This window comes from Micromonospora sp. NPDC048935 (genome assembly GCF_043197875.1).
GTDB lineage: Bacteria > Actinomycetota > Actinomycetes > Mycobacteriales > Micromonosporaceae > Micromonospora.
Genome location: NZ_JBICTZ010000001.1, coordinates 682,121 through 738,553, shown reverse-complemented (window position 1 = coordinate 738,553; position 56,433 = coordinate 682,121). Strand labels below are relative to the sequence as shown.

The following is a 56,433-nucleotide window of genomic DNA, read 5'->3' as shown; positions in this document are numbered from 1 at the left end:
GCGCCGGATCAACGCCGCCGACGGCGAGTTGACCGACGGCAAGGTGGCCGCCTACCTGGCCAAGTACGCCACCAAGGCCACCGAATCCACCGGGCGCTCCTTCACCCGCCTCACCCCGGCCACCATCGACGACTCCGCCGATCCGGAAGGCGACCATCTCGCCCGCCTCATCGACGCCTGCTGGCACCTCGGCAGGCCCACCGGCACCGACACCGCCAGCGGTGCCACGACGGCCGACAACCGTCAATACAGCCTTGACACGCAACCGAACGCCTACGCCAGGCTGCGCCGCTGGGCGCACATGCTCGGATTCGGCGGCCACTTCCTCACCAAGGCACGCCGTTACTCCGTCACCTTCGGCCTGCTCCGCGACACCCGCGCCACCTACTGCCGCGAAGAGGACGACGACACCCCCGGCACCGTCACCGTCGGCACCCTCACCTACGCCGGCTCCGGATGGCTCACCGAAGGCGACGCACTCCTGGCCAACACCGCCGCCGCCCAGCGGCGCCAGGCCAGACGCATCGGCCGGGAAGAACTCGCCCACGAAGCCTGGCTCACCGGGGCCGCCGCATGAACCAGGACCTCCGCCCCCGCTGGTACTCCCCTGCCGAGGTCGCCGTCCTGCTCGGATTCGGCATCTCCAAGGTCAAGATGAAGATCGCTACCGGCGAGCTGCGCTCTATCAAGGACGGCAAGTACCGCCGCGTCCTCCCGGAGTGGGTCGACGACTACATCCGCGAGCAGGTCGAGCGCCAGGAGGCCGCCTGATGCCCGGACGTGCACGAGCTAACGGCGAAGGCTCCATCTTCCCCTACCGCAACGGCTTCGCCGCCTACGTCTGGGTCACCAAGCCGGACGGCAGGCGCACCCGGAAGTACGTCTACGGCAAGACCCGCGAAGCGGTGCACGACAAGTGGATCAAGCTGCACCAGCAGGCCAAGGCCGGGCCGGTGGCGACCAGCGTTCCGACGGTTGGCAGCTTCCTCACCTACTGGCTCAACGAGATCATCCAACCGAACCGCGCGCCCCTGACCCACGCCACCTACGAGACATTCGTCCGCCGATACATCGCCCCCGGCCTCGGGGCGAAGCGGCTCGACCGCCTCCAGTCCCGCGACGTGCAGATGTGGATCAACCAGGTGGCCCGAACCTGCCAGTGCTGCGCGCAGGGCAAGGACGCCGCCCGGCCGAAGCACAAGCGGCGCTGCTGTGCGGTCGGCCGCTGCTGCCAGGCCGTCCCGTCGACGCGGACGGTCAGCGACATCCGGGCCGCGCTGCGGGCCGCCCTCACGCACGCCCAGGCCGAAGACCTCATCACCAAGAACCCGGCCGTGGCGGTCACCCTGGCCACCGTTCGCCGTCGCCGGGGCAAGTCCTGGTCGAGCGACGAGGCACGGAAGTTCCTGGAGTCCGCGAGAGCAGACGAGGACCCTCTCTACGCCGCCTACGCCCTTGTCCTCGTCACCGGTCTTCGCAAGGGCGAGGCCCTGGGACTGACGTGGGAGGACGTAGACCTCGACGATGGAGAGCTGACCATCGGTCGTCAGCTCCAACGCGTACGCGGACAGCTCCTGCACCGTGACACCAAGACCCAGGCGTCCGACGCCATGCTCCCCCTGCCCGACATCTGCCTGACCGCCCTCAAGCTCAGACAACAGCAACGCGATGAGGCTGAAGCAGCCGCCGGAAAGGCATGGCACGAGACCGGACTCGTATTCACCACCCGCTATGGCACACCCATTGAGCCGCGCAACTTCCAACGGTCGTGGCAGACAAGGTGCGAGAAGACCAGCGTCAGGCCGATCACCGTCCACGACGCCCGCCGCACCTGCGCCACGCTCCTGGCCGACCTGGACGTCCATCCGAGAGTCGCCATGCAGGTTCTCCGGCACGCCCGGTTCTCCATCACGATGGAGATCTACACGCAGGTCTCGTCGAAGGCGACGCGGGAAGCACTCAAACGTCTTGGCGACTCCCTCGGCCGCTGACTCTCGTCCCTGAATGGCAGCCCGGAAGGGGTAGTTCAGCCTTTGCGGTTCGGGTCGGTGAGAGCATCCCAGTCCTCAGCGCTCATCGGGAACGGCCCCCAGTGCGGCAGGTAGAACGGTCGCCGCGGCGGGTCAGCCACCGTAAACGGCTTGAACTCCGGATCCGCGATCACCCGGTAGACGAACTCGGCCGTCGACATGTCGAGTTGGTGCCACGGCTCGATGCCGTCCCGCCGCGCGACCACAGGCCACCGGTCGGGCTCCATAGAGCCGTCCGCCAGCCAGTAGTACTCCCCTTCGGTCTGATCACTGCCCCATTGGATCAGCCCCGTCCCCTTGTCGGGCTCGTACATCTCGTAGGGGGCCCACAGCCGCGCGAAGTCAGGCTCACTTGGCCACTGCCGAGAATAGGCCCACGCCCGAAACAGCGGTTGTGCATGATCGTCGGTCGGCCGGAAGAGGTCCAGGTAGGCGTAGAACCGCCCCGGGACGAACCGGCGGCACAGTTCCTTGAAGTCCGTCGGCAGCGGAACGCCCAGCTGGGCTTCCACCTGCTCCCAGCCGACACCGTCCTCAGGCACCTTGCGCCATCCGGTCACGTCGATGATCCAGTCGATCCACGTCAGCTGATCAGTCACGGCCGGCAAGGTAACAGCACACCCGGACATCCGATCGCCTTGTCGTCACCCTTCCGCTGACCGCTGCTGTATAAAGCTGCTGTACGACAGCAGAAAGGCCACCTCCCGAAATCGGGAAGCGGCCTCTGACCTGCGGAACTGAGAGTGGGCGATGCTGGTATCGAACCAGCGACCTCTTCGGTGTGAACGAAGCGCTCTCCCACTGAGCTAATCGCCCTCAGCGCCACTGACTCTACCCGATCGTGGAACCCGACCGGAAATCCGGGGTCAGTGCGTCGCGAGGTAGTGCATCGCCGTGGCGACCAGGTCGATGCCGAGGCTGAACTTGAGCGACAGCCAGACCACGGTGGCCACGAAGACCAGACCGACGGACCCGAGCACGACTCGCACCAGCAGTGACTGACGCGTCACCCAGCGCGTCCAGCCGTAGACGTGCCGACGGGTGAAGCCGAGCAGTCGGCGCGCCCAGTGGTACTCCACCGCCCAGATGCCCAACCCGGCGATCACCAGCAGCCAACCCGGCCCGGGCAGCGGGATGAGTGCGATGCCGATGGTCACCACGACCGCTCCCGCGATCGCAATGAAGATCTTGAGTGCGATCCGGCCGGTGGGGTTGGCCCGGATGAGGTCGAGCGTCAGCGAGATCCGCTCCCGCCAGCGGGGGCGGCGCGGCGGGTCTCCGACGACCAGGACACCGCCGGGACGATCGGCGTCGGACGTCGGCCGATCGGCGCGTTCGGGCTGCTCCATCGGCACTCCGTACCCCCGCTTTTCGGCTGCTCGGACCGCGACCTTCGGCGGGCCGGGCGCCGCGGGCGGATCCACTGAGGATTTCTTCGTCACCATTTCACCCCCCAGTGTCGCTCACGCCCGTCACTGCAACGGCCGACTGGACGTTACCGGAGTAAGTCGACGACTGAACCACCCGATGCCGGGCGGGATCACGCACTGGGCAGAACCGGAAATCCTACATGAATGCTCACATTCACGCGGCCTTTCCGTCCCCCTTCCCACCACTGGGTGAAGTCAGCGTATGGCGGAGCGTAGCCAGGAGTAGCACCTGAGTATGGGAAAAGCGGGACACGCGCGTTCCGCAGCGGTGCCGGGGGGAGAACGTCCATGAGTGTCATTCGACCGACGACCGTAGAGGTCGAGACGTCACTAAGGCTCGTCGCACCTGACGCCACGGCCTTGCCGGTGCGTGCCAGTCTGCGTTACGACCCTGCTGACCCGTATGCGGTCCATGTCCTGTTCCATGCCGAATCTGCCGGCGGCGAGGCGGTGAGCTGGTCCTTCGCCCGCGAACTGCTGGTCACCGGCCTGGACGAGCCAGCCGGCATCGGTGATGTGCGGGTCTGGCCCTGGGCCACCCCGCGCGGCGACTTCGTCGCGCTGGCCCTCTCGTCACCGGACGGCAACGCCCTCTTCGAGGTGCCGCGCAGCGTCCTGGTGCGCTTCCTTCGACGGACCTACGTCGTCGTCCCGCGCGGTCGTGAGGCCGAGCACCTGGATGTCGACACGGCGGTGAACCGGCTGCTCGCCGGTCGCTGACCACCGCCCGAACGGGCAACACCGGTCAACCCGGGGCCGCGCGGATCTGCCGAGTCCGCGCGGCCCCGGCACACCCGGGGTGTACGCGGGCAGCCCGCCCCGGGTCGGCCGGTGCTCAGCCGTGCGTGGTGATGCCGCCGTCGACGGGGATGACCGCCCCGGTGAGGTACGCGCCCGCGCGCGACGAGAGGTAGATGGCGGTCCCGGCCATGTCCTCGGGGCGTCCGATGCGGCCCAGCGGCACCTGCTGTTCGATGGCGGCCCGGCTGGCGGGGTCGTCCAGCGCGAACGCCATCATCTTGCTCTCGAACGGGCCGGGTGCGATCGCGTTGACGGTGATCTGTTCACCGGCCAACTGGTGGGCCAGGCCGCGGGTGAGCATGTGCACGGCCGCCTTGGTGGCCGAGTACGCGTACACCTCCATCATCGGCACCCGGATGCCGTCGATCGACCCGATGTTGATCACGCGGGCCGGGTCGTCGGCGCTGGCGGCGGCGCGCAGCGCCGGCAACAGCGCGGTGGTGAGTCGGAAGACGGCCTTGACGTTGACGGCCCAGAGCTTGTCGAACGCGGCCTCCGGGTAGTTCTCCAGCGGGGCGCCCCAGGTCGCGCCGGCGTTGTTGACAAGCACGTCGAGGCGGTCGAAGCGCTCGCGTACGGTGGCGGCCAGCGCCTCGGCCCCGGCGTCGTCGCCCAGGTCGGCGGGGATGGCCTCGCAGCGCCCCTCGGCGGAGAGTTCCTTGGCGACCGCCGCGCAGACATCCGCCTTCCGGGACGAGATGATCACGCGTGCGCCGGCCCGGACGAAGCCCTGGGCGATCATCAGGCCGATCCCCCGCGACCCGCCGGTGACCAGGACCGTCTTACCTTCGACCGAGAACAGCTGCGTCATGCCCATCCCATCGCGAGTCGGCGGGGCCGCCGTCCGGTTGGGCGGAGCGCGGCCCGGACGGCGCTACCGCCGGGTAACGTAGCCCGGCCGCCGGGATCGCGACAAGCCCGGTGTGCGGCGCCGATTCCGCCACCCGCGTCGATTGAGATGCGGTGACCTGCGGTTCGGGCTACCGTCGCAGGCGATGGTCTCCACCGGTCCCACCCCCGCGCCACCGATCGGTTCGGCTCCACCCGCGCCCGACGAGATCGCCACGTTCGCGCTGGCCGACCTCGCCGGCGACCCGGGCTGGCGTCGGCCGGTGCTCGTCGAGCAGGAGTTGCTGATCCTCACCACCCGGGGGCACGGCGACGCGGAGCTCGACTTCCACCTCCTACCCTGCCGGCCCGGCACGCTGTTACGGGTCCGAGCCGGCCAGGTGCTGCGCTGCGCCGGCCCGCAGTTCGACGCCACCGTGGTCTCCTGGGATCCCGAGGCGCTGCACGGCTTCGACATCGACCGGGACGCGCCCGTGACGTGGCGGCAGTTGGCCGGCGAGGACGAGGACGCGGTGATCAGCGAGGTGAGCCAGTTGGCGGTGGACTGTCAGCGGCACCCCGACAGCCGCACCGCCCGCGCGCTGCTCCGTCACCAACTGGCGGTGTTGCTGCTGCGGCTGACCCTGGCCAGCGCCGACCGCTCGACGCCCCGGCCCGAAGACGAGACGTTCCACCGGTTCTGTCAGGAGGTGGAGCACGGCTACCCGCGCAGCCGGCGGGTGGAGGATTACGCCGCCGGGCTGCGCTGCTCCGTGCGTACCCTGACCCGGGCTTGCCTGGCCGTCACCGGCCGCAGCGCCAAGCAGGTCATCGACGAGCGGGTCGCGTTGCAGGCCGGCCGGTTACTCGCCGCGACCGACCAGCCGATCGCCCAGATCGGCCGGCAGCTCGGCTTCTCCGAGCCGACGAACTTCGGCCGTTTCTTCACCCGCGAGGTCGGGGTGAGCCCCGGCGCGTTTCGGGCCGCCCGGGACCAGCCGGCGGCCAGCCGGGTGGTCCGGCCCCGCGTGCCGGCCGAGCCGACCGGCGCCAACGGCGGCCGGTTCCGCCGGCTCGCCGAACCAGCCGACGGCGGCCACGCCGGGCGGCCCACCGGACCGGCCCTCGGCACCGGCCGGGCATGATGACAGGGTGCAGATCTCCGCGCGCGGCGACTACGCGGTACGGGCGGCGCTGAGCCTGGCCACCGCGTACCCTTCGCTGCTGTCCACCCAGGCCATCGCCGGGGAGCAGGACATGCCCCGCAAGTTCCTGGAGGCCGTCCTGGCGGATCTTCGCCGGGCCGGCATCGTCCGCGCCCAGCGTGGTGCCGAGGGCGGCTACACGCTGGCCCGTCCACCACGCGAGGTGACCGTCGGCGCGGTGCTGCGGGCGGTGGACGGTCCACTGGCCGGAGTACGCGGGCTGCGCCCCGAGGAGACCCGGTACGAGGGTGCGGCGGAGAACCTGCCCGGCCTGTGGGTGGCCGTGCGGGCGGCGGTGCGGCGCGTGGTCGACGAGGTGAGCCTCGCCGAGATCGTCAACGGTCGGCTGCCCGCCCACGTCCGCAAGCTCACCGCGCTGCCCGACGCGTGGGAGCCGCGCTGACCCACCTCGCGCCCACCTCGCGTGTCAGAGCGTCCGGAGCACGTCCTCGGTGCTCAGCCGGGGCAGCCGGGCGCTCCAGGAGTCTGGGCCAGGGTGGCCCACGTTCATGACCAGCAGCGTCTCGTGCCGCCCGTCGGGAAAGAACTCCCGGGTCACGCCCTCCGCATCGAACCCGGCCATCGGGCCGGCGGCAAGCCCCGCCGCGCGGACACCCACCAACAGGTAGCCGATCTGCAGGGTCGCACTGAACCGGGCCTGCTCGACCCGCGTCGCCCGATCGGTGAGCCAGTCGCGGGCCTGCGGGCGGTGCGGGTACAGCTCGGGCAGCCGTTCGTGGAAGTCCACATCAGCGGCGAGCACCGCCACCAGCGGCGCGGCAGCGGTCTTCGCCCGGTTGCCCGACGAGAGGTGCGGCAGCAGTCGCGCCCGGGCCGCCGGGCTGCGCAGCAGCAGCACCCGCAGCGGCTGGCCGTTGTACGCGGTCGGCCCGTACCGGATCAGGTCGTGGATCGCCGCGACCTGGGCGTCAGTGACCGGCTCGTCGGTGAACGTGTTGGCCGTGCGGGCCGTCCGGAACAGCAGGTCCTGGGCGGCCCGGTCCAACGCGAGCAGGCCCGGTGTGGCAAGCGCCGTCACCGGGGCACCGGCGCGGCGGCGGTGGTGTAGCCGCCGTGGTGGTGCACCAGCGGCGCGCCGTCGCCGCCATCACCGAGCGCCAACGGCTCGGCGATGACGAGCGTGTGGTCGCCGGCGGGCACCCGGTGCACCACCCGGCAGAACAGCCGGGCCAACACGCCGGTCAGCAGCGGCACCCCGAACGGTCCGGACGTCCAGTCCGGGTACGCGGCGAACCGGTCGATGCCGCTGGTGGCGAAGATCGTCGCGGCGTCCCGCTGCCCCGCGGTCAGCAGGTGCACCGCGACGTGCTCGGCGCGAGCCAGCACCGGCCAGCTCGACGACGCCGTCCCGAGGCAGAACGAGACGAGCGGCGGGTCCAGCGACACCGACGTGAACGAGGTGGCGGTGAAACCCGCCCGGATCGGCGCGCCGATGCCGCCCAGGCAGGCGGGGTCGGTGGCGCGGGCGACAGCGGTGACCACGGTGACGCTTGTGGCCTGCCGACGCAGCAGAGCACGGAACAGGTCCGCACTCACCGGTCGCAGCTCGGCGGCGTCCGTCGCGGGACGCTCCACGGTGGTCACGCCGACACCGGGGTCGACGCCGACTGGGTGCGGGCCGGTCGGGGTGGGCCGGAGCACCTGGTCACGGCGGTGGTCGGGGCGGTGGTGGCGGCTCGGGGACGGAGGACGGCACGACGGGGCAGGGACATGCGGAGTCTCCTGATCTGTCCACGGTGGGAGTGCGGAGGGTAGGAAGGCACGCTGCTCCGCGTTGAGCGGGCCGGCGGTGTGCGTGCGTCGCTGGAGTCGGACCGGATGGACCGGTCGGCTCAACAGAGTGCGCTCGCGTGCCGGACCAGGTCGACGTGCACACGAGCGGTGAGGTGGAGCTCATCCCGCTGCGACATGACCTCATGTTGCCGGGACGGAATCACCCGGTCAACGGTCTTCCAGAAGGTGAGAATTCCATCGATGCCGATGGGAGATAGCGTGACTAGCAGCCCTTATCGTGGCACAAGACCTATCTGGTGAGTAGAGATTGGACTTGCGCGGCCGGGACCGTCCAGGACGGACACCGAGAGGGTTTCAAAAGTTGCCGGTCCGGGCATGTTCGATCTCGACACGGCAGGGAACGGTGACGAGGGGAGTCCTCCGATGGGCCTCATGTTTCGCAAGCGCAAGAAGTACGGACCGATCATCCTGAACTTCACCGAGAACGGCTTCTCCTCCTGGAGCATCAAGATCGGGCGCTGGTCCTGGAACTCGAAGGCACGGGCACACCGCGTCGACCTGCCTGGTCCGCTGTCCTGGAAGCAGGACAAGTCCCGGTCGTAATCTCCCGGGAGTCGAGCGGGGTGCCGGTGATACCACCGGCACCCCGCTCGGCGTCCAAGGGCCCCCACCCAGCCCTGCCCTGCCCAGCCCCGCCCCGCCCCGGCCCGGCCCGGCCCGGCGATCTTGCACTCTCTGTCGCCGTTCTGCGTTGAATGCCCTTTATGCGGGGGCAGAAAGTGCAAGATCGCGGGGGCGGGGGCGGGGGCGGGGTGGGGTGGGGTCAGTGGGTTGGGGTTATTAGCTCGTCGCCGGCCAGCTTGCCGCTCTCGCGGTCGCGTCGTACCTCGCCGTCGTCCAGCAGGCCGGCCAGCGCGCGGTTCGCGTCGACGGCACGGTAGACGGTCGCGGTGAGGGTGTGCCGGCGCAGCTCGGTGACCTGCCGTGGACCGTCGCGACGCAGCTCGGCCAGCAGCGCCTGGGCCAGCGGAGCGAGGTCGGGGTCGCCGGCCACGTCGACAGTCGCGCTCATCGGGTCGTCCGGGTCGCGGTAGCGCACGCCGAGGTCCGCGCCGACCGACCAGAGCGCGTCACGCACCGCCTCCAGGCTCCGGTCCGAACGGCTGCCAAACGCGACCACGCCGGCGACCGCGTCGTCCGGCAGCACCGGTGCCAGCTCGGCGACCAGGGGAAAGCCGGCCGCGACGAGCGCGGCACGGGCACTGTTGCCCGCGTGCAGCAACACCTCGCCGGCGCGGCCGTTGGCGGCGGCCGTGAGCAGCTTCGGGCCCACCGCACCTGGCACGTCCACGAAGGAGAACAGCGGCGAGCCCGCCGCACCGGCCGCCTTGACGGCGACCGGCAGCCGATCCGGGTCACCGGGCAGCAGGTGCACCGTGACCTCGGCGGGCAACTCCGCCTCGACCGGGCCGAGGCGGGCCGGCAGGTCGGGCGCGCCGTCGGCGAGCAGCAGCACGGTCACCTGCCGGCCGCGCACCTGGTCGGCGTGCGCGCCGACCAGTCGCAGCGCGGCCACCGCGCCGTCCGCGTCGGTGCCGGCGAGTGCGACGGTGGCCCGCCGGGAGCGTTGCAGGGCCGTGGGCAGCCAGGTGGTCAGCTGGCGGACCAGCAGCGCACGAAGGAAATCGGTGGTCCGGTCGGTCGGCATCGGTCCGTTCTACCGTATGACCTGCTCAGGCCGGGACGGAGATCCCCACCCCGCCCCGGGTCTGCCCGCCGTAGCGCTGCCGTTCGGCGTCCAGGTCGAGCCGACCGATCTGCTTGCGTGCGGTCAGCGCGGCGTCGTCGAGCAGGTTGGCGGGGACCAGCCAGACGATCTCGAACTCCAGACCGTCCGGGTCCTTGCCGTAGAGGCTCTTGGTCGTGCCGTGGTCGGAGGTGCCGACCAGAGCCCCGGCGGCGGCGAGCCGCTCGGCGGTGACGGCCAGCTCGTCGAGCGTGTCCACCTCCCAGGCGAGGTGGTAGAGGCCGACGGTGGCCCGGCCGGCGGTCGACCGCCCGGCACCGGCCCCGATCTCGAACAGGCCGAGGTCGTGGTCGTTGGTGGAGTCGGGGGCCTGGAGGAAGGTGGCGCCCCGGAATCCGTCCGGGGTCATCGCCACCGCACGGAAGCCCAGCACGTCCCGGTAGAACGCGACGCTGCGGGCGAGGTCACTGACGTAGAGGACCGCGTGGTTGAGCCGGTGGATACCCATGCCCCGAGGTTAGCCCACTTTGGTTGAGCGTTCAACTACCCGCGTTATGATGGCCGTCATGACCCGCTGGCTGGACCCCGACGAACAGCGCACGTGGCGCGCGTACCTCGCCGCGTCCCGGATGCTGATGGACACCCTCGACCGCGAGCTCCAGCGCGAGGCGGGCATGCCGCACGCGTACTACGAGATCCTGGTCCGGCTCTCCGAGGCCCCCGGTCGCCAACTACGGATGAGCGAACTCGCGCAGGCGGCGGGGTCGTCGCGCAGCCGGCTCTCGCACGCCGTGGCCCGGCTGGAGGCGGCCGGATGGGTGCGCCGCGAGGAATGCCCCACCGACCGGCGCGGGCAGATCGCCCTGCTCACCGACGAGGGTTTCGCCACCCTCGCGGCCGCCGCACCCGGCCACGTCGAAGGGGTACGCCGGCATCTGTTCGACGCGTTGAGCCCCGCCCAGGTCGACCAACTGCGCCGAATCAGCGAAACCCTGGCCGACCACCTGAGGAGATCCTGACCAATCGACACCGGCGCGGGTCTTGTACTAACCGTCGTCGAATGAGCACGATGGGGCGTGTCTTCCGGCTTCGGCGAACTGACTGACCAGGCGCACCATCTCGTGTCGGCCGGCGATCTGGCCGGCGCGCAGCAACTGCTCGCCGACGCGCTCACCGACGCCGACCCCCGCCCCGCCAACGCCACCGACGAGTTGGCCGAGGCGGCCAGCCTCCAGGCGCGGGTGTTGGTCGCCCTCGGTGAGCCGCACTCGGCCCGCGGCTGGGCCGCCTTCGCGTACGCGGCCACCACCCGCCTGCACGGCCGCTCCGACCCGCGTACGGTGGCCGCCGCGGCGACCCTGGCCGCGGTGCTGCACCGGGTCGGCAGCCACTCCCGGGCCGCTCGGCTCTACCAGGAAGTCATCATCGAGCTGACCGCGCAGGACGGGCCGGAGTCACTGCGGGTGCTCGCCGCACACGCCGACCTGGCCACCGTCGAGTACGCCCGCGGCCAGTGCACGATCGCCCGGGACCGGCTCCAGGACGCCTGGGAGCTGCACCGGGAGATCTATGGCGACGGGCACCCCAGCGGCATCAAGATGCTGGCGCGGCTCGGGGCGATGCAGCGTGACTGCGGGCAGTTCACCGAGGCACACGACAACCTGGCACTGGCACGTGAGCTGTGCCGGCAGCACCTGCCCGCCGACGACCCGCTGGCCGCGCAGGTGGCGGCCCTGGCCCGCGCGGCGGCAAATCCCGACCACGCCTGCGCCGACGACCCGCCCACCGCACGGGACACCCCGACGGTGCCGGCCGCCCGCGTCCCACCGCACGGCGACGACCCGACCGAATTCGGCCGCCACCCAGCGGCACCCGCGCCACACCAGGCCGGACCGGCGGCCGGTGGGACGGTGCCGAATCCCCGGATGCCTGCCGACGAACCGGTCGGGCCGGCGGGCACCACCTGGCCACCCGAGGCGGCGGAGGAGCCCACCCCCTACAGCACCGACGCTCCGGTGCCCCCGTCCGTGATCGGGCTGGCCGGCGGCACCGAGGAGCAGCCCGGGGTCTACCGGCTGCACCACCCCGCCACGCCGTCCGACCCGTACACGGCCGCCGACCCGTACACGGCCGCCGACCCGAACGCGGTGGCTGACCCGTACCGGCCGCCGGACCCGTACGCGCCGATTGAGCCCTACACGCCGTCCCGGTTGCTGCCGGTCCCCGTGCACCGGGCTCCCTCGCCGCCGCGCAACCGGCTGGTGCCGGTGCTGGTGGCCGGCGTGGTCGTGGTGCTGCTCGGTGCGGCCGCGGTGATCGCCGGGGTGGCCCGGGTCGGGGGCGACGACGAGCCGAAGCCGCCGCCGGCCAGCGGCTCCCCCACCGCCAGCTCGCCCACCACCGCGCCCAACCCGGGCGGCGCCGCGCCCACGCCGGCCGGCACCGCAGCGCCGACCGGCAGCCCGCCCGGCGCGGTGACCCTGCGCGACACCCGGGACAGCATCGCGCTGAACTGGACCTATCCGGCCGGCAGCGAGGGCCCGGTCGTCGTCGCGGGTGGCCGCACCGGTCAGGACCGCAACGTCTTCGCGACCCTGCCCGCCGGCACCACCAGCTACGTCATCTACGCGCTCAACCGCACCAACGACTACTGCTTCACCGTCGCCGTCGTCTGGTCCACCGACACCGTCGCCAACTCCGAGCAGGTCTGCACCCGCCGCCGCTGACCAGACCCCGTTGCGGGTGCGCCGAGGGCACCACCACCGTCACGGTGCGTCGACCGGTGGCTCCGGAGAGTCCTCGGCCCGCACCGCCGGCAGGAGCAGGCAGACCCGGAGCCCGTGCCGCTCCGGCGCGTCGGTCAGGGTGATGCTGCCGCCCGCACGTCGTACCAGCTCCCGGACGATGGCCAATCCCAGGCCGGCGCCGCCGTCGTCGCGGGCCCGACCGTCGTCCAGCCTGGTGAACCTGTCGAACACCCGCTCCCGGTCCGCCGCCGGAACCCCCGGGCCGTCGTCGGTCACCGTCACCAGGTGGTACGCCCCGACCGTCCGCCGCGTCACCGGTGCCGCCTCGGCGGCGAGCACCACCGTGGCGTACGCGTGGCGTACCGCGTTGTCGACCAGGTTGGCCAGTACGCGCCGCAGCTCGTCCGCGTTGCCGGTCGTCCACAGCGGGCCCGGCGGCGTCATCACCCGCACCGGCGGCGACGGGTAGCGGGCGGCGACCTCGACCAGCAGCGCGCCCAGCTCCACCGGGCCGGTCCCCCGGGCCGGCGGGGCCTCGTCCAGGCGGGCCAGCAGCAGGAGATCGTCGACCAGTCGGCTCAGTCGGTCGGTGTCGGCGAGCAGGTTGGCGGTCACCGCCTTCCAGTCCGTGCGGTCCGCGAGGCGCTGGGCCACCTCCAGCTCGGTCCGGATGTTCGTCAACGGGCTGCGCAGCTCGTGTGCGGCATCGGAGACGAACGCCCGTTGCCGCACCCGGCCGGATTCCAGCCGGTCCAGCATGCCGTTGAGGGTGACCGCCAACCGGTGAATCTCGTCGGCCGACGCGGGCACCGGCAGCCGACCGGTGCCGGCCCGCCCGGTGATCTCCTCGGCGCCCCGACGTAACGCCTCGACCGGCCGCAGAGTCGCGCCCACCACCCGCCACGCCACCCCGGCCAGCACGGCCACCAGCAGGGGGAACGCCACCAGCAGGATGACCCGGACCGCGTGGGTGCTGTGCCGCACGTCGGCCATCGACCGGGCGACCAGCACGGTCAGCGGGTCGGCCGCGGTGCCGGCGGGTACGGCGACCACCCGGACCGGGCCGACCAGCCCGACCCGCTCCGCCGGCACCTCCAGCCGCTGCCGACCGTCGTGGTCCAGCCGCTCGGGGCGGACCATGGGGACCAGCCGGTCGGCGTCGATCGAGGCGGCCCGGATCCGCCCCTGCCCGTCGACGACCTGGACGCGGACCTGCCCACCGGCCACCGGCAGCGGGTCGGGCAACGCGTCCTCGGCGGCGAGCAGGGCGACCGCGTCGGCGGTCCGGAACGCCTCGGTGTCGACAGTTCGTTGGAGCACGAAGCCGAGGGCGCCGAGCAGCACCACGCCACCCAGGGCCAGCCCGATGGTGAGGCCGAACACTCCGATCGCCATGAGCCGCCCCCGCAGCCCCAGCACCGGCAGCCAGCCGGCCCCCGCCCGGCGGGCGGGCACGGGAGCGTCGGTGGTCACATCGCCAGCCGGTAACCGACGCCCCGGACCGTCTCCAGCCGGTCCCGACCGAGCTTGCGGCGCAGGTAGCCGACGTACACCTCGACGATGTTCGGCGCGGTCTCCAGGCTCGCGTTCCAGACGTGGTCCAGCAATTCGATCTTGGAGATGACCTGGCCGGGCCGGCGCATCAGATAGTTCAGCAGCGCGAACTCCCGCGCGGTCAGCGTCACCTCGGCGTCGGCCCGGGTCACCCGTCGACGGGCCGGGTCCAGCCGCAGGTCACCGACCGCCAGCACCGTCGGGCGTTCCGGGGCGCCCCGGCGCAGCAGCGCCCGCAGCCGGGCCAGCAACACCACGTACGAGAAGGGTTTGGTCAGGTAGTCGTCGGCGCCACAGTCGAGGCCGTCGGCCTGGTCGTACTCGCCGTCCTTGGCGGAGAGCATCAGCACCGGCAACCAGTGCCGCTCCGCGCGCAGTTGACGGACCAGCTCGTAGCCGGAGAGGCCGGGGAGCATCACGTCGAGGATCATGGCGTCGTACTCCCCGTGCCGGGCGGCGTCCAGACCGGCCGGGCCGGTCCGTGCCACGTCCACCGCGAACCCCTCCGCCTCCAGGCCCCGTTGCAGGGCAGCCGCCAACCGGGCCTCGTCCTCCACCACCAGCAACCGCACGGTTCAAGGGTGCCACCCGGGTTCAACCGACTGCGGTTCCGCGTCCTCAGCTCGTTCTCAGGGCCGAGGGGGGAGGATGGTCGCAGGAGGTGCCACCATGTCCGTCCTGAGAAGCCGTCCCGTCCTGCGTTGGCTGGTCCCGGCCACCGCCGCCGTCGCCGTCATCGGCGGTGGAGCGGCGATCGGCACGTTCGCCGCCGAGGCCGAGCCGAGCCTGCCGCCGCGTACCGCCGCCCAACTCCTGGTCGACCTGCAGACCTCCCGACTGGAGGGGGTCTCCGGCACCGTCGTGCAGCGCGCCGACCTCGGCCTGCCGCCGCTCGTCGGGCTGGCCCCCGGCAACGAGCTGACAAGCATGTTGACCGGCACCCACACCCTGCGGGTCTGGTATTCCGGCCCGGAGCGGCAGCGGGTCGCGTTGCTGGACACCCTCGGCGAGCAGGACGTGATCCGCAACGGCCCGGACGTGTGGACCTGGGAGAGCCGCACCAACACCGCCCGCCATCGCACGATTGGCGACACCGAGGCCGCGAAGGCCGCACCCGACGCGCGGCCGAACCTGCCGGCCACTCCGCAGCAGGCCGCCGACCTCGCGTTGGCCGCGATCGACCCGAGCACCGAGGTGAACGTGGGCCGCTCGGCGACGGTGGCCGGCCAGGACGCGTACGAGCTGGTGCTGCAGCCGCGCGACAAGGACTCCCTGGTGCACCAGCTACGGATCGCCATCGACGCCAAGCAGCACGTGCCGCTGCGCTTCGAGGTGCTCGCCAAGGGCAGCGACCAGCCGGCGTTCGAGATGGCCTTCACCCAGATCGACTACCGCCGGCCCGCCGACGACCAGTTCACCTTCAACCCACCGCCGGGCGTGACGGTCACCGAGGAGAAGGCCGAGCGACCGGGCGCGGGCAAGCCCGGCCACGTCAAGCCGGCGGGCGATCCGCAGGTACGCGCGGTGGGCACCGGCTGGACGACGGTGCTCGTCGCCCGCCTCGACGGGGCCCTCGGCGCCAAGCCGGCCGACGCGAAGCCGGCCGTGCCACCGGCCGGCGCCGCACCCGACATGGACCTGTCGAGGCTGCTCGGCGGGCTCGCTGCGGTCAAGGGCGACTGGGGTAGCGGCCGTCTGCTCACCGGCAAGCTGTTCAGTGTGCTGCTCACCGACGACGGCCGGGTGCTCGCCGGCGCTGTCACTCCCGAGCGGCTCTACCAGGCCGCTCGCGGCTGATCCTCCGGTGTCCGCGCCGGGTCGACCCTCGCGGTTGGCCCGGCGCGTCATCGTGTCCGACCCTGTCGCGCCAGCGGCAGCCACCGGTGTCGGCGGGCGCTGAGTCAGCGGCCGGTCGCGCCGGGGATGCTCAGGCAACGGGCGCCGAGGGCGCTCAGGTAGGCGTCGGCGAGGACGGCGTGACCGGGCAGGTGCGGGTGCACGCGGTCGTCGGCCCAGCGGCTCGACGGGCTGACCGTGAGCACCCGGTCGAACGCCGCCTGGTTGGGCACGTGCACCGCGTCGAACTCGGCGGCCAGCCCCGCCACCACTGCCGCGTACCGGTCGGTGTCGGCGCGTTGCGGGACACCACGGTCCGGCTCGATGAAAAACGGGTCACCGAGGATCAGCCGGCAGCCGGTGGTGGTGACCGCCCGACGCAGCAGGTCGCGCAGGGTGCGCTCGTACTCGTCGATGCCGACGGCCTCCTCCGGCCGATCGCCGTAGTGCCGCCAGATGTCGTTGATGCCGATCAGGACGGCGAGCCAGTCGGGGCGCTCGGCGATGGCGTCGTCGTCCCAGCGGGCGGCCAGGTCCCGCACCGTGTCGCCGCCCACACCCCGGTTGACCCAGGTCAGCTCCAGCTCGGGGTGCCGGGCCTCGACAAACGCGCGCACGAGGCTGACGTAACCGGAGCCGTATGGCGCGGCGATGTCGCGCCGACCACAATCGGTGATGCTGTCGCCGATGAAGACCACGCGTTGCCCGGGCCGCAGGATCATCAGACGTCACCTCGCGTTCACCGGCGCCGACCCGCCGGGCTTGGTGAGAACCGGCGGAACGCGCTATCTTCAACAATTCGAGGACACAAAAAAGAACGGCTATAAGCCGTTCCTGCAAAGGATTCTAATCTTTAGGGAGACGGCTTGTCAAGGCACTCCGGCGGTTCCGGCGAATTGCCGCTCGACGACGAGATCGGTCGCGAGCAGGAGTACGTCTCGATGCTCTACGACCGGCTGGACGGGCTGCGTGAGCAGGCCGCCCAGCGGCTCACCGCCGAGCTGCGCAACACCGGCGGCACCCTCCAGGACCGCTCGCAGCGCGACAGCTCGGTCGCTATGTACGCCGATCAGGTCGAGCAGTTCTCCGCCGTGGAGAACGGGCTCTGCTTTGGCCGTCTCGACGGTCACGACGACTCCCGCCACTACATCGGCAGGATCGGCATCTTCGACAGCAGCGGTGACTACGACCCGCTCCTGATGGACTGGCGGGCCCCCGCCGCCCGCGCCTTCTACCTCGCCACCGCCGCGAACCCGCAGGGCGTCCGCCGCCGCCGGCACCTGCGCACCCGGCAGCGCAAGGTGACCGGGCTCAACGACGAGGTGCTGGACATCGACACCGCCGCCCCCGGCGGCCATGAGGAGCTGACCGGCGAGGCGTCGCTGCTCGCGGCCCTCAACGCGGGCCGGACCGGCCGGATGCGCGACATCGTCGAGACCATCCAGGCCGAACAGGACGAGATCATCCGCGCCGAACTGCCGGGCGTCATGGTGGTCCAGGGCGGCCCCGGCACCGGCAAGACCGCCGTCGCGCTGCACCGTGCGGCGTACCTGCTCTACACGCACCGGCGCGAACTCTCCAGCCGGGGCGTGCTGCTGATCGGCCCGAACGCGACATTCCTGCGCTACATCTCCCAGGTGCTGCCGACGCTTGCCGAGACCGGCGTGCTGCTGCGTACCCAGGGTGATCTTTTTCCCGGGGTGAGCGCCCAACGGACCGAGCCGGCGGAGACCGCGGCGCTCAAGGGGCGGGCTGTGTGGGCCGAGGTCCTGGCGCTGGCCGTGCGGGACCGGCAGTGGGTGCCGGACGAGCCGCTGGAGATCGAGGTCGAACGGGAGACGCTGACCCTCGACCCGGAGATCGTGCGGGCCGCGCGGGACCGGGTGCGCCGCGTCGACCGGCCGCACAACCTGGCCCGCACGCTGTTCGACACCGAGGTCGTGCACGCGCTCGCCGACCAGGTGGCCGAACGGATCGGCGCCGACCCACTGGGCGGGGACAACCTGCTCGACGAGGCGGACCGGGCCGAGATCCGCCGCGAGCTGCGCGAGGAAACGGAGATCCAGGCCGCCCTCGACCGGCTGTGGCCGGTGCTCACCCCGCAGCGGCTGCTCGCCGACCTGTACGCCGACCCGGACCGGATCGCCGCCGCCGCGCCGATGCTGACCGAGCAGGAGCGGGCGCTGCTCCAACGGGAGCCGGGTGGCTGGACGCCGGCCGACGTGCCGCTGCTGGACGAGGCCGCCGAGCTGCTCGGCGAGGACGAGCGGGCCGCCGCCGCCCGCCGGGACCGGATCCGGATGATGGAACGGGAGTACGCCGAGGGCGTGCTCGAAATCGCCCGGGGTTCCCGCTCGATCGACGTCGAGGACGAGGCCGAGGGCGGTGAGATCCTCGGCGTGACCGACCTGATCGACGCGGACCGGCTGCTGGAGCGGCAGGAGGAGGCGGACCGCCTCACCACCGCGCAGCGGGCCGCCGCGGACCGGAGGTGGGCGTTCGGCCACGTGATCGTGGACGAGGCGCAGGAGCTGTCCCCGATGGCGTGGCGGCTGCTGATGCGCCGCTGCCCCAGCCGGTCGATGACGATCGTCGGGGACGTCGCACAGACCGGTGCGCTCAGCGGCACACCCTCGTGGGCGGATGCTCTCGCCCCGTACGTGGCGCAGCGGTGGCGGCTGACCGAGTTGACGGTCAGTTACCGCACCCCCGCCGAGATCATGGCTGTCGCCGCCGACGTCCTGGCGCAGATCGATCCGGCGCTGCGTCCGCCGCGCTCGGTACGGGAGAGCGGCGTACCCCCGTGGGACCGGACGGTGCCCGACGGGCGGTTGGCGGCGGAACTCGTCGCGGCTGCCACCCGGGAGGCGGCGGCGCTGACCGAGGGTCGGCTCGGTGTGCTCGTGCCGACCGGCCGGGTGGGCGAGTTGGGTGCCGCGGTGACCGGCGCGTTGCCGGAGGCCGCCGTGGGTGAGCACCCGGAGCTGGAGAGCCGGGTGGTGGTGTTGACCGTCGCGCAGGCCAAAGGGCTGGAGTTCGACTCGGTGCTGGTGGTGGACCCGGACCGGATGGTGGCCGAGTCTCCCCGCGGTCGCAGCGACCTGTACGTGGCCCTGACCCGAGCCACCCAACGCCTGGGTGTCCTCCGCCCCACCGCCTGAGTTGATCATGAGGTTGACGTGGACCGTGGTCTCCCACAGCCACGTCAACCTCATGATCACGCCGGCCTAGTCGCGGGCGGTGCGGTCCCGGACGGTCTTGCCTGGTTCTGGTGCCGTCGTGGACTGGTCGCTGGTGTTGCCGCTCATCGGCGTGCTCAGGCCACCGGTGGTGGCGTCGCCGGTCGTCGTCGGCGCGACCCTGCCCCGGTGCCGCTCCGGCTGCCGGGCCACCCGGCGTACGCTCGCCGGCCCGGCGGTGCCACCGGTGGTCGTCACCGCGCCCTGCCCGCCGACCGGGCCACCGTCGCGCAGCACCTGCGGGTCGATCCGTTCCTTCGCCGGATCGAACGGGTCATCGCGCTGGATCTGACTCTCCACATCGGTGCGGGGCACCGTCACCTCGTCGAGGGCGCCCTTGCCGTACACGCCGCCGGCGATCCGATCCTCGGCCTCGCGGGCGGCGTCCTGCCGCATGTCGTCCTCACGCACGCTCATCACCTCGCAGAAGCGGTGGAACCGACTGCGTGCCCGACCACCGGCCGGCCAAACCCTGCCTGACCGGGAGGTCGTCCACGGCGGTTCACCGTCGCGCCGCCCACTGGCCGCCTGCCCGCAGTCCGAGATGTCCATGCTGTCCGGCGACCGGTGGGAGATGCCCGCCGGCAGAGGGGATGACAGCGTGCGCACAGTACGCCGTACCGCCGTCGCGGCCCTGGTGGCCGCGACGGTGACGACCGGGCTCGCGGTGCCCGCCCAGGCGAAACCGCGACCGGACCGGACATTCGACGTGCAGGCCCACCGGGGCGGCCTCGGGCTGCGGGTGGAGAACACCCTGGCCTCCTTCGGCAACGCCCTCCAACTCGGGGTGACCACCCTCGAACTGGACGTGCAGATCACCGAGGACGGTCAGGCCGTCGTCACCCACGACCGCAAGATCAGTGGCGCCAAGTGCGTCGACACCGCCCCGGTGACGCCCGGCGACCCGGAGTTCCCGTACGTCGGGAAGTACGTCAACACGCTCACCGTGGCCCAGGTGCGCTCCCTCGACTGCGGCTCGAAGACGCTGCCGGACAAGCCCGGCCAGCTCGCCGTCCCGGGCGCCCGGATGCCGCTGCTGCGTGAGGTCTTCGCGCTCGTCAACCGCTACCGGGCGAAGGACGTGACGCTCAACGTCGAGACCAAGGTGGAGGCCGGCGCCCCGACCGAGACCGCGCCGCGCGAGGAGTTCGTCCGGGTCACCGCGGCCGAGATCCGTGCCGCCGGGCTGCTCCGGCAGGTCACCATCCAGAGCTTCGACTGGGGCGCGCTGATGCGCATGCGCCAGGTCGAGCCGAAGCTGCCGCTCGTCGCCCTGACCAACTACGACTTCCTCCAGACCGGTCAACCGGGTGCCTCGCCGTGGCTGGGCGGGCTGGACATCGACGACTTCGGCGGCGACCCGATCAGGGCGATCCGCAGCTTCGGCGCCACCGCCTTCTCGCCCGTGCACGGCATGCCGCAGAACGGCACCGTCACCGACCCCGGCTACCAGCCGTACGTCACCAGGGAGATGGTCGCCCGGGCGCACCGCTACGGGATCAAGGTGATCCCGTGGACGGTCGACGACCTGCCGACCATGGCCAAGCTGATCGACGACGGCGTGGACGGCATGATCACCGACTACCCGGACCGGCTGCGCGGACTGCTGGCCCAGCGCGGCTACCGGCTGCCCAAGGCGTACGCCGCGCCGTTCGACATCCAGGCGCACCGCGGCGGCCGGGCCACCCGTCCGGAGAACACCCTGCCGGCCTTCGCGAACGCGTTGTCCAACCGGGCCGTCTCCACGCTGGAACTGGACACCGGCGTGACCGCCGACGGCAAGCTCGTGGTGCTGCACGACCGCACCGTGAACGGGTCGCACTGCGTCGACACCCGCCCGGTGCGCCGTGGCGACCCGGCGTTCCCGTACGTGGGCAAGCCGGTGCACGAACTGACCCTGGCGCAGCTCAAGACCGTCGACTGCGGCACGAAGACGCTGCCCGAACTGCCCGCGCAGGTGCCCGCGCCCGGTGCCCGGATCCCGACCCTGGACGAGGTCTTCGACCTGGTGAAGGCGAGCGGCCGCAGTGACATCGCGATGAACATCGAGACGAAGATCAGCCCGGTGGTGGACGACACCGAGCCGTACCGCAGCTTCACCCGCAAGCTCGTCGACGCGATCCAGCGGGCCGGCTTCACCAACCGGGCCACCATCCAGTCGTTCGACTGGCGCACCATCACCTACGCCCGGCAGCTCGACCGGCGGATCGGCACTGTCGCTCTGGTCTGGCAGTACGGCCCGGCCGAGTGCGCGACGCTCGCCGACGAGTGCTCGTTGCAGGCCGTGTACGGCAACCCGTCGGTGCGGAGCCCGTGGACCGGTGGGCTGGACTGGTGGAAGTACCAGGACCTGGGCAAGCTGACCCGGGCCGCCGGTGCGGGCACGGTGTCGGCCAACTGGCAGGTGCACGACCCGAAGCAGGGCACCGTCGCCTCGGACGACTGGTACCTGCGGCAGAACCCGGCATACTTCCACGGACCGGACGTACGCACGCTCCAGGCGCGCGACGGGCTGAAGGTGATCCCGTACACCGTCGATGACGCCGCGGTGATGCAGCGGGTCATCGACCTCGGTGTCGACGGCCTCATCACCGACGACCCCGAGCTGTTGGTGCGCGTGGCCATCCGCAACGGCCTGCGCTGAGCTGCCCACGCGCTGATCGCCGGCCGGATTTTTCCGGCCGGCGATCGGTGTTACCTGCTCCGGGGCCTCGGGTAGTCGGGGGTTGTCCCCGCCACGAAAGCGAACCGTGCCGTGGCCGACACGCGGTAGCGGGGCGAGGGAATGCAGGTACGCCTCATCGCATCCTGAGGAGGACCAGATGAGCACGCAGGCTGCTTCCACCCGGCCGATGAACCGGCCCATGAACGACCCGCAGAATCCCGCGTCGATGCGGGACATGCCGACCCAACAGATGCCGGTCATGCATGACGGGCGTCGCAACGACATGCAGGCACCGGGTACGGAGACCAAGCAGGCGTTCAAGACCACCGAGTTCTGGATCTACCTGATCGCGGTGGCCGCCGTACTGGGCGCGTCGCAGGTCGTTGGCAGAAACTCCGCTGGGGTGGACATCTTCCGGGCCGACAACGCCTGGTTCCTGATCACCCTGCTGACGCTTGGCTACCTCGGTAGCCGTGGCCTCTCGAAGGCCGGCAGCAACTGGCGCAGCAGCGAGGAGCGCAAGGCCCGCCACTGACGGCTCCACAGTGCACGGTGGCCTCCGGGAGATCCTCCCGGAGGCCACCGTCGTGTTCGTACCGGCTACTCGTCGCCGCCGAAGTCGCCGAAGTCGCCCTCGAACGCGTCCTCGATCATCTCGCCGGCGACCATGCCGCCCGCGACGCCGAGCGCCGCACCGGCCACCATGCCGCCCATCCCGTGCCCACGGCTGTGGCCGTGGCCGTGACTCGGGCCGTACTGCGAGCGGAGGCTGCCGTAGCGAGACGTGGTCTCGCGCAGCCAACCGTCGACGACCTGCGCCCAGTCCACCCGGTCGACGTCGGTGTGCGCCACCTGGAAGCGGCCGAACGCGTCGTGCCCGGCGCTGAGGAAGCCGCCGCGCTTGTCGCACTCCAGGATGACCTCCACGCCGCGCTGGCTGGTCACGAAGGTCAGCTCGACCTCGTTGATCGTGCCCGCGTACTGCGGAGCGGCGAAGAACTCGATCTCCTGATAGAACGGCAGCGTCTGCTGCACGCCCCGGATGTGACCGCGCTCCAGGTCGGCGTGCTTGAACCGGAAACCGAGCCGCTGGAACGCCTCCAGGATCCGCTCGTGCACCGGCAGCGGGTGCACCGCCACCTGGTCCAGGTCGCTCTTGTCGACCGCGCGGGCGACCGCCAGCTCGGTCCGCAGGCCCATCGTCATGCCGTGCAGGCGCTGGCCGTACACGTCGGTGATCGGGGTCTCCCACGGCACCGGGAGCTGGAACGGGATCGAGAGCTGCTGCTTCGGGGCGAGCAGGAACGCGCCGCTGACCGCCATCCGGTGGAACTCCAGGGTGCCGGAGTATTCGGCGTCGTGCCCCTCGACCTCCACCCGGGTCACCAGGCCGATCACCACCTGCTCGATGGCCGCCTCGGCATCGCCACCGACGAGGTTGACCTGCCCGTCGAGGGTCAGGCCGGGCCGGGTGTTGGGGTTGGTCAGCACAGTGTCCACACTGGGACCGCCCACACCGAACGCGCTCAACATCTTCTTGAAGACCATCGGAACTCCTGTGCGACGCCGACCGCTCCTCCGCTGGAGTCGGACGTTGACTCGACCGGCACCCTATCCAGCACCCCTGTGAGATGGCTGTGAAGCGCCGGCGCCGGCCTCGCCGCTGCCGGCGGCGCCGCTGCCGGCGGCGCCGCCGCGGCGCTTGATCGACTCGGGTTCCTGGAAACCGGGGCATCGCCACGACCGGGACACCCCGCCTTCCGTGAACCCGAGTCGATCAGCGCCGCAGATCCGCGATCGCCAGCTCGGCCGCTCGATGCCTGCCACCCATGCACCGTCAGCCAGCCAAGGGGCGAATGTCAGTCGGCGAGCCTTTGGAGCTGATGTCGCAGACGACGCGCCGTGTTGTGTGTCCCCGCGCCGTGTTGTGTGTCCCCGCGCCGCGTTACGTGTCCCCGCGCCGCGTTACGTGTCCCCGCGCCGTGCCGCGCCGCCCTGCGCCCTGCGCTCCCCGCGCTCCCCGCGCCGATCTTGCACTTTGTGTCGCCGAAATGCGTGGAACGTCCCCTAGGTCGCAGCGTGAGGGACGTCGATGTGCGCCGAGATGCATGATCGACTCGGTTTGCTGAAAGGCGCGGTGTCACCGCGACCAGGACACCCCGACTTTCATAAATGCGAGTCGATCACCCGTGCTTGGCGGCCCGCACCGCCGTCGACGATGTCGCCGGTCGCTGGTCCGGTGGGCCGTGCAGCGGAAGGCCGGGACGCCGCACCGGCGTCCCGGCCCGGCAATCCTCGGTGCGGGTCGGGCCGCTGGCCCTACCGCCCCGGTGGGACACACAACGCGGCGCGGGGAGCGCAGGACGCAGGACGGCACGGCGCGGGGACACACAACGCGGCGCGGGGAGCGCAGGGAGCAGGGCGGCGCGGGGACACACAACGCGGCGCGGGGAGCGCAGGGCGCAGCGCGGCACGGGGACACGCAGGGCGGCGCGGGGTAGAGACGCGCGGGAACGTGCTCAGGCGGGGTTGACGATGACCAGTTCGCCTACCTGTTCGCCGATCGTGGTGCGGGCCTCGGCCGGCAGGCCGACGTCGGTGATGAGGACGTCGGCGGCCTCCAGGGGGGCGATGGTGGCGATGCCGATGGTCTCCCACTTGGTGTGGTCGGCGAGCACCACGAGCCGGCGGGCGGCACCGATCAGGCACCTGTTGACCCCGGCCTCCAGCAGGTTGGGTGTGGTGAACCCGGTGCGTGGGCTGAGCCCGTGCACGCCGAGGAAGAGCAGGTCGACGTTGAGCGCGCTGATCGCCGCCTCGGCCACCGGCCCGGTCAACGCGTCCGACGGGGTGCGGATGCCGCCGGTCAACACCACCGTCTGGTCGGCGCGCGGGTCCTGGTAGAGCGCGTCGGCCACCGGGATCGAGTTGGTGACCACGGTCAGCCCCCGTACGTCGGAGAGCACGGTGGCCAGCGCCGCGGTGGTGGTGCCGGCGGACAGCGCGATGGCCATCCCCGGCTCCACCATCGTCGCCGCCTGCGCGGCGATGGCCCGTTTCTCGGCCTGCTGACGGATCGACTTCGCCGCGAAGCCGGGCTCCTCGGCCGAGCCCGGCCCGGCGAGTGTCGCGCCGCCGTGCACCTTGTCCACCAGGCCGCGCTCGGCCAGCGCCTCCAGGTCACGGCGGATCGTCATGTCGGACACGCCGAACCGGCTGACCAGGTGGCTCACCCGTACGCCGCCACGCTGTCGGATCAGATCGAGGATGACGGTCTGCCGCTGCTGGGCGAGCATGGGGAAAGCTCCTTCGCGCCGTGGACTGTCGTCAGGGTCAGGCCGGATCCTCACGGACGACCGCCACCGCACCGGCCGGCACCCTCAGCTCACCGGCACACCGCGCACCGGTCAACAGCTCGACGCCGTTCGCCGGGAGCCGGATCTCCGCCTCGGTGTGGTTGATGACGAACAGCCAGGTGCGCTCGCCGTCGCGCCGGCGTACCACCTCCACCCCGGGCGGCGCCGACGCCGCCGGGCGCACGCCCGCCTCGTCGACGAGCCGGGCGACCAGGCGATCGGTGGCTGGCTCGTCCAGCCGGGTGCCGACATACCAGGCGGCGCCGTCGCCCACCGGGTGCCGGGTCAGCGCCGGCACGCCCGGCAGGGGCCCGTCGGTGTACGACGCGAGCACCTGCGCGCCGTCCGGGTGCAGCCACTCGGTCCACACGTCGGCGGTGCTGCCGTCGTCCAGGTGGACCTGCTCGCCCTCACGCAGCGGGAAGAACTCCTCGGTGCGTACGCCGAGCAACTCCCGGAACGCGCCGGGGTAGCCGCCGAGGCGGATGTGGTCGTTGGAGTCGACGATGCCACTGAAGTAGGTGACCGCCGCGGTGCCGCCGCCCTCGACGTAGCGGTGCAGTGCCGCGACGTCGGCGTCCCGGGCCAGGTAGAGGGTCGGCACCAGGACCAGCCGGTAGCCGCTCAGGTCGGCCGACGGGTGGATCACATCGGCGGTCACGCCGGCTTTCCAGAGTGCGCGGTAGAGGGCGTTCAACCGGTCGGCGTAGGTGACGTCGACGCTGGGGTGCGAGTCCAGTTCGAGGCCCCACCACGCCTCCCAGTCGAACAGAATCGCCACGTCGGCGTCCACCCGACTGCCGCGTACCTCCGCGAGGGCCCTGAGGTCCGCGCCGAGTTGGCAGACCTCGCGGAACACCTTGGTGTCCGGCCCGGCGTGCGGCACCAGCGCGGAGTGGAACTTCTCGGCGCCGAACCGGGACGCGCGCCACTGGAAGAACAGCACGCCATCGGCACCGCGGGCGACGTGCGCCAGACTGTTGCGGCGCAGTTGCCCGGGCAGCTTGGCCACGTTGCGCGGCTGCCATTGGACGGCGCTCGTGGAGTGCTCCATCAGCAGCCACGGGTCACCACCAGCAATGCCCCGGGTGTGGTCGGCGGCGAGCGCCAACCCGAGGTGCGCCTCCGGGTCGGCGGCGGTCAGGTAGTGGTCGTTGGACACCAGGTCCACATCGTCGGCCCAGGACTGGTAGTCCATGTGCTTGACGCCCATGCCGATCATGAAGTTGGTGGTGATCGGCTGGCGGACCAGGGTCTTCAGCACCTCGCGTTCGGCGCGCAGTTGGGCGCGCAGTTCGTCGGAGGAGAATCGCAGGAAGTCGAGCTGCTGCGTGGGGTTGGCGAAGGCCGTCACCGTGCGCGGCGGGTTGATCTCGGCCCAGTCGCCGTAGCGCTGACTCCAGAACGCGGTGCCCCAGGCGTCGTTGAGCCGCGTCAGGTCGCCGTAGCGCGCCCGCAGCCAGCCCCGGAACGCCTCGGCGCTGACGTCGCAGTAGCAGTGCGCGTTGTGGCAGCCCAACTCGTTGGAGACGTGCCACAGCACCACGGCGGGGTGTTCGGCGTACCGGCCGGCGACCGCCCGCACCAACTCCAGCGACCGCTCCCGGAACACCGGCGAGCTGGGACAATACGCCTGTCGGCCGCCCGGCCAGAGGATCGTGCCGTCGGCCTGGCGGGGCAGTGTCTCCGGGTGCGCGCGGGCCAGCCACGGCGGTGGGCTGGCGGTGGCGGTGGCCAGGTCGACCTGGATCCCGCCGTCGTGCAGGAGGTCGAGCACCCGGTCCAGCCAACCGAACTCGAACCGGCCCGGGGTGGGCTCCAGCAGGGCCCAGGAGAAGATGCCGACCGAGACCAGGTTGACCCCGGCGCGGCGCATCAGCTCGATGTCCTCGGACCAGGTCTGCTCGGGCCACTGCTCGGGGTTGTAGTCGCCGCCGAAATAGATGCCGTTCTCGTGCCATTGCCGCATGAGAGCCGAGGGTGCACCTCGCGCGCCAGGCAAGTCAACAGATTCCAACATCGATTCGTTTTCCACGCCTACCGGGTAACGGGCCTATCACCACTGGTTACCGAACGCGAACTGCCCTCTTGACAGCGCCTGACCGAGGGGTAACTTGAGGCCCCACTGGCCGATCGTGTTGACCAATGTGGATTCTCGGTGGATCCCGACGGGTGCTCACGGTCACCTGACCTTGGGAGCCTCGAAGGGATGACGATCCTGCACCTGCGCCGTGCGCGGGCCAGCCTGGTGCTCGACGCGCGCGGCCCAGGGCTGCCCCGGGTCGTGCACTGGGGCGGTGACGTCGGTGACCTCGATGACGACGGCCTGCGCCAGCTCGCCGAAGCGACGGTGCCGCCGGTGGTGCCGAGCAGCTTCGACGAGCCGCCCCCGCTGTCGCTGTTGCCGGAGCCGAGTGCCGGCTGGGGCGGTCGGCCGGGGCTGGCCGGGCACCGCGACGGACGGGACTGGTCCACCGCGTTCCGCCTCGACGGGTTGGACCTGCACGAGGACCCCGAACCCGGGCACTTGGCTGCGGGTGGGGAGGCGGTGGGCGTACTCCCGGGCGACGGTGGGCACGACGGGCCCGGCGCGGCGCAGCTGACCGTGCGGGCGTCGGACCCGGCCGCCGGGCTGACCCTGACCTGCGAGATCACGCTGGACCGGCACGGGTTGCTGACCATTCGGCACCGGCTGCGCAACGACGGCGACGGCGCGTACGAGCTGCGGGAGCTGACGCCCGTGCTGCCGGTGCCGGCGGTCGCCACCGAGTTGCTCGACCTGACCGGCCGGTGGTGCCGGGAACGGTCCCCGCAGCGGCACCCGTGGCCGCACGGCGCCTGGGTCCGCGAGGGCCGACACGGGCGGACCGGGCACGACGCCACGCTGCTGCTGGTGGCGGGCACCGCCGGGTTCGGCTTCGGGCACGGTGAGGTCTGGGCGGTGCACACCGCGTGGAGCGGCGACCACGTCACGTTCGCCGAGCGCCGCCCCACCGGCGAGTCCACCCTCGGCGGCGGCGAGTTGCTGGCCCCCGGCGAGATCCGGCTCGGCCCCGGCGAGTCCTACGAGACTCCCCTGCTCTACGCCGTCTGGTCCGACGCCGGGCTGGACGGGCTCAGCGACGTACTTCACACCCATTTGCGAGCCCGGCCCGGGCACCCGCGCTTCCCCCGCCCGGTGACCCTCAACGTCTGGGAGGCGGTCTACTTCGACCACGACCTGGACCGGCTGCGGGCGCTCGCCGACCACGCGGCGCGGATCGGCGTGGAGCGGTTCGTGCTCGACGACGGCTGGTTCCGCGGCCGGCGCGACGACACCGCCGGCCTCGGTGACTGGTACGTCGACGACGGCGTCTGGCCCGACGGCCTCCAACCGCTCATCGACCACGTGACCGGACGGGGCCTCCAGTTCGGTCTGTGGGTCGAACCGGAGATGGTCAACCCCGACTCCGACCTGTTCCGGGCGCACCCGGACTGGCTGCTGGCCGTGCCGGGCCGGCTGCCGCCGGCGTGGCGCAACCAGCAGGCGCTCGACCTGGGCCGCCCGGAAACCTACGACTACCTGCTGGAACGCCTCGACACGCTGCTCACCGACCACCCCGGCATCAGCTACCTGAAGTGGGACCAGAACCGGGACCTCACCGAGGCCGGGCACCACGGCCGCCCGGGGGTCCACGGGCAGACCCTGGCGGTTTACCGACTCCTCGACGAGGTGCGCCGCCGGCACCCCGGCGTGGAGATCGAGAGCTGCTCGTCCGGCGGCGCCCGGGTGGACCTGGCCATCCTGGCCCGCACCGACCGGGCCTGGGCCAGCGACTGCAACGACGCCCTGGAACGGCTCAGCATCCAGCGCTGGACCGGGCTGCTGCTGCCACCGGAGCTGATCGGCACGCACATCGGCCCGGAGCGCTCACACACCACCCACCGCGTACACGACCTGGGCTTCCGGGCGGCCACCGCCCTCTTCGGCCACCACGGCATCGAGTGGGACATCGCCTCGATCAGCGCCGCCGAGCAGACCGAGCTGGCCGCCTGGGTGGCACTGCACAAACGGCTGCGGCCGTTGCTGCACTCCGGTCGGATGGTCCGGGTCGACCACCCGGACCCGGCCGTCTGGGCGCACGGCGTGGTCGAGAAGGACAACACCCGGGCGGTGTACGCGGTGGCCCGGCTGGCCACCTCGGTGGCGCAGACCCCGGGCTCGGTCCGGCTGCCCGGCCTCGACCCGGCCCGGCGGTACCGGGTGCGGCCGGTGGCGGACGCACCCGCTCCGGCGACGATCGAGCGGGCCGCGCCGCCGTGGCTGGCCTCCGGTGTCACCCTCAGCGGGGCGGCGCTGGCCCGGGTCGGCGTGCAACTGCCCGCGTTGCACCCGGAGCAGAGCCTGGTGTTGGAGGTCGACGCGATCGACTGAGAAAATCTTCCGCCGGAGTGTCGAGAACGGCGGCTGCTGCTTCTACCTCAGGGTGAGAGCACCGACGAGGGTGCGCGGGTGTGAGGAGCGAACCATGAAGTACATGCTGCTGATGCAGTTCAGCGCCGCCGGGACCGACTTCCCGAGCATCGACACCTGGACCCAGGACGAGGTCCGGGCGCACATCGCGTTCATGGGCGAGGTCAACGACAAGCTCACCGCCGCCGGGGAGTGGGTCGACGGGCAGGGGCTCGGCGGTCCGCAGCAGGCCCGGATCGTCCGGGCCGATGCGGGCGGTGCGCCGGTGGTCACCGAGGGGCCGTTCGCCGAGACGAAGGAGTTCCTCGCCGGTTTCTGGGTCGTCGACTGCGACAGCCCACAGCGGGCCGTGGAGTTGGCCGCGTACATCTCCACCGCACCCGGCCCCGGCGGCCGTCCGCTGAACATGCCCATCGAGGTGCACCCGGTGATGTCCGCCCCACCGCAGGAGCTGTGAGGGCTGACTACCGATCCCCGCGTCGAGGACCTGCTGCGCGAGCTGGCGCCGCAGGTCCTCGGCGTGCTCGCCCGCCGTTTCGGTGACTTCGCCACCGCCGAGGACGCCGTGCAGGAGGCCCTGCTGGCCGCCGCCACCCAGTGGCCGGCCGAGGGGTTGCCGGCGAACCCGCGCGGCTGGCTGGTCCAGGTCGGTTACCGCCGGATGATCGAGCTGGTCCGCGCCGAGCAGGCCCGGCGACGCCGGGAGGACCTGGTCGCCCGCCGAAACCCCGACGACCGGCGGTACGCCCCGGCCGCGGACGAGGAGTTGACCGCCGAGCGGGACGACACACTGGTCCTGCTGATGCTCTGCTGCCATCCGGCGCTCGCCCCGACGTCGGCCGTGGCGTTGACCCTGCGCGCCGTCGGCGGGCTGAACACCGCCGAGATCGCCCGCGCGTTCCTGGTGCCCGAGGCCACAATGGCGCAGCGGATCAGCCGGGCCAAACAGCGCATCCGCGCGTCCGGGCTGCCGTTCCGGATGCCCGAGGAGGCGGAGCGGGCCGAGCGGCTGGTCGCCGTCCGGCAGGTGCTCTATCTGATCTTCACGGAGGGGCACACCAGCACCGCTGGGCCGGACCTGCGCCGCATCGACCTCGCGGCGGAGGCGATCCGGCTGGCCCGTGCGCTGCACGCGCTGCTGCCCGACGACAGCGAGTCGGCGGGGCTGCTGGCGTTGATGCTGCTCACCGAGGCGCGCGGCCCGGCACGGACCGGGCCGTCCGGTGAGCTGATCTCCCTGGCCGACCAGGACCGCAGCCGCTGGGACGCGGCGGCGATCGCCGAGGGCATCGCACTCGTCACCCGTGCGCTGCCGCGCGGGCCCGTCGGCCCGTACCAGGTGCAGGCCGCCATCGCTGCCGTGCACGACGAGGCACCGAGCACCGAGCGGACCGACTGGCCGCAGATCCTGGCGCTCTACGAGGTGCTGGGGCGGCTCGTCGACAGCCCGGTGGTGGCACTCAACCGGGCCGTGGCGACCGCCATGGTGCACGGGCCGGCTGCCGGCCTCGCCGCCCTCGCCGCGCTGGCCGACGACCCCCGACTGGGCGGGCACCACCGGTTGCCCGCCGTCCGCGCCCACCTGCACGAGATGGCCGGCGATCGGGAGCAGGCGATCGTCGACTACCGGGCCGCCGCCGCCCACACGAACAGCCTGCCCGAACAGCGCTACCTGACGATGCGGGCAGCCCGACTCGCCGCCGTGGTCATCGTGAACCTGACCGGGGAGCACTGACCGCAGCCGGACGCGGTGGCCGGCCCCGCTGCGGGCCCGGCCACCTGGCGTCGGTCAGCCTGCCGTACAGCTCACCTCCGGCTTGGGGTTACTGCCGGTCCAGCCGCCCAGGAATCCGAAGCTGACGCTGGCACCGGCGGCCAACCGGCCGTTGTACTCCAGGTTGCGCGCGGTCACCGCCGCTCCGCTGCTGGTCAGGGCGGCGTTCCAGGACTGGGTGACGCTCTGGCCGTTGGCGAGGGTCCAGCGGGCGGTCCAGCCGGCGATAGCCGCGCTGCCCGCGGTCACCCGTACCTCGCCCTGGAAACCGCCCTGCCACTGGTTGGTCACCGTGTAGGTCGCCGTGCAACCACCCGTGGGCGGAGGCGTGGTCGGTGGGGGCGTCGTGGGCGGGGGCGTCGTCGGCGGGGGCGTGGTCGTCGGCGGTGTGGCACCGAAGACGCTTGCCTCCCGGGAGGTCTGCCGGATGCCGTTGACGCCGTTGAAGAGCCGCTGACCCCAGGTGGTCAGGTTGGCCGGGTCGAAGTTGGTGGCGAGGTCGAGATATTCCACACCGCCGCCGTTGCCACTCCACGACCAGCCGAGCCAGCCGATCCCGTTGGCCTGGCTGTAGGCGAGGATGGTGTCCTCGTCCGGATCCCCGTCGGAGTGGTTGAAACCGAACTCACCGACCACGATGGGCAGCCCCGCGGCGCGGAAACGACCCAGGTAGTCGCCGATCTCCGCGGCGGTGTCGAACACCCCGTACATGTGGATGGAGAAGACGGTGTTGCGGGCCGGGTCCGCGGCGAAGACCGACGCGGCATTGTCCCGCATGGTGAACGACCAGTCCTGACCCCAGTTCGGCGCGTCCACCATGATCGTGTGGGTGAACCCGCCGGCGCGGAGGCGTTTGATCGCGTTGGCGTTGTCGGTGGCCCAGGAGCCGTAGTTCTGGTTGCCGTACGGCTCGTTGCCGATGTTGACGATGACGTATCTTTCCTGGCCGACGAGAACATCGGCGAGGCTGAGCCAGTAGTCGACGGCCCGGTCCAGGGTGATGGCCCCACTCTGCTCGCCGTAACCGGTGGTGTCGTGCACCTCCAGCACGCAGATCAACCGGTTGGCCCGGCAGACCGAGATGACGTTGGCGACGTCGGCGTTGGTGTTACGGGTCCACCGGTCGCCGCTGGCGAGCACCACCCGCACGGTGTTCGCGCCGAGCGCCTTGACGTCGGCGAACGAGCTTGTCCGCTGCGGATACCAGGTGTGCGCGTGGTTGACGCCCCGCATGACGAATTCGGTGCCGTTGGCGTCGTACAGCCTGCCGTCCGCGACGGAGAAACCAGCCGCGGCGTGCGCCGGCTGGCCGATCGCCAGGACGGCGACGAGCAACGCGAGCAGGGCCGCGCCGGCGGCGGTGAGTCGAGTCTTCATGGCCTTCCTCAGGGAGGACCCCCGGTGCCCGACAGGGGTGGGACGTGACAGGGGGCTGCGGCTACAGCCCGGCAGCCGCGCCCGACTCCCGGAACGCACGCATCAGCGTAGGGCGATGGATCGGCCCTCGCAACCGGTTCAGTTGGCAGGCCCACGGCCCGAACAGCCGCAACGGCCCGCGCGGACACGGGCCGTTGCGGGGCGGTCATCCCCACCACAAGGATGTGCGCCACCTCCGGGTCTTAACCGGTTAAGACCGACGGTAGGCAGGTCACCGTCATCCGTCAAGCACCGCCTCCCGCGAACCGGACGGGAGGGTTGACCGGGGCCGAGCGGGGTATTCCGGGAACGATCAGTCGGTGAAAGGGGAAACCAGGATGGTCAGCGTCGGCTACACCCTGATGGGCGAACAGGCGGGTCCCAAACAGTTGGTCGACCACGCGGTCCGGGCCGAGGCCGCCGGCTTCGACCAACTGGTGATGTCCGACCACTACTATCCGTGGCTGGATTCGCAGGGCCACTCCCCGTACGCCTGGTCGGTGCTCGGCGCGGTCGCCCACGCCACCTCCCGCGCCGAGCTGATGTCGTTCGTGACCTGCCCGATCCGCCGTTACCACCCGGCCGTGGTCGCGCAGAAGGCCAGCACCATCGGGGCACTCTCGGACGGCCGGTTCACCCTCGGCCTCGGCGCCGGGGAGAACCTCAACGAGCACGTGGTCGGTGGCTGGCCGCACGTGCAGCAGCGGCACGAGATGTTCGAGGAGGCGTTGCAGATCATCCGGCCGCTGCTCAACGGTGAGACGCTGACGTTCTCCGGCAATCACTTCGACGTGCCCGACGCGTACATCTGGGACCGCCCGCAACGGCCGGTGCCGATGGCCGTCGCCGCGTCCGGCCGGCAGTCCGCGACCCTGGCCGCCGAGTACGGCAACGGCATCATCTCCACCGAGCCCGACCGGCAGATCATCGAGATGTACGACGACGCCGGTGGCGCGGGCCAACCCCGCTACGGGCAGGTGGCCATCTGCTACGGCCCCGACGAGGCGGAGTGCCGCAAGATCGTGCACGACCAGTTCCGCTGGTTCGGAATGGGTTGGAAGGTCAACGCCGACCTGCCCGGCCCGGAGTCCTTCGCCGCCGCCACCCAGTTCGTCCGGGAGGAGGACGTCGCCGAGGGCATCCCCTGTGGCCCGGACGTCGACGCGCACGTCGAGGCGTTCCGCAAGTTCGTCGACGCCGGCTTCACCCACGTGGCGCTCGTCCAGGTCGGCGGGGAGAGCCAGCCGCTCTTCCTGGACTGGGCGCAGGAGCAACTGCTGCCCCGGTTGCGGGCGTTGTGATGCCGAGGGCCGGCGGCCGCTTCGGCCCGGCGCAACTGCGGCTCGCCATGGCCGCGCCCCGGCCGGCCGCCGGCCTGACCAGTGAGTGGCGGCTCGTCGACGGGTTGCGCACCCACACCCGGCGCAGCACGGGCCCGGACACCGGGGCACCGCCCGTGGTGCTGGTACACGGCCTGGCCGTCTCGCACCGCTACCTCACCCCGCTGGCCGTGGCGCTGGCCGCCACCCATCCGGTGTACGTGCCGGACCTGCCCGGCTTCGGGCTGACCGAACACCCCCACGGCGCGTACGACGTCCGCCGGCACGCCGCGCACCTGGCCGCCTGGCTGGCCGCGTACCGGCTGCCGCCGGTCTGCCTGCTCGGGCACTCGTTCGGTGCCGAGGTGACCGCCTCGGTCGCCGCGAACCACCCGGAGGCGGTACGCGCGCTGGTGCTGGCCGGGCCGACGAGCGACCCGGTGGCCCGGACCCGGCGGGCCCAGTTCGGCCGGTGGCTGCTGGACACCCTGGGCGAGGCGCCACTACAGGCGCCGGTGCTGGGTCGGGACATCTGGAACGCCCGGCCGGGGCGGGTCCTCGCGACGCTGTCGCACTCGGTACGCAACGCCATCGAGGTGGATCTGGTCCGGACCACCGCGCCGACCCTGGTCGTGGCCGGCGAGCGTGATCCGGTCGTCCCGGGCCGGTGGCGCGACCAGGCGGCCCGGCTGGTGCCGAACGCCGACCTCGTGGTCGTGCCCGGTGCCCCGCACAACGTGGTCGCGACCGCGCCGACAGCGGTCGCGGACGCGATCCGCCACCTACTCGCCCCGCAACCCGCACTCCAGGACAGGTGACCATCATGCGCTTCGGCAACACGGAGATCCGCCCGCTCGGCGGTGGCGTCGGCTGCCTCCTGATGATCCTCTTCTCGATCGTCGCCTCGGTGGTGCTCACCGTCCTGCTCAACCTGGTGCTCTGAGGCGTGCGTGCCCCGGCCCCGGGCACGGTCAGCGGCGCAGGCCCAGGGTGCTGAGCACCGCACGGGAGGCCAGCCGGGTCGGGTCGAGCACCGATCGGCGGATCCACCCGGCCGCGGGCACGACGGTGGCCCGCCAGGCCGCCCGGACGCCGTGCGCCACCGGTACGACAGTCACCGACCACACCCACCGGGCTCCCCGCAGCAGCGGGCGCACCCCGTGCCGCCACACCCAGCGCAACCCGTGCCCGAGCGGGCGCAGCAGCAGGCGGTAGAGCAGGCGCAGCACCCGTCCGGCCACCCACCACGTGCCGACCACCACGGCGACGAGCAGCCGGCCGAACCCCACGACGACCCACCGGATCCCCCGGCCCACCGCGGTGAGCGCGGCATTCGCCGCCCCGGCCAGCGCGCTGAGGCCACGCCACAGCAGCCGTCCGGCGGGGCTGAGCACCGCGCCCAGCCAGCGCAGCGGCCGCCCGACCAGGTGGGCGAGCCACACCAGCGGGGGCCACAGCAGCGTGCGGTGCAGCCACGCGAGGCCCCGCCCCAGCCAGAGCAGCGGAAGCCAGACGAGGACGCGAGCCGCCCAGAGCAGCGGAAGCCAGAGAAGGGTTCGAGCCGCCCAGCGCAGCGGAACCCAGAGCAGGTTGCGGGCGCACCAGACCAGCGGGAGCCAGAGGAGTCGGTGCAGCGCCCAGGCCAGCGGGGACAGCAGCCAGCGGCGCAGGAACCGGCCGGCGGGGGCGAGCACGCTTCGGTACACCAGCCGGCCGGCAGCCGCGGCCAGCTCCCAGAACAGGCGTACCGGAAGCACCACGACCAACGCCACACCCCGCGCGACGACCGCGACGAGCGGGAGCGCGACGGCGGCCGGTTCTGCCGTGTTCGCGGCCGGAGTGGCGGGGTGCCCGCTCGGCGGGCCGGGCAGCGGCGAGCGGGCCGGCAGGGGGTCGGTCACGGTGGGCACCGTAACCGGCCCGCGCCAGGTCTCAGGTGTCGGTGGCGGCCGGGCCGAGGTCGAGCGTGGTCAGCAGCGGATAGTGGTCCGAGGCGGTGTCCGCCGTCCCGCCCCGGACGACCCGGCACTCCCGCGTCCGCCGCGCCACCGCGGGCGTGCCGAGCAGGTAGTCCAGTCGCATCCCGGCGAACTCGACCCCGCCGAGGCGGGTGGGCACGGTCAGGCCCTCGGCCTCGGCCGCCCCGGCGTTGACCGACGGCCAGAGGTCGACCAGGTCGGCGTCGAGCAACCGGGCGATCGCACGGGTGTCCACGTCGTCACCGCCCCGGCGCAGGTGTCGTCGCCGGTAGAGGGCCGGCATCCCGGCCAGCCGCCCGGTGTGGTCCACGCCCGGGTCGAGCGAGTTGAGGTCACCGGTGACAAGCGTCAACGGGCCCGGGGCCCGTCGCACGGCCCGGACCAGCCAGTCGGCCTCCATCCGCCGCCGTCCACCGGAGTAGGGGTAGAGGTGGGTGCCGAGCACGGTGAGCGGGCCGGCGGTGGTCGCCACCACGACGCGGGCGGCCGCGTGGTGGAACGGCCGGCGCAGCGTCCCCGCGTCGAGGACCTGGTACGGCGGCCGGACCAGCACCGCCACTGGCTGCCCGAGGCAGGAGCGGGCCAGGTGCGGCGTCATCCCCACCCGACCCGCCACGGTGGCCATCAGCCCGTCCCGGTCGAAGCCGCGCAGCTCCTGAAGGGCCAGCACGTCCGGCGCCTGCTCGTCGACGACCCGGACCACCTGGTCCAGCCGGTCGGCGCCGCCGCGATCGCGACCGCCCGTGCGGATGTTCCAGGTCAGCACTCGCAGCACGGCGGCGCTCAGTCGGCCCGGCCGGCCCGCGCCAGCTCGTCGTCGAGGGTGTCCACGTCCTCCGACTCGATGGCCGGTTGGTTGCCTTCCCTCAGGTCGGCGTTGGGGCGGATGACGAGGTAGAGCAGGCCGATCCAGAGCGCGGAGAGCAGGATCGCGCCCATGAAGTCGGTCGGGTGGTGCATCCCCCGGTACATCCGGGAGGTGGCGACCCCGGCCGGCATGATCACGGCCAGCGCCACGAAGATCCACCGCCACCACCTGTCGGTACGCGGGAACACGATGACGGTGATCGCCAGCCAGACGCAGATGGTGGCCGCGATGTGCCCGGAGGGGAACGACGAGGTGGGCATCTGCCCGTCGAGGTTCTCCACCGGCGGGCGCGGTCGGTCGACGGCGCGGGCCGAGGCGAGGAACAGGGTCAGCTCACCCACCATCGCCAGCGCCAGGAAGAGCACCGGACGCCAGCGCCGCCAGACCGCCAGCACCAGCGGGCAGAACACCAGCGAGATGATCAGGATCGCGTGGGTGTCGCCGAACTTGCTCCACCACCAGCTCACGTCGGTCAGCACGTCGGTGTGCCGCTCGGCGAACCAGCGCGGCACCTCGGTGTCGAGGGTGTCGAAGAGGGTGCCCTTGGCGTGGTAGCTGACGTACGTGCCGAAGGCGTACAGCGCCCCGAACACGAGCACCCAGCCGACCAGCAGCTCGGCCACCGCCGAGCGGGGGTGGGCCAGCACGTGCTCCTCGGCCGGGGCGGCGGCGATGTCGTGCCCGGCCTCCGGCTCCAGGCCCTCGCTCAGCGACGGCACCGGCCGCCCACGCTCACGACGCCACAGCCGGAAGGCGTACGCGGTGACACCCAACCAGGCCGCGCCGAGCAGCCAGCCGGCCAGCACGTCCGAGACGTAGTGCACGCCCAACGCGATGCGGGTCAGGCCGATCACCGCCACCAGCACGCTGAAGCCGACGATCGCCGGCTTGCGCCAGCGGGGCGCCATGGCCGGCAGGAACACCAGCAGCAGGGCCCCGTACGCGACGATCGAGCCCAGCGCGTGCCCGCTCGGGAAGCTGTTGCCCGGTGCGCTGGCGATCGGCACGTCCACCACCGGGCGGAGCCGGCCGACAAGCGTCTTCAGCGACGGGTCGAGGATCAGGCCGCCGACCCCGGTGACGATCAGGTAGACGGCCAGCCGTGGCTGCCTGCGGATCAGCAGCCCGACCACGGCGACGCTGACCAACCAGATGTAGATCGGTCGGCCGCCCAGGTCGGTCACCGCCTGGAGGACGGTGACGAGGGCGTGGTGCGGGGCGACGAGCCCGTTGAACCACTCGGCGACGGCATGGTCGGCGTCCTGCAACGGGCTCCACCGCACCCGCACGAGCAGCAACAGCAGCCCGAAGGCCACCCCGGCGCCGGTGACGGCCGCCAGACCCGCGATGCTCCGCTCGGCGAAGTGACCGATCGGACGTCGCGCCATCTCTCTGACCGCGGTCACCCCGCACCTCCTTGTTCGGCTCTGGCGGGGCCGCTTTACCCGATCCGCGTTCGTCGTACACGCCGGCGCTGCTAGAGCGCCGACATGTCCCCGGTGTCGAGCAGCTCGGCGCGGTCCGTGTCGGGCTCCCAGAGGTCCGGTTGGGCGGGCTCGTCCACCCCGATGCGCAGCGCCTCCAGTTGGGCGGCGAAGGCCAGCCCGCCGAAGAGCGCCATCCCGGTCAGGTTGGCCCAGAGCAGCAGCGCCATCATGCCGGTCAACGCGCCGTAGGTCTGGCCGAAGCCGTCACTGAACCGCACGTACGCGGCGAGCAGCAGGCTGGCCAGCCACCACAGGACCGTGGCGATGCCGGCGCCGAAGAACAGCCAGGACAGGCCGGGCTGGTTGCGTCGTGGGGCGTGCCGGAACAGCACGGCGACGGCGAGGACGGTCAGGCCGAGACTCAGGGGGAAGCGGACCACGTCCCAGATGCCGTTGGCGACCGCACCCCACTCGTAGTGCTCGCGTACCGAGTCGCCCATCGCGCCGCCGCCGACCAGAATCAGGAAACCGGCGAGCGCGGGCAGGCCGGCGGTGACGGCCAGCACCGCGGCGCGCAGGTATTTCCGCAGCGCGGGGCGGTCCCGTTCGACGCCGTAGATGCGGTTGGCGCCGCGTTCGATCTGGGCCATGGTGGTGGTCAGCGCGAACAGACCGGTGAGCAGACCGAGGGTCAGTGCCAGCTCTCCGGCGTCCTCGACGCGTTCGCCCTCGCCCAGCAGCTCGGAGACCATCTGGGCGCTCTGGCCCGGGGTGAGCGCCAGGACCGTGTCGGCCACCACCTGACCGCCCTCCTCGACGCCCAGTTCGCTGATCAGGCCGGTGAGGGCGATCAGGAACGGCACCACGGCGAGGCAGAGTTGCAGCGCGAAGGCCCGCGAGTGGCTGAACCCGTCGCCGTAGCGGAACCTGATGAAGGCGTCCCGCAGCAGGTGCCAGCCGTTCTGCCGGCGCAACGTGTGCCAGGCGTCGTCGGCGGACAGCTCCTCGTCGGCCATCAGCCGGGTCTCCGGCACGATCCGGGTGCTACTCACGGCGTGCCTCCTTGATCAGCTGCTCGCCCCGCTCTCCGGCGCCTTCGGCATCCACGGCCAGGTCGGGTGCGTCCTGGGGCTGCGGTACGCAGAGCCATAGTGCCTGCGGCCGGATCTGCGCCGCCAACTGCCGGCCCGGGGAGATGAGGTCGCCGTCCAGTTCCCTCGGCTGCGCCCGGTTGCTGGTGATCACCACGTGCCGGCCGCGGAACACCTCCATCCGCGGCACCTGGCCACTGCGGCGGATCACCGCCCAGCCGAGCGCCAGCCAGTGCCGCAGGTTGCGCGGGGTGAGCACGGCGACGTCGAGCCACCCGTCGTCCGGTTCGGCCTCGGTGAGCAGGTGCACACCGCCCTGGAGCCGGCCGACGTTGGCGATCAGGACCGACCGGGCCCGGCGGCGTACCGGGGGGCGGTCGTCGATGCGGATCTTCACCCGCATCGGCCGGTCCCGCAGGTGCCGGGCGGCGCCCATCACGTATGCCGGCCAGCCGATGCGGGCCTTGGTGGTCTCGGAGGTGGCGGCGAGCATCTGGGCGTCGAAGCCCATGCCGGCCATCACTGTGAAGTACTGCTTCTCGACGGCGCCGACGTCGAGAAGCCGTCGTCCCCGTTCGATGGCGACCTGCAACCCGGCGGCCAGGTCGGTGCTGAGCCCGAGGTTGGCGGCGAGCAGGTTGCCGGTGCCCTGCGGCAGCACGGCGAGCGCCACGTCGGTGCCGACCAGCGCGCTGACGCAGGACATCACGGTGCCGTCCCCGCCGCAGGCGAAGACCAGGTCGACGCCGGCCTTGACGGCCTGCTCGGTCTGGCCCCGGCCCGGGTCCTCGACGGTGGTCTCGTGCCACTCCGGCTCGGGCCAGCCGGCCGCGGCGAGGGCGTCGTTCACGGTACGGCGCAGCTCGTCGAGATCATCGACCTTCACCGGGTTGACCACCACGGCGGAGCGCAGCCCACCGTCGCCGCCCGAGGGTCGCCTGTCCTGTCCAGCATCCACGGGCGCCAGTGTGCAGCACCGGGGCACCTTCAGCGACCCAGCGGGGGGCGCGCGTCGGAAGTGCCACAGAGAGGTTTCAGAGCGGGCGCACCCGTCAGGCCGCCGCCCGCAGCGCGCTCTCCACCCGTCGGCGCAGATCGTCGAGGTCGATGCCGGACTCGGTGAGCACCAGCGCGCCCAGCCCGTGCCCCTCCCGAAGCACCCCGAGCAGGATGTGCTCGGTGCCGATGTGCTTGTGGCGCAGGCGCAGCGCCTCCCGCAGGGACAACTCCAGCGCCTTCTTCGACCGGGGCGAGAACGGGCCGCCGAGGTACCGCCGCCGCCGGCGACCCCAGCGGCCGCGCGGTGCCGGCACGGCCTCACGCAGCGCGTCCGGGCCGAAGGACTCCTCGATGCGGGCCACGATCGCGGCCAGGTCGATGCCGATCTCCCGCAGGGCCGCCGCGTCCGCGTCGCCGAGGCCGGCGCCACCGCTGACGGTGTGCCGGCGGACGCGCTCACGCAGGTCGTCGGCGCGTACGCCGGCGTCGGCGAGCACCCGGCTGGCCAGGCCGGCGTCGTCGTCGAGCAGGGCGAGCAGCAGGTGCTCGGTGCCGACCGGCCGTTGCCCCTCGGCCCGAGCCTCCTCCAGCGCCCGGCGCACCACGCCGCGCGCCCGGTCGGTGAACCGTTCGAACATCACGCCTCCCAGGATGAGTTGACCGCCGGTCGCCCAGCGTGCTTCTTGTGCACCGCCTGCCGGCTGACCTCGAGCGCATCGGCGATCTCCTGCCAGGACCAGCCCTGTCGACGGGCGTTGTCCACCTGGACCACCTCAAGCCGTTCGAGCAGCCGGCGCAGCGCGCGGACGGCGCGCAGCCCGACCCGGGGGTCGGTGCTGCCGGCTGCCGCCGCGAGTTCTGTCGCCTGACTCATGCCGTCAACATACGTTGACAACGCATCTCCTGTCAACCTCAGTTGACGGACTCCAGCGGCAGCCGGCACGAGTCGCCGCCACGAGCTTGGCGAGGTCGGGGTGGTCGGGGTGCTCGCCATGGGGCATCCCGGATCAGCTCGCGGAGAACCCGCAAACCCACAATCGGCCCGCAACCGTGACTATCCGACTACCCTCGGTCAAGGACAGCGTGGTCGTGCCGGGCGCGACGCCCGGGAGGTGATATCGATGGCCGCACCCGCCGACGCAGCGGTGCTGGTCGGCCTCGGCTCGGTTCTCGACCTCCCGGTCGTCGAACAGGCCGCCCAGGAAGCCGCCGGGCACGGCCGGCCACTGCACCTGCTGCACATGTTCGACTGGCAGGCGGCCTTCGCCGCGGACACCGTCGCCGCACCCCGCGACCGGGCCGAAGAGCTGCTCACCCGGGCCGCCCAACTCGCCCACCAGGCCGAGCCCGAGCTGACCGTGGGCAGCGAGATCGTCGAGAGCGGCATGCTCGCCACCCTCATCCGCCGGTCGGAGACGGCGTTCCTGCTGGCGGTCGGCGACAGCGGCATGGCCGGCAGCGGGCAGTGCGTCCCGGCCGAGACGCCCGCCGTGCAGTTGGCCGCGCGGGCCGGTTGCCCCCTGCTGGTGGTCCGCCGCGAGCCACCACCGCGGGGGCCGGTGCTGGTCGGGGTGGACGGCTCACCCAGCTCGCACCTCGCCCTGCGGTGGGCCGTGGAATGCGCGGCCCGCCGGGACACCCGGCTGCTCGCGCTGCGGGTGGTGGAGCAGGACGAGGACACCGACGCGGTCGCCGAGCAGCTCGTCGAGGCGCTGGCCCGACACACCAGCCGCAACGGTTCGGTGCCCACCGAGTGCCGGGTCGTTCGCGGCGATCCCGCTCAGGTTCTGATCGACACGTCCCGCACGTCGCAGTTGGCGCTTGTCGCCGCCCGCGGTGACGAACCGGGGCGAGCGATGCTGGGCGCGGTCGCCCAGTCCCTGCTCTACCACTCCCCCGCACCGGTGGTCGTCGTCCGTGGCCTGGCCGAGGCGCCGCTGACCGGGCCGGCCGCCCCGGCGGCACGGGACCGACGGCCCTGACCCCGGCGTTCGCGGCGGCGAAGCCGCACGCCCCACTCCTACCCGCGAGAGGCAGCCTGATGGACACCGCTCTCGACGCGCGACGCGCCCTCACCGACGACGAGCTACGCCGGCTGGACGCCTACTGGCGCGCCGCGAACTACCTCACCGTCGGGCAGATCTACCTGCTGGGCAACCCGCTGCTGCGGGAGCCGCTGAGCCGCGACGACATCAAGCCCCGACTGCTCGGGCACTGGGGCACCAGCCCGGGACTCAACCTGATCTACGCCCACCTCAACCGGGTGATCGTGACGCGTGACCTCAACGCCATGCTGGTCACCGGCCCGGGGCACGGCGGCCCGGCCATCGTGGCCAACACCTGGCTGGAGGGCACCTGGTCGGAGCGCTACCACGATGTGGCACGCGACGAGGCCGGGATGGCCAAGCTGTTCCGCCAGTTCTCCTTCCCCGGTGGCATCCCCAGCCACGTCGCGTCGGACGTGCCGGGCTCGATCCACGAGGGCGGCGAGCTGGGGTACGCGTTGAGCCACGCCTACGGCGCGGCGTTCGACGACCCCGATCTCGTGGTGGCCTGCGTGGTCGGCGACGGTGAGGCGGAGACCGGGCCACTGGCCGGCAGTTGGCTCTCCAACGTGTTCCTCAACCCCGCGCGCGACGGCGCGGTGCTGCCCATCCTGCACCTCAACGGCTACAAGATCGCCAACCCGACGGTGCTGTCCCGGATCCCCGAGACCGACCTGCTCGACCTGATGCGCGGCTCGGGCTACCAGCCGTACGTGGTCGCCGGTGACGACCCCGCCGTGGTGCACCGCACGCTCGCCGCGACGTTGGACCGCGCACTGGACGAGATCGCCGCGATCCAGCGGCGGGCCCGTTCCGGTGGTGCCGTCGAACGCAGCCGCTGGCCAATGATCATCCTACGGACGCCGAAGGGCTGGACCGGCCCGAACGAGGTCGACGGCGTCCAGGTGGAGGGCACGTACCGCGCCCACCAGGTGCCGCTGTCCGGGGTACGCGACAACCCGGCGCACCTGGCCGAGCTGGAGCGGTGGCTGCGCAGCTACCGGCCCGAGGAACTGTTCGACGCCACCGGCGCGCCGGTGGACGAGTTGCGGACACTGCCGCCGCACGGGGACCGGCGGATGAGCGCCAATCCGGTCACCAACGGTGGCGTGGTGCTACGCGACCTGACCCTGCCCGACTTCCGCGACTACGGCGTGGACGTTCCCGAACCGGGCAAGCCGATGGCCGGTGCGACAGGGGTGCTCGGCCCGTGGATCCGCGACGTCATCAGCGCCAACCCGGAGACGTTCCGACTGTTCGGGCCGGACGAGGTCGCCTCCAACCGGCTGGGCGCCGCGTTCGAGGTGACCGGTCGGGCGTGGGTGGCCGCCACCGTTGCCGGCGACGACCACCTCTCCCCCGACGGCCGGGTGATGGAGGTGCTCTCCGAGCACCTGTGCCAGGGCTGGCTGGAGGGCTACCTCCTCACCGGCCGGCATGGCGTCTTCACCAGCTACGAGGCGTTCATCCACATCGTCGACTCGATGCTCAACCAGCACGCCAAGTGGCTGAAGGTGACCCGGGCCATCCCCTGGCGGCAACCGATCGCCTCGTTGAACTACCTGCTGTCCAGCCACGTCTGGCGTCAGGACCACAACGGCTTCTCCCACCAGGACCCCGGCTTCATCGACCACGTGGTCAACAAGAAGGCCGAGGTGGTGCGGGTCTACCTCCCACCGGACGCCAACACGCTGCTCGCCACCATGGACCACTGCCTGCGCAGCCGGCACTACATCAACGTGGTGGTGGCCGGTAAGCAGTCGGCACCGAGTTGGCTGACGATGACCGAGGCGATCCAACACACCCGGCGTGGCCTGGGCATCTGGGAGTGGGCCAGCAACGACGAGGGGACCGAGCCGGACGTGGTGCTCGCCTGCTGCGGAGACGTGCCCACCCTGGAGACGTTGGCCGCCGTCGAGCTGCTCCGCCAGAACCTCCCGGACCTGCGGATCCGGCTGGTCAACGTGGTCGACCTGATGCGCCTGCAGACGGACACCGAGCACCCGCACGGCCTGACCGACAACGAGTTCGACACCATCTTCACCGCGGACCGGCCGGTCATCTTCGCGTACCACGGTTATCCCTGGTTGATCCACCGGCTCACCTACCGCCGCAACAACCATGACAACCTGCACGTACGCGGTTACAAAGAGGAAGGGACCACCACCACCCCGTTCGACATGGTCATGCTCAACGACCTGGACCGTTTCCACCTGGTCATCGACGTCATCGACCGGGTGCCCGGCCTGGCCGCCCGCGCCGCGCACCTGCGCCAGAGGATGTTCGACGCCCGGCAGGCCGCCCGCGACTACACCCGCCGCTACGGCGAGGACGACCCCGCGGTGGCCGAGTGGCGCTGGGTCCGAGCGACCGACCCGACGAACCCCTGAGGAGGACGACGTGCGCGACGCGGAGATCCTGGTCGGCTTCGACGGCTCCACCGACGCCTCGGTGGCGGTGGACTGGGCACTGGAGGAGGCACGGCACAGCGGCAGACCGGTGCGGCTGGCGTACGTCCTCGAATGGCTGACCGTGGCCGGCTGGGTCGGTCCGGGCCTGACGCCCGGGGGCTGGCCGGATGAGACCGCCCGCCGGCAGGTCGAGGACCTGGTGCACCGGGCCGCGGCGAACGCCGCCGCCACCCACCCCGAGCTGCGGATCACCGGCGAGGTGTACGACGGACCACCCGCGTTGGTGTTGCAGGAACGCTCGGCCGAGGCCGGGATGCTGGTGCTCGGCAGCCGAGGCCACGGCGGATTCGGGGGCCTGCTGGCCGGGTCCACGGCCGTCTCGGTCGCCGCGCACGCGCACTGCCCGGTCGTGGTGGTCCGCGACGGGACGGCCGGCCGGCCGGACGCCCCCGTGGCGGTCGGGGTGGACGGTTCGGCCCCGTCGCTGGTGGCACTCGGTTTCGCAGCCGAACGGGCGGCACGGCGGCAGGTGCCGCTGCGCGTGCTGCACGCCTGGACACCGGGCCCCGCTGCGGCGGCCGGGGTGTCCGACGAGCAGGCCGCCGTGGAGCAGGCACTGGGACCATGGCGACGGACGTTTCCCGAGCTGACCGTCACCGTCGACGTGGTCCCGGGCAGCCCGGCGGCGATGCTGATCGAGGCGAGCCGGTCCGCGCAGGCGGTGGTGGTCGGCAGCCGGGGTCGGGGCGGACTGGCCGGGATGCTGCTCGGCTCGGTCAGCCAGCAGATGATCCAGCACGCCAACTGCCCGGTCGCGGTGGTCCGCGAACGCTGACCGCGCGGGGGTCAGCCGGTGAGCACGGCGGCCTCCCGTTCTGGAGCCAGACCGATCGAGCCGCGGTCCGGCCGCCCGGCGCGCGGCGGGACCGTGCCCACCTCGCGGAGCCACCGCCAGGTATCCTCGACGGTCTCGGCCACCGGCCGGCAGGTCAGCCCGGCGGCGAAGATGCGGCTGACGTCCCGCTCCAGCAACCCCCGGTAGGGGTGGCCGACCGGCAGCCAGATCGGTAGGTCGCTCCACGGCTGCACACCGGCGGCGAGGATCGGCGCCGGATCGGTCCAGCGCAGCCGGGCGTCGGCACCGGTGACTGCCACACACGCGTCGAGCAGCTCACCCATCGTGGTCTGCGCCCGCCGACCGATCGCGTTGAACGTGCCGCCCACCCGCCGGGCGCCCGCGTCCAGCATCCAGCCCGCCAGGTCACGGACGTCGATGTACTGCACCGGCAGGTCCGCCGGCGCGGGGGCGAGCACGTCGCCGCCCCGCTCGACGCGCCGCAACCACCAGGGCAGCCGGCCGATGTCCTCCCCCGGGCCGAGGATCAGCCCGGCCCGGGCGACCAGCGCCCGCTGCCCGAAGACCTCCCGCACGGCACGCTCCGCACCGGACTTGAGCTGCGGGTAGTCGCCGTCGACGGAGTCCGGGTCGGCGTCCACCACCGGTGAGTCCTCGTCCAGCCCGGCAGCGCCCGGGTCGGCGTAGACCGACCCGCTGGACACGTACACGTAGTGGCCGACCGCGTCGACCAACGCGCGGGCGGCGTCCCCGGCAGCGCGCGGCGCGCCGTCCCAGGTGTCCACCAGCACGTCCCACTCGCCGCCGGCCAACGCCGCCAGGCCGTCCGGCGCGGTGCGGTCACCCCGCAACCGGTGTACGCCGGGAGGCACCGTCCCGTGCAGCCCCCGGTTGAACACCGTCACCGACCAGCCGCGGCGGAGGGCCTCGGTGACCGTCGCACCGCCCACGAACCCCGTACCACCGAGCACCAGCAATCTCATCCGCCCACCCTGCCGGTGTGGGCCGGCGGACGACAGCCCTGTTCACCGGTAGCGGATCTGCCCGTGGCAGAACCGTCAGCCGAGCAACCGATCCAGCGGTCGGGGGATGGCGCCCGGGTCGAGGGCCCGGACGAGCGCGGACGCGTACCGGGCCTTGCGGCCGCTCATCGTGCCCAGGAAGCGACGCAGTTGCCGCTCGACCGGCCGGCCGCGCTGCGCGGGCTGCTTCTGGAAGACCCGGAACCTCGCCAGATCCCGCTCGGCGTCGATGACCCGCTCGACACCAGCGCTGCCCAGCGCGCGGATCAGCTCGTCCTCCAGATCGGTCACGCACACACCGAAGCCGAGCGCCTCCAGGGCCGGGCGGGTCAGGTCGGTGCCGAAGCCGGCCTGCTCCAACCCCCGTCGGAAGAACCCCTCCTCGGCCTCGTCGCAGAGCCCTCGTACGGTCAGGGCCAGACCCTGCGCCCCGAAGAGCCGCAGGTACCGGGCGACACTCATCGCGCCACCGATCGGCAGGACACACACGCCCTCACCCGCCAGGTCGCGGCCCCGCCGCTCGGCAAGGGCCTCCACCGCGCACCTGTCGCTGAAGCCCTCGACGAGCACGACCGTGCTCAGCTCACCGGCCAACTCACGGGCGACCGTGGCGGCCGCCACGGCGTCCGCACCGCCGGCCGCCCACACCCGCACGGCATCTCGGAAACGGTCCGGCTCGCGCACAGGCCAGAGTCTCGCAACCCCGGCCGGGGACCGCCATCGGTTTGGGTACGGCGACGGCTCGTCGCCGGGTTGCGATGACGAGAAGTTTTCCGCGATGGGCGATACTGGCGTACCGCAGCTTGCCCAGGCCACCCGAGGCTGGCTCCCACGTCGGCACAACCCGGACGGAGAAGGGCATGACCCGCACACCGCTGTCCCTGCCGCAGCCATCCGCGCGGGCGCCCGAGTTCGGCCGGGACGCGCTCATCGTCTGCGAGAACCTGGTGCGGATCTACCAGACGGGTTCGATCGAGGTGCAGGCCCTGCAGGGGCTGGACCTGGCCGTGCAGAGCGGCGAACTGGTCGCCGTCGTCGGTGCCTCCGGGTCGGGCAAGTCGACGCTGCTCTCCATCCTGGCCGGCATCGACGCCCCCACCGCCGGGCGGGTCCGGGTCGACAAATGGAACCTGCTGGCGATGTCCCGCGCGGACCGGGTGGACTACCGGCGGCGCACCGTCGGGTTCGTCCGGCAGCAGACGGCCAGCAACCTGATCCCGTACCTGACCGCACGGGAGATGGTGGACCTGCCGATGACGGCGGCGCGTACCCCGAAGGAGCAGCGCCGGGAGCGCGTGGCCGAGTTGCTGGACAGCCTCGGCGTCGCCGACTGCGCCGACCGGCGCCCCGGGCAACTCTCCGGAGGGCAACAGATGCGGGTCGCGATCGCGGTGGCGCTGGCCAACCAGCCGCGGGTCCTGCTCGCCGACGAGCCGACCGGTGAGCTGGACGCCGCCACGTCCGCGGAGGTCTTCGGCGTCCTGCGGGACGTCAACCGGCGGTACGGCGTCACCGTCGTCGTGGTGACCCACGATCCGGAGGTCAGCGGTCAGGTCGAACGCACCGTCGCGATCCGGGACGGGCGCACCAGCAGCGAGGTGCTGCGCCGCACCACCACCGACGCGGAGGGTGACACGCACGTGATCGCCGAGGAGTACGCCGTGATGGACCGCGCCGGGCGGGTCCAGGTGCCCCGCGAGTTCCGCCAGGCGCTGGCGCTGACCCGACGGGTCCGGCTGGCCCTGGAAGCCGACCACATCACGATCCACCCCGACTCGGGAAGCGGCGAATGAGCGGCGAGCCGCTGCTGCGCGTGCGCGGCATCCACCGGCGCTTCCGCACCGGGCCGACAGTCGTACACGCCCTGCGCGGTGTGTCGTTCGACGTGGCCGCCGGTTCGATGGTGGCCCTCGTCGGCCGGTCCGGCTCGGGCAAGACCACCCTGCTCAACGTCATCGGCGGTCTGGACCGCCCGGACGCCGGCACCGTGCACGTCGACGGCACCGACGTCACCGCGCTCGACGAGGACGGCCTGTCCCGGCTGCGGCGCGAGAAGGTGTCGTACGTCTTCCAGAGCTTCGGGTTGATCCCGGTGCTGTCGGCCGCGGAGAACGTCGCGGCCCCGCTGCGGATGGCCCGCGTCGCCCCCGGCGAGCGCGAGCGGCGGGTCGAGTTGCTGCTGGAGCTGATCGGCCTGGCCGACCACGCCCGGCAGCGGCCGGCCGAGCTGTCCGGCGGCCAACAGCAGCGGGTGGCCATCGCCCGCGCGCTGGCCGCCTCGCCCCAGCTCCTGCTCGCCGACGAGCCCACCGGGCAACTGGACGCCGAGACCGGCCTCTCGGTGATGGCCCTGCTGCGCGGGATCGTGGAGTCCGAGGGAGTCACCGTCCTGGTGTCGACGCACGACGCGGTGATGATGGCCCTGGCCGACCGGGTGATCCGCATCCACGACGGGCACCTCGACGAACAGGCCGCCGGGCAGCCGGCCGCGCCCGTGCCGGACGCCGGGTGACGCGACGATGAGGCTGCTCAGCCGGCGCGCCCGCGCCCAGTGGCCGTTGCTGGCGGCCCTCCTCGGGGTCGTCACGATCGGCGCGACCCTGCTGGGCACCTGCACCCTGCTGATCACCCGCACCGCCGAGCGGGCGCTGGAGGTCGCCATGGCCCGCGCCGCCCCCACCGCCGTCGACGTGACCGTCTACACCGGCACCGTCGAGGGCCCGGACACGTCGTCCGTCGCCGCCGACACCCGCACCGTGGTGACCTCCGCGCTCGCGCCGTTCCCGGCGACGACAACCGCGCGGGCGTCGACAGTGCTGCGGGCGCTGCCGCCCACGCTCACCAAGGGCACCAGCGTCGCGGCCCAGGCGTACCTGTCGGGGATGGACGACCTGCCGACCCGAGGCGAGCTGGTCACCGGGCGCTGGCCACAGCACCCGGGCGACGCGGTGCTGCTGGAGTCCACCGCGCAACTGCTCGGCCTCACCCCCGGTAGCCGGGTGCGCCTCGGCGCCGAGCTGGCCCACGCGCCCGTCCCGGCCATCGACGTGACAGTCGTCGGTGTGGTGCGCCCGCTGCCGGGGCGCGGCTGGGACCGCGACCCGCTGGCCGCGGCCGGCTCCGCCACCGGTTACCGGGACGGCCGCTTCCTACAGCCGGTGAACGCCTACGGCCCGTTCCTCGTCGACCTCGCCGACCTGGTCAGCACCGGTGCCACAGTCGACCGGATGGAGATCACCGCCCATCCGGACCTGTCCGGCCCCAACCGCCACGACCTGGAGACCGTCGCCGGAGCCGTCCGCGATGCCGACCGCCGGCTGGCGGGCACCCTCGGCGACCGCGTCCGGCTCGCACGGGTCTCCTCCGAACTACCGCTGACCCTGCGGGCCGCCGACGACCAACGGCACGTCACCGCCGCCGTCGTGCTCGCCATCGCCGTCCTCGGCGGTGTCCTGACCGTGACGGCACTCGTCCTCGCCGGCCGGCTGACCACGGGCATCCGCGCCGAGGAGACCGCTCTGCGGTCCGCCCTGGGCACCAGCCGTCGCCAACTCGCCGCCACGGCGACGATCGAGGCCGGGCTCGTCGCCGCCGTCGCCGCCGCGCTCGCGATACCGGCCTCGTCGGTCCTGCACGCCGGCCTGACCCACCTGCCACCGCTGGACGGCGCCGGCCTGACCGTCCGGCCGGCCGTCGCCGGTGCCCAGGTCCTCGCGGTCGTCGGCGGCGCGCTGGTGCTCGCCGCCGTCCTCACCGTCCTGGCGATCCGGCCCGTCCCGGCGGCCGGCGACCAGCGCACCCGCCGCGAACTGCTGGCCCGATCCGGCGCCGACGTGCTGCTCGCGGCATTCGCCGCCGCCGGCTGGTGGCAGCTGTACGCGCAGCCCACCGCCGCCAGCCCCCGCGCCGACGCGGTCCGGGTGCTCGCACCGGCGCTGCTGCTCACCGCGGGCGCCGCGCTGGCCCTCCGGGTGGTACTGCCCGCCCTTCGCGGCGCCGACCGGCTGGCGTACCGCGCCCGCGGGTTGGCGGTTCCGCTGGCGGTCGCCGAGGCCGCCCGCCGGCCACAGGCGGTCGCCGCCGGGCTGCTCGTCGGACTGGCCTGCGCGGCCGGCACCTTCGGCCTCGCCTTCGACGACACGTGGCACCAGTCGCAGCGCGACCAGGCGGCGCTCTCCGTCGGCACCGACCTGGCACTCACCCTCGGCACGGCGCCGGTGGCCGGAGAGGGCGCGACCGTCGGCGCGGCCACCGCGGGGGTCGTCAGCCCGGTCCTCGACCGGGGCACCACAGTCGGTCAGTGGCTCGGCAACGCAGGCGTCGCGCCGCGCCTGGTCGCCGTCGACACCACCCGCGCCGACACCCTGCTGCGCGGACGGCTGGACGGCGACCGCGGATGGGCCGACGTGGGCGCCACGCTGGCCCCGCGCACCCGGGTCACCGGCCTCGCCGTTCCGACCGGCGCCCCGCTCGTCCTGCGCGGGACGGCCGCCGGCGGCACCCCGCTCGCCGTGACGCCCCGGCTGCTGTTGCAGGACGCCACCGGCCTCCGCACGTCCTGCACCGGTCCCGCCGTACCGCTCGACGGTCAGGAGTTTCTGCTGCCCGTCTGCGCGACGACCGACGGGCAGCGCCTCGTCGCGGTCGCGCTGCCGTTCACCACCGACGCGGTCGGCCGACCCGTCGACGTAGCCGTCACCCTCACCGTGCCGCCCACCGGGGCGGTGGAGACGTCCGCCGACGGATCGGACTGGACCGCCACGTCCGCGCCGCCGGTCCCGAGCAAGGTGAGAGACCAGACCGTCGGGGTGTCCGCCACGCCGACGGGGACCGCGCTGCGGATGGCCGCGACCGTCGACCTCGGCGGCGCGGAGGACGCCGCCCGGACCCTCGTCGCCACCGCGTTCCCGGACCCCGGCCCGGTGCCCGTCGCCGTCTCCGCCCGCTTCGCCAGCGAGGTCGGCGCAGGGAGCGGGAGCAAGCTCAGCGTCACGATCGGCATCACGCCCGTCCCGATCGTCGTCAAGGAGGTCGTGCCGAGCGTGCCGTCCGCCCCCGCCGCCATCGCCGTCCTGGCCGACCTGGACACCCTGTCGCGCGCACGCGCCGTGACCGGCGACCTGACGTTCCCCGTCGACGCCTGGTGGGTCGGCCACCCCGCCGCCACCGGTGCCGCCGAGCGGGCCACCGCCCTGTACCTGGGCACCGTCACGACCCGCGAGGCGGAGACCGCCCGCCTCACCGGCGGCCCGCTGCGCGCCGGGCTGCCGGGCGCGCTCCGGCTCCTCGTCCCGGCCGCGGCCCTGCTGCTGCTCGCCGGCGTCGTCCTGCACGTCACCTGTGATCTACAGGTCCGCGCCGTGGAGGTGACGCGGCTGCGCGGCCTGGGGATGTCCCGGCGCGGTATCCGGGCCGTGCTGCTCGGCCAACACACCGGCGTTCTGCTGCCCCTGCTCGCGGTGGGCGCGGCCGTCGGCGCGCTCGCCACCCGCGTCGTCGCCCCCCTGCTCGTACGCTCCGACACCGGCGCCGCGCCCGTCCCGGCCACCCAGCCACACTGGCCGTGGCCGGCCGAGGCCGCACTGCTCGCCGTACTGCTGGCCGGCTGCCTGCTGGCGGTCGCCGTGGTGGTCACCGTCCAGGTCCGCCGGGCCGACGCCGCGCACCCGCGGGTGACGCCGTGAACCGGTGGCTGACCCGCCGGTGGCCGGCGCCGCACTGGCCCAGCATCCGGGGCCGTGGCCGTGCCGACGCCGGAGCGCTGCTGCTCACCGCCGCCGTCATCGCGGCCACCGCGCTACTCGCCGGGGCCGTGCCGACGCTGCTCCGCGCCGCCGCCGACACCGCCGTCCAGGACACGGTCCGCCGCGCCGGCCACGACTCGGACGTCCTCGTTCACGCCGACTGGGAACGCGACGACGGGCCGACCGGCGGGCGGGTCCGGATGCCCCGCCTCGCCAAGGAGGCCGACGACCTGCGCGCCCGGGCGGCAACCGCGCTCGGGCCCGACCTGGACGCCGCGTTACTCCCGCCCGTCACCGTCATCAACGGCCCGATCCTCACCATCACCGGCGCCAGCGCGCCGCGTACCTTCCAGCTCAGCTACCTGGCCGGTGACCTCGGCAGCCCGGCCGTGACCTGGGTCGCCGGCAACGCGCCCGGCTCCCCTGTCTCCGACGACTACATCGAGACCCCCTACGACGGACCGCCCTGGCCGGTGCAGGTCGGCCTCTCCGAGGCAGCCGCCGCCGCACTGCGCCTGGGCCCCGGCGATCGGATGCCGGTCACGGACGGCAAGGGTAGCGACACGGACGTCCGGATCAGCGGGATCTACCGACCCGCGGACAGCGCCGACCCGGCCTGGCGACTCGCCCCGGCGCTGCTACGCCCCGTGCCCGGCGCCGACGGCGTGGGGACCACCCGGTTCGCCGGCCTGCTGTCGCGTGATTCGTTGCCGGACGCCCGGCTCGCCGTCGCGGAGGGCCAACTGCGGCGCACCGTCCACTTCGCTCCCGACCCCGACGCGCTCACCTGGGACACCGCCGCGACGCTCGCCAGCAGGGTGGTCAAGCTCAAGGCGACCTCCGGCTCATCGGCTGCCCGCGGCCAGTCCCTGAAGTGGGAATCGCAGTTGGACACCACCCTGCGCGCCGCCCGGGCCCGGAGCAGCGCCGCTTTCGCACAGGCCGCCGTCCTGCTCGCCGGCGTGCTGACCGCCACCGTGCTGGTCCTGCTGCTCGCCGCCGACCTGCTGGTCCGCCGCCGTACGCCGGTGCTGAGCGCCGCCCGGCAGCGCGGCGCGGCACTACCCGACCTCGGTACGGAACTGACAGTCGAATCCACAGTCGTGTCCCTGTCGGCCGCCGCCGTCGGGCTCGCGCTCGCCCGCACGGTCGCCCCGGGCGTCTCCTGGACCTGGGCGGTTCCCGTGGTCCTGGCCGGTGTCGTCGCCGGGCCGGCGTTCGGCACCCTCGCCGCCGCCCGCGCCAGCCGCGACCGGCGCCAACCCGCCAACCCGGCCGCCCGGCGCTGGCTCCGGGCCACCGGCCAGTTGCGCCGCGCCGCCGTGGAGGCCGCTGTCCTGATCGCCGCGGTCGCCGCCCTCGTCACACTGCACCAGCGCGGGTTGCTGCCCGTCGCCTCCGACGGCGACACCGGCGAGCTGACCGGCGACCTGATCCTGCCGGTCAGCGCCCCCGCTCTGGGCGCGCTCGTCGGCGCGCTCGTCCTGCTCCGGCTGCTGCCCCTCGGGGCGCGGTTCGCACTCCGCCAGGCCCTGCGCTCGCGCCGCCCGCTGGCCGTCTTCGGTGCCGCCCAGGCGGCCACGACGACCGGGCGCGCGCTGCCGCTGCTGGTCCTGGTCGGCTCCACTGCGCTCGCGTCGTTCGCGCTCATCCTCGGCGCCACAGTCAACCAGGGCCTGGCCGACGGCGCGTGGAGCACCGTCGGCGCGGACGCCCGCCTCGACGTCGGCGCCGACACCGAGGCCGCCACACCCGCACTCGCCGAGCGCGTCGCCGCCGCACCCGGGGTAGAACAGGTCGTCGTCGCGCAGGTGACCGACTCGGCACCCGTCTCCACCGATTCGACACCGCTCACCCCACGCCTGGTCGTCGTGGACGCCGCCGCGTTCCAGCGCCTGTTGGCCAGCACTCCGCTGCCCGACGCGCCTGCGCTGGCCCGGCTCACCGCACCCGGTCCTGGCTCCGGGGACGTGCCCGCGCTGGTCCGACTGAGCGACGGCGATCTGCGGACCGGCACGCGGCTGCAGCTGTCCCGGGACGACGCCCCGGCGATCGGTCTCGCCGCCGTCGGTACCGCGCCCTCCGTCGGCGGCGCCGACGACGTCGTCATCGTGGACGCCACGGCGCTCGCAGCCGCCGGACTGCCCGCCGTCCCGAACACCGTCTGGGTGACCGGCCCCGGCGCGGCGCGGGCCGTGTCGCACACCGGCGTCGCCGCCGACGTCGTACTGCGCGCGGACGTCCTGCGGGCGCAGCGGGTGGCACCGCTGACCGCAGGGCTGCTACGGCTGGCGTGGACGGCCGCCGCGGTACTGCTGGCGCTGGGGTTGCTCGGCCTCACGCTCGCCGCCGCCGCCGGCGCCGCGCAGCGGTGGCAGACGCTGACCCGGCTGCGGACCCTCGGCCTGCGGCCACGCGACGCCCGCTGGGTCGCCGCCGGAGAGCTGCTGCCGCCGGTCGTGGTCACCGCGGTGTGCGGCCCGCTCCTCGGTGCCCTGCTCGCGCGCCTGACGCTCGGCCCACTCGACCTGCGGCTGCTCACCGGCCAGGCCGCCGACCCGACGGCGGTCCTGCCGTGGTGGCTGCTGGGCCTGGTGAGCGTGGCACTGCTGGCGGCGGCCGCCGCGGTCGTACCTGTCGAGTCGGCGCTGCGGCGACGCGACCGGCTGAGTGAGGTGCTCCGCGCCGGCGAGTAGGCGGAAACGCCGAGACCCGTTACCGGATATCGGTAACGGGTCATCAGATCTGCGGTGTGGATGGTGGGCGATACTGGGTTTGAACCAGTGACCTCTTCCGTGTCAAGGAAGCGCGCTCCCACTGCGCCAATCGCCCGTGGCGGCCCCGTGGGGCGCATCGCGAGCGGACGACGGGATTCGAACCCGCGACCCTCACCTTGGCAAGGTGATGCGCTACCAGCTGCGCTACGTCCGCACGTCCCCGACAAGCGCCGGTGACAGGTGAACTCTACCCGATGCCAAGATCGCTTGGTACGGCACCCTGTCCGGTCGCGGTTGCGCTGGTCCCCGCCGGGGTACTGAAGGGCTCGACAGCGCACCACACCCCCCTAAGGAGGCTGTCGTGGGTATCGGCACCAGCATCTTCCTGATCGCGCTCGGCGCGATCCTCACCTTCGCACTGGACGCGAGCGTCGGCGGCATCAACCTCGACGTGGTCGGCTGGATCCTGATGGGTGCCGGCGTGCTCGGCCTGATCATGACCACGCTGATCTGGGGTCGCCGCCGCGAGGTGGTCACCACCACCGAACAGCCGGTCGAATACCAGCGGGTCGAGGAACGGCGGGACATCGCCCCGCCACTGTGACACGACCGCTCTCCACACCGACGGCCCAGACGCTGCCGAGCCGGCCGCCCCGACGAAGGCGGCCGGCCGCAGACGGATTCAGAACTCGATGACCAACCGGCCGCGTACCCCTCCGGCTTCCAGGAGCTGATGCGCGCGGGCCGCCTCCTCCGGCGGGAACCGGCCGGCGACGCGAAGGCTCAGCGCACCCTCCTCGGCGAGCTGCCGAAGCAGGTCCAGTTTGTCGTGGCGCCCGTCGTAGTCGTGCACGTAGGCAGCCACCATCCTGATCCCCCGTTGGCTGGCCTGGGCCAGCAGCAGCGGATCCGGCCCGCCGCGCAGCAACGCGACGGCGCCACCGTCGCGGACCGCGGGCAGCAGCGCGCCGCCGATCAGTGCGGCGTCGACGGCGGCATCCACCCGCTCCGGGGCGTGCTCCCGGAAACGGTCCGCGACACCCTGGCCTCGGGGCACCGTCACGTCGGCACCGAGCGCCGCGACCAGCTCGACGTCACCGGGCGCCGCGTCGGCCAACA

The 56,433-nt window shown here is 72.7% G+C and carries 52 protein-coding genes, 3 tRNA genes and 1 pseudogene (2 of these 56 only partly in view); 26 read left to right on the top strand and 30 right to left on the bottom strand.

Annotation, left to right across the window (positions count from 1 at the left end; genetic code table 11):
- From ACGFIW_RS03855 to ACGFIW_RS03845, 3 genes and pseudogenes are all read left to right on the top strand, one after another.
- Nucleotides 1–577, top strand: a pseudogene (locus ACGFIW_RS03855) (replication initiator) (it extends 996 nt beyond the left edge of the window).
- Nucleotides 574–771, top strand: coding sequence for an excisionase family DNA-binding protein (locus tag ACGFIW_RS03850; RefSeq protein ID WP_393310780.1), 198 nt, complete (start codon nt 574–576; stop codon nt 769–771). Before ACGFIW_RS03855 ends, ACGFIW_RS03850 begins: the two are co-directional and overlap by 4 nt.
- A complete protein-coding gene (locus ACGFIW_RS03845; protein WP_393310779.1) occupies nt 771–1,991 on the top strand; it encodes a tyrosine-type recombinase/integrase in 1,221 nt (406 codons plus the stop codon). Before ACGFIW_RS03850 ends, ACGFIW_RS03845 begins: the two co-directional genes overlap by 1 nt.
- Before the next feature lie 35 nt (nt 1,992–2,026).
- Here the strand turns inward: ACGFIW_RS03845 and ACGFIW_RS03840 are convergent, their stop codons facing one another.
- The 3 genes from ACGFIW_RS03840 to ACGFIW_RS03830 form a co-directional block, all read right to left on the bottom strand.
- Nucleotides 2,027–2,629, bottom strand: coding sequence for a hypothetical protein (locus ACGFIW_RS03840; RefSeq protein WP_393310778.1), 603 nt, complete (start codon nt 2,627–2,629; stop codon nt 2,027–2,029).
- A 145-nt stretch (nt 2,630–2,774) separates the two neighbouring features.
- Nucleotides 2,775–2,846, bottom strand: a tRNA-Val gene (locus ACGFIW_RS03835).
- 50 nt (nt 2,847–2,896) lie between these two features.
- The gene (locus tag ACGFIW_RS03830; RefSeq protein WP_393310777.1) at nt 2,897–3,475 is read right to left on the bottom strand and encodes a PGPGW domain-containing protein; all 579 of its coding nucleotides are present in this window, start codon (nt 3,473–3,475) and stop codon (nt 2,897–2,899) included.
- Nucleotides 3,476–3,748: 273 nt separating this feature from the next.
- Between ACGFIW_RS03830 and ACGFIW_RS03825 the strand changes: the two genes are divergently transcribed.
- Nucleotides 3,749–4,180 carry an SsgA family sporulation/cell division regulator gene (locus tag ACGFIW_RS03825; RefSeq protein ID WP_007457244.1) on the top strand — a complete coding sequence of 144 codons (432 nt, stop codon included), beginning with the start codon at nt 3,749–3,751 and terminating at the stop codon, nt 4,178–4,180.
- A gap of 115 nt (nt 4,181–4,295) precedes the next feature.
- On the opposite strand, the gene ACGFIW_RS03820 is transcribed toward ACGFIW_RS03825, so the two are convergent.
- On the bottom strand, nt 4,296–5,072 hold the full coding sequence (locus tag ACGFIW_RS03820) for a glucose 1-dehydrogenase (protein ID WP_393310776.1): 777 nt from the start codon (nt 5,070–5,072) through the stop codon (nt 4,296–4,298).
- A gap of 184 nt (nt 5,073–5,256) precedes the next feature.
- On the opposite strand from ACGFIW_RS03820, the gene ACGFIW_RS03815 reads away from it, so the two are divergent.
- On the top strand, nt 5,257–6,234 hold the full coding sequence (locus ACGFIW_RS03815; RefSeq protein ID WP_393310775.1) for a helix-turn-helix transcriptional regulator: 978 nt from the start codon (nt 5,257–5,259) through the stop codon (nt 6,232–6,234).
- Nucleotides 6,235–6,241: 7 nt separating this feature from the next.
- Nucleotides 6,242–6,697: an Rrf2 family transcriptional regulator gene (locus tag ACGFIW_RS03810; protein WP_357557570.1), complete on the top strand. Its 456-nt coding sequence runs from the start codon at nt 6,242–6,244 to the stop codon at nt 6,695–6,697.
- A gap of 24 nt (nt 6,698–6,721) precedes the next feature.
- On the opposite strand, the gene ACGFIW_RS03805 is transcribed toward ACGFIW_RS03810, so the two are convergent.
- The 4 genes from ACGFIW_RS03805 to ACGFIW_RS03790 form a co-directional block, all read right to left on the bottom strand.
- The gene (locus tag ACGFIW_RS03805; RefSeq protein WP_393310774.1) at nt 6,722–7,333 is read right to left on the bottom strand and encodes a malonic semialdehyde reductase; all 612 of its coding nucleotides are present in this window, start codon (nt 7,331–7,333) and stop codon (nt 6,722–6,724) included.
- Nucleotides 7,330–7,899: a flavin reductase family protein gene (locus tag ACGFIW_RS03800; protein ID WP_393310773.1), complete on the bottom strand. Its 570-nt coding sequence runs from the start codon at nt 7,897–7,899 to the stop codon at nt 7,330–7,332. The genes ACGFIW_RS03805 and ACGFIW_RS03800 overlap by 4 nt, the downstream gene beginning before the upstream one ends.
- Nucleotides 7,896–8,027, bottom strand: coding sequence for a hypothetical protein (locus tag ACGFIW_RS03795; RefSeq protein ID WP_393310772.1), 132 nt, complete (start codon nt 8,025–8,027; stop codon nt 7,896–7,898). Before ACGFIW_RS03795 ends, ACGFIW_RS03800 begins: the two co-directional genes overlap by 4 nt.
- A 120-nt stretch (nt 8,028–8,147) precedes the next feature.
- Nucleotides 8,148–8,225, bottom strand: a complete 78-nt coding sequence (locus tag ACGFIW_RS03790; RefSeq protein WP_350938629.1) for a putative leader peptide — start codon at nt 8,223–8,225, stop codon at nt 8,148–8,150.
- Nucleotides 8,226–8,472: 247 nt separating this feature from the next.
- Here ACGFIW_RS03790 and ACGFIW_RS03785 point away from each other — a divergent pair, with 247 nt between their 5' ends.
- A complete protein-coding gene (locus tag ACGFIW_RS03785; protein WP_030333600.1) occupies nt 8,473–8,652 on the top strand; it encodes a DUF4236 domain-containing protein in 180 nt (59 codons plus the stop codon).
- Nucleotides 8,653–8,872: 220 nt separating this feature from the next.
- Here the strand turns inward: ACGFIW_RS03785 and ACGFIW_RS03780 are convergent, their stop codons facing one another.
- A complete protein-coding gene (locus ACGFIW_RS03780) occupies nt 8,873–9,757 on the bottom strand; it encodes a hypothetical protein (protein WP_393310771.1) in 885 nt (294 codons plus the stop codon).
- Between the two features lie 25 nt (nt 9,758–9,782).
- On the bottom strand, nt 9,783–10,304 hold the full coding sequence (locus tag ACGFIW_RS03775; protein WP_393310770.1) for a VOC family protein: 522 nt from the start codon (nt 10,302–10,304) through the stop codon (nt 9,783–9,785).
- A gap of 49 nt (nt 10,305–10,353) precedes the next feature.
- Between ACGFIW_RS03775 and ACGFIW_RS03770 the strand changes: the two genes are divergently transcribed.
- Together ACGFIW_RS03770 and ACGFIW_RS03765 are read left to right on the top strand one after the other, a co-directional pair.
- Nucleotides 10,354–10,815, top strand: a complete 462-nt coding sequence (locus ACGFIW_RS03770) for a MarR family winged helix-turn-helix transcriptional regulator (RefSeq protein ID WP_393240211.1) — start codon at nt 10,354–10,356, stop codon at nt 10,813–10,815.
- A gap of 57 nt (nt 10,816–10,872) precedes the next feature.
- On the top strand, nt 10,873–12,522 hold the full coding sequence (locus ACGFIW_RS03765) for a tetratricopeptide repeat protein (protein ID WP_393310769.1): 1,650 nt from the start codon (nt 10,873–10,875) through the stop codon (nt 12,520–12,522).
- Between the two features lie 39 nt (nt 12,523–12,561).
- Here ACGFIW_RS03765 and ACGFIW_RS03760 read toward each other — a convergent pair whose 3' ends face one another.
- Nucleotides 12,562–13,938: an ATP-binding protein gene (locus tag ACGFIW_RS03760; RefSeq protein ID WP_393311240.1), complete on the bottom strand. Its 1,377-nt coding sequence runs from the start codon at nt 13,936–13,938 to the stop codon at nt 12,562–12,564.
- A gap of 74 nt (nt 13,939–14,012) precedes the next feature.
- Entirely contained in the window at nt 14,013–14,669 is a 657-nt protein-coding gene (locus ACGFIW_RS03755; RefSeq protein ID WP_393310768.1) for a response regulator transcription factor, read from the bottom strand.
- A 97-nt stretch (nt 14,670–14,766) separates the two neighbouring features.
- On the opposite strand from ACGFIW_RS03755, the gene ACGFIW_RS03750 reads away from it, so the two are divergent.
- Nucleotides 14,767–15,894: an outer membrane lipoprotein carrier protein LolA gene (locus ACGFIW_RS03750; protein ID WP_393310767.1), complete on the top strand. Its 1,128-nt coding sequence runs from the start codon at nt 14,767–14,769 to the stop codon at nt 15,892–15,894.
- 104 nt (nt 15,895–15,998) lie between these two features.
- On the opposite strand, the gene ACGFIW_RS03745 is transcribed toward ACGFIW_RS03750, so the two are convergent.
- Entirely contained in the window at nt 15,999–16,655 is a 657-nt protein-coding gene (locus ACGFIW_RS03745) for an SGNH/GDSL hydrolase family protein (protein ID WP_393310766.1), read from the bottom strand.
- A gap of 219 nt (nt 16,656–16,874) precedes the next feature.
- Between ACGFIW_RS03745 and ACGFIW_RS03740 the strand changes: the two genes are divergently transcribed.
- On the top strand, nt 16,875–19,094 hold the full coding sequence (locus ACGFIW_RS03740; protein ID WP_393311238.1) for a HelD family protein: 2,220 nt from the start codon (nt 16,875–16,877) through the stop codon (nt 19,092–19,094).
- A gap of 66 nt (nt 19,095–19,160) precedes the next feature.
- Here the strand turns inward: ACGFIW_RS03740 and ACGFIW_RS03735 are convergent, their stop codons facing one another.
- Entirely contained in the window at nt 19,161–19,583 is a 423-nt protein-coding gene (locus tag ACGFIW_RS03735; RefSeq protein ID WP_393310765.1) for a hypothetical protein, read from the bottom strand.
- 190 nt (nt 19,584–19,773) lie between these two features.
- Between ACGFIW_RS03735 and ACGFIW_RS03730 the strand changes: the two genes are divergently transcribed.
- Both ACGFIW_RS03730 and ACGFIW_RS03725 read left to right on the top strand, forming a co-directional pair.
- The gene (locus ACGFIW_RS03730; RefSeq protein ID WP_393310764.1) at nt 19,774–21,816 is read left to right on the top strand and encodes a glycerophosphodiester phosphodiesterase family protein; all 2,043 of its coding nucleotides are present in this window, start codon (nt 19,774–19,776) and stop codon (nt 21,814–21,816) included.
- 178 nt (nt 21,817–21,994) lie between these two features.
- On the top strand, nt 21,995–22,372 hold the full coding sequence (locus ACGFIW_RS03725; protein WP_393310763.1) for a hypothetical protein: 378 nt from the start codon (nt 21,995–21,997) through the stop codon (nt 22,370–22,372).
- 65 nt (nt 22,373–22,437) lie between these two features.
- Here the strand turns inward: ACGFIW_RS03725 and ACGFIW_RS03720 are convergent, their stop codons facing one another.
- The 3 genes from ACGFIW_RS03720 to ACGFIW_RS03710 form a co-directional block, all read right to left on the bottom strand.
- Complete coding sequence (locus tag ACGFIW_RS03720; RefSeq protein WP_393310762.1) at nt 22,438–23,385, bottom strand: sporulation protein; 948 nt, start codon at nt 23,383–23,385, stop codon at nt 22,438–22,440.
- Nucleotides 23,386–24,356: 971 nt separating this feature from the next.
- A complete protein-coding gene (locus ACGFIW_RS03715; RefSeq protein ID WP_393310761.1) occupies nt 24,357–25,133 on the bottom strand; it encodes a DeoR/GlpR family DNA-binding transcription regulator in 777 nt (258 codons plus the stop codon).
- Between the two features lie 37 nt (nt 25,134–25,170).
- Complete coding sequence (locus tag ACGFIW_RS03710) at nt 25,171–27,162, bottom strand: beta-galactosidase (RefSeq protein WP_393310760.1); 1,992 nt, start codon at nt 27,160–27,162, stop codon at nt 25,171–25,173.
- Between the two features lie 240 nt (nt 27,163–27,402).
- On the opposite strand from ACGFIW_RS03710, the gene ACGFIW_RS03705 reads away from it, so the two are divergent.
- From ACGFIW_RS03705 to ACGFIW_RS03695, 3 genes are all read left to right on the top strand, one after another.
- The gene (locus ACGFIW_RS03705; RefSeq protein WP_393310759.1) at nt 27,403–29,607 is read left to right on the top strand and encodes an alpha-galactosidase; all 2,205 of its coding nucleotides are present in this window, start codon (nt 27,403–27,405) and stop codon (nt 29,605–29,607) included.
- 94 nt (nt 29,608–29,701) lie between these two features.
- A complete protein-coding gene (locus ACGFIW_RS03700) occupies nt 29,702–30,103 on the top strand; it encodes a YciI family protein (RefSeq protein ID WP_393310758.1) in 402 nt (133 codons plus the stop codon).
- A gap of 3 nt (nt 30,104–30,106) precedes the next feature.
- Nucleotides 30,107–31,381 (top strand): RNA polymerase sigma factor, encoded by a 1,275-nt coding sequence (locus ACGFIW_RS03695; RefSeq protein ID WP_393311235.1) that lies wholly within the window; start codon nt 30,107–30,109, stop codon nt 31,379–31,381.
- Nucleotides 31,382–31,435: 54 nt separating this feature from the next.
- On the opposite strand, the gene ACGFIW_RS03690 is transcribed toward ACGFIW_RS03695, so the two are convergent.
- Nucleotides 31,436–32,797: a cellulase family glycosylhydrolase gene (locus ACGFIW_RS03690; protein WP_393310757.1), complete on the bottom strand. Its 1,362-nt coding sequence runs from the start codon at nt 32,795–32,797 to the stop codon at nt 31,436–31,438.
- 377 nt (nt 32,798–33,174) lie between these two features.
- Between ACGFIW_RS03690 and ACGFIW_RS03685 the strand changes: the two genes are divergently transcribed.
- On the top strand, nt 33,175–34,137 hold the full coding sequence (locus ACGFIW_RS03685; protein WP_393311233.1) for a TIGR03557 family F420-dependent LLM class oxidoreductase: 963 nt from the start codon (nt 33,175–33,177) through the stop codon (nt 34,135–34,137).
- Nucleotides 34,137–34,973: an alpha/beta fold hydrolase gene (locus ACGFIW_RS03680; protein WP_393310756.1), complete on the top strand. Its 837-nt coding sequence runs from the start codon at nt 34,137–34,139 to the stop codon at nt 34,971–34,973. Before ACGFIW_RS03685 ends, ACGFIW_RS03680 begins: the two co-directional genes overlap by 1 nt.
- A 153-nt stretch (nt 34,974–35,126) precedes the next feature.
- On the opposite strand, the gene ACGFIW_RS03675 is transcribed toward ACGFIW_RS03680, so the two are convergent.
- The 7 genes from ACGFIW_RS03675 to ACGFIW_RS03645 all read right to left on the bottom strand — a co-directional run bounded on the left by ACGFIW_RS03675 (nt 35,127) and on the right by ACGFIW_RS03645 (nt 41,393).
- Nucleotides 35,127–36,056: a hypothetical protein gene (locus ACGFIW_RS03675; protein ID WP_393310755.1), complete on the bottom strand. Its 930-nt coding sequence runs from the start codon at nt 36,054–36,056 to the stop codon at nt 35,127–35,129.
- Nucleotides 36,057–36,087: 31 nt separating this feature from the next.
- The gene (locus tag ACGFIW_RS03670; RefSeq protein WP_393310754.1) at nt 36,088–36,909 is read right to left on the bottom strand and encodes an endonuclease/exonuclease/phosphatase family protein; all 822 of its coding nucleotides are present in this window, start codon (nt 36,907–36,909) and stop codon (nt 36,088–36,090) included.
- 8 nt (nt 36,910–36,917) lie between these two features.
- Entirely contained in the window at nt 36,918–38,408 is a 1,491-nt protein-coding gene (locus ACGFIW_RS03665; RefSeq protein WP_393310753.1) for a phosphatase PAP2 family protein, read from the bottom strand.
- A gap of 71 nt (nt 38,409–38,479) precedes the next feature.
- Complete coding sequence (locus ACGFIW_RS03660; protein ID WP_393310752.1) at nt 38,480–39,481, bottom strand: YihY/virulence factor BrkB family protein; 1,002 nt, start codon at nt 39,479–39,481, stop codon at nt 38,480–38,482.
- Complete coding sequence (locus ACGFIW_RS03655) at nt 39,474–40,478, bottom strand: diacylglycerol/lipid kinase family protein (RefSeq protein ID WP_393310751.1); 1,005 nt, start codon at nt 40,476–40,478, stop codon at nt 39,474–39,476. Before ACGFIW_RS03655 ends, ACGFIW_RS03660 begins: the two co-directional genes overlap by 8 nt.
- A 94-nt stretch (nt 40,479–40,572) precedes the next feature.
- Entirely contained in the window at nt 40,573–41,157 is a 585-nt protein-coding gene (locus ACGFIW_RS03650; RefSeq protein WP_393310750.1) for a Clp protease N-terminal domain-containing protein, read from the bottom strand.
- Complete coding sequence (locus tag ACGFIW_RS03645; RefSeq protein ID WP_007457155.1) at nt 41,157–41,393, bottom strand: HTH domain-containing protein; 237 nt, start codon at nt 41,391–41,393, stop codon at nt 41,157–41,159. Before ACGFIW_RS03645 ends, ACGFIW_RS03650 begins: the two co-directional genes overlap by 1 nt.
- Before the next feature lie 247 nt (nt 41,394–41,640).
- Here ACGFIW_RS03645 and ACGFIW_RS03640 point away from each other — a divergent pair, with 247 nt between their 5' ends.
- The 3 genes from ACGFIW_RS03640 to ACGFIW_RS03630 are packed head-to-tail and all read left to right on the top strand — an operon-like array spanning nt 41,641 to nt 45,810.
- On the top strand, nt 41,641–42,501 hold the full coding sequence (locus ACGFIW_RS03640) for a universal stress protein (protein WP_393310749.1): 861 nt from the start codon (nt 41,641–41,643) through the stop codon (nt 42,499–42,501).
- Nucleotides 42,502–42,560: 59 nt separating this feature from the next.
- Nucleotides 42,561–44,954: a phosphoketolase gene (locus ACGFIW_RS03635; RefSeq protein ID WP_393310748.1), complete on the top strand. Its 2,394-nt coding sequence runs from the start codon at nt 42,561–42,563 to the stop codon at nt 44,952–44,954.
- A gap of 10 nt (nt 44,955–44,964) precedes the next feature.
- A complete protein-coding gene (locus tag ACGFIW_RS03630; RefSeq protein ID WP_393310747.1) occupies nt 44,965–45,810 on the top strand; it encodes a universal stress protein in 846 nt (281 codons plus the stop codon).
- Between the two features lie 11 nt (nt 45,811–45,821).
- On the opposite strand, the gene ACGFIW_RS03625 is transcribed toward ACGFIW_RS03630, so the two are convergent.
- Nucleotides 45,822–46,814, bottom strand: coding sequence for an NAD-dependent epimerase/dehydratase family protein (locus tag ACGFIW_RS03625; protein ID WP_393310746.1), 993 nt, complete (start codon nt 46,812–46,814; stop codon nt 45,822–45,824).
- A 75-nt stretch (nt 46,815–46,889) separates the two neighbouring features.
- Entirely contained in the window at nt 46,890–47,537 is a 648-nt protein-coding gene (locus ACGFIW_RS03620) for a TOPRIM nucleotidyl transferase/hydrolase domain-containing protein (RefSeq protein ID WP_393310745.1), read from the bottom strand.
- Between the two features lie 176 nt (nt 47,538–47,713).
- Between ACGFIW_RS03620 and ACGFIW_RS03615 the strand changes: the two genes are divergently transcribed.
- Genes ACGFIW_RS03615 through ACGFIW_RS03600 form a run of 4 tightly spaced genes read left to right on the top strand, consistent with a single transcriptional unit; the run spans nt 47,714 to nt 55,293 of the window.
- Nucleotides 47,714–48,646, top strand: a complete 933-nt coding sequence (locus ACGFIW_RS03615; RefSeq protein ID WP_393310744.1) for an ABC transporter ATP-binding protein — start codon at nt 47,714–47,716, stop codon at nt 48,644–48,646.
- Nucleotides 48,643–49,365, top strand: coding sequence for an ABC transporter ATP-binding protein (locus ACGFIW_RS03610; protein ID WP_393310743.1), 723 nt, complete (start codon nt 48,643–48,645; stop codon nt 49,363–49,365). Before ACGFIW_RS03615 ends, ACGFIW_RS03610 begins: the two co-directional genes overlap by 4 nt.
- A gap of 7 nt (nt 49,366–49,372) precedes the next feature.
- Nucleotides 49,373–52,537, top strand: coding sequence for a permease (locus tag ACGFIW_RS03605; protein WP_393310742.1), 3,165 nt, complete (start codon nt 49,373–49,375; stop codon nt 52,535–52,537).
- Nucleotides 52,534–55,293, top strand: a complete 2,760-nt coding sequence (locus ACGFIW_RS03600) for an FtsX-like permease family protein (protein ID WP_393310741.1) — start codon at nt 52,534–52,536, stop codon at nt 55,291–55,293. The genes ACGFIW_RS03605 and ACGFIW_RS03600 overlap by 4 nt, the downstream gene beginning before the upstream one ends.
- A gap of 61 nt (nt 55,294–55,354) precedes the next feature.
- Here the strand turns inward: ACGFIW_RS03600 and ACGFIW_RS03595 are convergent.
- Nucleotides 55,355–55,429, bottom strand: a tRNA-Val gene (locus ACGFIW_RS03595).
- Nucleotides 55,430–55,455: 26 nt separating this feature from the next.
- Nucleotides 55,456–55,528 (bottom strand) — tRNA-Gly (locus ACGFIW_RS03590).
- A 147-nt stretch (nt 55,529–55,675) separates the two neighbouring features.
- Here ACGFIW_RS03590 and ACGFIW_RS03585 point away from each other — a divergent pair.
- Entirely contained in the window at nt 55,676–55,918 is a 243-nt protein-coding gene (locus ACGFIW_RS03585) for a DUF6458 family protein (protein ID WP_357070106.1), read from the top strand.
- A gap of 78 nt (nt 55,919–55,996) precedes the next feature.
- On the opposite strand, the gene ACGFIW_RS03580 is transcribed toward ACGFIW_RS03585, so the two are convergent.
- Nucleotides 55,997–56,433, bottom strand: partial view of an NADP-dependent oxidoreductase gene (locus ACGFIW_RS03580; protein ID WP_393310740.1) — the 3' end only. The gene runs 520 nt beyond the window's last position; 437 of the gene's 957 nt are visible here — the last part of the coding sequence; its start codon lies off the right edge, out of view; its stop codon occupies nt 55,997–55,999.

Coding starts and splice junctions, on each gene's coding strand:
- ACGFIW_RS03715 (WP_393310761.1), bottom strand. CDS start 25,133: ATGCTCGCCCAGCAGCGGCAGACCGTCATCCTCGATCTGATCCGACAG.
- ACGFIW_RS03850 (WP_393310780.1), top strand. CDS start 574: ATGAACCAGGACCTCCGCCCCCGCTGGTACTCCCCTGCCGAGGTCGCC.
- ACGFIW_RS03635 (WP_393310748.1), top strand. CDS start 42,561: ATGGACACCGCTCTCGACGCGCGACGCGCCCTCACCGACGACGAGCTA.
- ACGFIW_RS03790 (WP_350938629.1), bottom strand. CDS start 8,225: ATGTCGCAGCGGGATGAGCTCCACCTCACCGCTCGTGTGCACGTCGAC.
- ACGFIW_RS03795 (WP_393310772.1), bottom strand. CDS start 8,027: ATGTCCCTGCCCCGTCGTGCCGTCCTCCGTCCCCGAGCCGCCACCACC.
- ACGFIW_RS03710 (WP_393310760.1), bottom strand. CDS start 27,162: ATGCGGCAATGGCACGAGAACGGCATCTATTTCGGCGGCGACTACAAC.
- ACGFIW_RS03740 (WP_393311238.1), top strand. CDS start 16,875: ATGCTCTACGACCGGCTGGACGGGCTGCGTGAGCAGGCCGCCCAGCGG.
- ACGFIW_RS03720 (WP_393310762.1), bottom strand. CDS start 23,385: ATGGTCTTCAAGAAGATGTTGAGCGCGTTCGGTGTGGGCGGTCCCAGT.
- ACGFIW_RS03830 (WP_393310777.1), bottom strand. CDS start 3,475: ATGGTGACGAAGAAATCCTCAGTGGATCCGCCCGCGGCGCCCGGCCCG.
- ACGFIW_RS03700 (WP_393310758.1), top strand. CDS start 29,702: ATGAAGTACATGCTGCTGATGCAGTTCAGCGCCGCCGGGACCGACTTC.
- ACGFIW_RS03770 (WP_393240211.1), top strand. CDS start 10,354: ATGGCCGTCATGACCCGCTGGCTGGACCCCGACGAACAGCGCACGTGG.
- ACGFIW_RS03825 (WP_007457244.1), top strand. CDS start 3,749: ATGAGTGTCATTCGACCGACGACCGTAGAGGTCGAGACGTCACTAAGG.
- ACGFIW_RS03785 (WP_030333600.1), top strand. CDS start 8,473: ATGGGCCTCATGTTTCGCAAGCGCAAGAAGTACGGACCGATCATCCTG.
- ACGFIW_RS03610 (WP_393310743.1), top strand. CDS start 48,643: ATGAGCGGCGAGCCGCTGCTGCGCGTGCGCGGCATCCACCGGCGCTTC.
- ACGFIW_RS03750 (WP_393310767.1), top strand. CDS start 14,767: ATGTCCGTCCTGAGAAGCCGTCCCGTCCTGCGTTGGCTGGTCCCGGCC.
- ACGFIW_RS03650 (WP_393310750.1), bottom strand. CDS start 41,157: ATGTTCGAACGGTTCACCGACCGGGCGCGCGGCGTGGTGCGCCGGGCG.
- ACGFIW_RS03780 (WP_393310771.1), bottom strand. CDS start 9,757: ATGCCGACCGACCGGACCACCGATTTCCTTCGTGCGCTGCTGGTCCGC.
- ACGFIW_RS03615 (WP_393310744.1), top strand. CDS start 47,714: ATGACCCGCACACCGCTGTCCCTGCCGCAGCCATCCGCGCGGGCGCCC.
- ACGFIW_RS03690 (WP_393310757.1), bottom strand. CDS start 32,797: ATGAAGACTCGACTCACCGCCGCCGGCGCGGCCCTGCTCGCGTTGCTC.
- ACGFIW_RS03745 (WP_393310766.1), bottom strand. CDS start 16,655: ATGATCCTGCGGCCCGGGCAACGCGTGGTCTTCATCGGCGACAGCATC.
- ACGFIW_RS03705 (WP_393310759.1), top strand. CDS start 27,403: ATGACGATCCTGCACCTGCGCCGTGCGCGGGCCAGCCTGGTGCTCGAC.
- ACGFIW_RS03680 (WP_393310756.1), top strand. CDS start 34,137: ATGCCGAGGGCCGGCGGCCGCTTCGGCCCGGCGCAACTGCGGCTCGCC.
- ACGFIW_RS03640 (WP_393310749.1), top strand. CDS start 41,641: ATGGCCGCACCCGCCGACGCAGCGGTGCTGGTCGGCCTCGGCTCGGTT.
- ACGFIW_RS03760 (WP_393311240.1), bottom strand. CDS start 13,938: ATGGCGATCGGAGTGTTCGGCCTCACCATCGGGCTGGCCCTGGGTGGC.
- ACGFIW_RS03725 (WP_393310763.1), top strand. CDS start 21,995: ATGAGCACGCAGGCTGCTTCCACCCGGCCGATGAACCGGCCCATGAAC.
- ACGFIW_RS03820 (WP_393310776.1), bottom strand. CDS start 5,072: ATGACGCAGCTGTTCTCGGTCGAAGGTAAGACGGTCCTGGTCACCGGC.
- ACGFIW_RS03605 (WP_393310742.1), top strand. CDS start 49,373: ATGAGGCTGCTCAGCCGGCGCGCCCGCGCCCAGTGGCCGTTGCTGGCG.
- ACGFIW_RS03775 (WP_393310770.1), bottom strand. CDS start 10,304: ATGGGTATCCACCGGCTCAACCACGCGGTCCTCTACGTCAGTGACCTC.
- ACGFIW_RS03845 (WP_393310779.1), top strand. CDS start 771: ATGCCCGGACGTGCACGAGCTAACGGCGAAGGCTCCATCTTCCCCTAC.
- ACGFIW_RS03685 (WP_393311233.1), top strand. CDS start 33,175: ATGGTCAGCGTCGGCTACACCCTGATGGGCGAACAGGCGGGTCCCAAA.
- ACGFIW_RS03815 (WP_393310775.1), top strand. CDS start 5,257: ATGGTCTCCACCGGTCCCACCCCCGCGCCACCGATCGGTTCGGCTCCA.
- ACGFIW_RS03625 (WP_393310746.1), bottom strand. CDS start 46,814: ATGAGATTGCTGGTGCTCGGTGGTACGGGGTTCGTGGGCGGTGCGACG.
- ACGFIW_RS03645 (WP_007457155.1), bottom strand. CDS start 41,393: ATGAGTCAGGCGACAGAACTCGCGGCGGCAGCCGGCAGCACCGACCCC.